Here is a 54,670-nt window from a genome sequence, read left to right on the forward strand (position 1 = left end):
TCTTCTTACGAGCTATCCATCTGATATGATGACTCCCTCTTCGAAGAAACCGGAACTAAGTACAGGGGACTTTCACCCCACAAGATCACGCCCATGTTGGACGTACTGCAACGGAGACCGCGAGCTGACGTCTCTGAAGTGGTGCGTCTCTCGCGCGGTCCCGCTGAACCGTATCGTTCGTCGGCTCAAGTACGCCGCTGTCAGATGCGAAACATGACTGGAGAAAACACTGTTACTGCGATGCTCAGAGTGCGGACATGAAACGGGTACACCGGTTGCGATCGGTGGTTGTGTGGTTTTCGGCTTTAGTTCGCTGCTCACAGGATTGGGCATTGGCCTATCCGGTGTCAAAACTTGGTGGTGGCTACTAATCGCGCCGATAGCTTGGTTCCTGCTTTCGTACCTAATTTGGAATTTGCCTCTATGGATTCCCCAACTGATTGCGAGATTCCGACGATGCGAAAAATGTGGCAAACGGTCGTGGCGATCAGCGAGGTACGGTGGCTTTGGTTTGTAGACTCCTGCGACTTCTTGCCATACCCTTCAATGAGCGTCTCACGCAATTAGTTCGCACCGAAACGAAGCACCCCATCACGAAGAAGACCGCCGACGCACCATGCGATGAACCGAAGTCGCGGAGTCGTCGTTTTTGACAATGGAAAATCAATCGCCGCGACTCGGTTATCGCGGACGTTCGTCGATCTGTCTTCAATCGAATCGCAATTCCTGAGATGCTTCACACGTCCAACGCTTGGTTGCGCCAACATGAACCTCGCTAGTCAAATATTGCCTTCAACCACGTTTGCGTTCTGGATTCGATATGGGATTGTACTCCTCTTAGCCATCCTGGCCTGGAACAAGATGCGAACGCCCTTAGTCGCATGCACGGCCATGAGCGTCTGCATTGCGGGACTTGCGGCAAGCTATTGCCAGAGCGAGTACACGGCAATGTTGATATTGCTAGTCGGACTGACGCTCGGACTGGCTGCTGGCCTGTTCGCTGACACGTTTTCGACACACGACCGGAGAATGCAATGCGCAATCGAGCGGATGTACGCGAGTAAGTATGTCTGTCCACAATGCGATCACGGATTCACATCCACTCAGCTGACCGGCCAATGCCCGCGATGCGAATGCCGCTTTCCCAAGCCCGAGCAACCGAAATGCTCAAATTGGCAAACTAAACGGTCAGCAAAGTATCAACCTGGAAATGACGACGAACCATGAATTGCACGGGAGAACGGGTGGTCCGTTTTCTCGTATGCTTGCAAGTCTTCTGTCCGTCCCCCGTGATGACCGCCGTTCGCCACCTGAAATCTCATGAGCTCGAACCCGCAACACTCCATTGAGAGACTTCTGTCAACATTCAACTCGAAAGACGAGACCGCAATAGCTATTGCGAGGCTGGTGCTTCACTATTACCGCGACATCAGCTTGGTAAACAGAAAATATCCCAGCGGAGACGAAGCCTCATTTTGGTCCTCGTTGTCGGAGAAAGAAACCATTTACCGCCGCTATTGGCTGGGCACTGTCGGAGACCGTTGGAAACCAGCAACACACGGTGAAACCGATGACTATGACTTAGAGCGGTTAAAAGCTATTACGGTCATGTCAGATCTTAACGATCGCTACTTGGTTCGAATCAGTTTTAAAGATCCACCAACCGAGCTTAACAATCACGATGTGGTTTATCTGTTAGACAGAGATAAATCAAGTGAGAACGGTACGTTTCGGATTGCGTGGGAATACACTGATCTGAATGAATCCGCTGGATAACTATTGTCGCTTAATGCCCAGGATAATATCAACGCATTGACGTCGACTGGCATATCGACTTACGATTATGGCGAACAATGCGATGCACTGAAGTCGCGGTTAGGCCGCTTCCTGACGGTGAGTTTTTTGGCCGCGACATCGGTCATCGCGGTCGCTACCCAGTGAACAACAGGAAGCTTTCACGCATGCGATCTCTCCCAAAAACCATTTCGTCGCTCGCGTTTCTAGCGATAATGACTTGTGGTTGCGGAGAATCTTCGGGACCGGTTGAGACAAGCCAAATTCCGCAGAATCAGCGACCGTCAAAGGCCCCGGAGCAATCCGGAGCACAGCTGACGGTTAGACGCAATCTGGACGCCGAGACTATCCTCGCGGACCTAGGATTGGACGCATGGGCTTTCGAAGTGACTGGCGTACCTTGGACGTGGGAAGTAACGATTTCCCATCGGCCAAAAGGAAAAAATCGGAGGAGTCGAATTGTCTTTCAACGAAACTACTTAGAATCCTCGCAGTCATTTTACACGAAGAACCGTTCGGCGGACTCGAGCAAGGACGCGTTCGGCTCCCTTGTCCTCCTTTTGCCTGACCCCGTATCTCCGGAGGAGCAGTTTGAGGAGGATCTAATCATCACGACGAAACTGGGGTATGATCCGACAAGTGGCAGAGGGATAGGTCGTAGAGCCGTCAGGGAAACAATACGGAAGCCAATCAAGGAGATCTATCCTGCTAGCGTTGGCTCCTACACATCAAGAAGCGAAAACCCGGGTGCATCCCGAAGCTTTGCAAAGATTTCCGAGGGCGAAACCGTAACACTCATCGACGAGACTCGCGATTTTGAACACTTGGACAACCGATTGCCATCCGACCAGCGCGAGACCATTCGCATTCAGTTAAGCGTCACCGCAATCGCGATGGAATGACTACCGCTGACGAAAGGGAGTGTGGTGCGCGGTATCTCCCCCAGAGCTCAAGCTATAGTCTTCGTGGGTCGCTACGGAGCCTTCAGCAATCGATCGATGGGGCCCTCTGCTGACTTCTCTTTGCACGGGCATACGTTGCCGCATTCCGCCCCGCCTTTCGGGCAAGTCCTACTCACGGGTACGCATCGAGATCTCCCCAAATAAGGGACGTCCTTGATCGCTCAAGGACACGCGATTTGTTCCCGCCCAAGTGCTGATCTACCTACGCTCAGCACTCCTTCAAGGCATCCGCCGGACTTCCGGTTCGGCTTCTCAGTCAGCAGCCCACCGCGATCCAATGGATCGCTCCGCGACAGGGATGCATCTATTCCGCAGTCCCTTTGATTGCTTGGGTTGCCTGCTGTTCCTGCCCGGTTGCCCCTAACGAATCGAAAACCAGCTTTTGGCGGGCAAAAGTTGCGTTCACCCAGGGAACACTGGTTCGCAAACGCACAAAATGCTTGACATCAGCGTGCTGCACCACCACGTTAGGTGAGGGAAGCGCAACCAGCGATAAGTCCCTTCCAACCGGCGATAAATCCGAGACTACGAACCCGAGACTGGACAACGCAGCCGGCGAGAAAACCCTTCCATCCGACTTATCTCCGGACAAACCGGGGACAATCATATCGTTCGTCGAGCAGACTCACGTGACGCCAACGATCCTCATCAATAACGTTGCTTTGAATCTAGATCCATATTTGCCGCCCAATGATCCTGCGAAACCGGTGGAGCCCCAGTGGCTTCGCCGTGGTTGGAATACTGTGCTGCTTGGTGTGTTTTCCTTTTTCTGCGTCTTCTCCTATCCAGCGTTACGCCTTTACGTCGGTGAACTCTCACCGCAATCAACCCAGAGTGATTGGTTGATAGCTTGTAGCGATGTCACTTACATCGGGCATGGCGTGATTTCGGTTGGGATGTTCTTGCTTACGCTGGGCACATATTTTTCATGCGACCGCGGCTACGCCTGGCGAATCGCATACGTTTGCGTTTCCCTGTTGTTCGTTTGTGATCCATACCTACTTCGTCCGACGCAGGAGGGAGTGATTTCGGCGACGATCTATGCGCTAATGGTTCTTCCCGTCCCAGTGTTTGGATTAGGGTGGCTTGCGATGGTAAGGGTTGGATACATTAGAATCAGGAGCGGAAGAAATGCCGGTGCCGCGTGAATTTGCTTCCATAATCAGACGGTGTTTATTCCGATGTACGCATTTCCGCACTATGACAACGCCGACGAACCTTCCGATGCACCCGAGTCGCCGAGCCGGACGTTTTGACAATGGAAGATCTCTCGTGGCGACCGGGTGGTCGCAACCGTTCTGTGCTTAGATCCGAGTTTGAAAAATGCGTCATCTACTTTACACGGTAATTCTCTCTGCTCTCTGCGTCGGCATCCTCGCTGCCCAATCGCCGGAAAACGAACTCCAACAGCTTCAGCGTGAGTACGCTTCGAGCACGGAGGCGTGGCAGATGCAATATAATGGCGTCAAGACTGAGGATGGTTCGATCGCTCGTTATCGGGAATGGCCCGGCTGGTCATTCGCTCCGAAATTCATTTCCTTCGCGGAGGAAGCTGGATCGAGCCAGGATGGATTCGACGCACTCTTGGAAGTGCTGAAGATGGGGGACTCGGTTGGTCAATTTGATCAAGATTTGTTTGACCACTATGAACACGCTATCAAATTGATCCTGGAGAAACACCGTGATAAAGAACTGCGTACTCTCTGTGCCAAGGTACGGGTATCAAAGCAGTCAGAGAGCCTTTTGCGGACTCTGATGGCCGAAGGCGATTCAAAGGAGCTTCGTGCAGAAGCGTGCTTCCGCCTTGGACGACTCCTGTCGCAAAAACGCGAGATGTGCCTCCCTTCTTCTTGGGCGAAACGTCCAAGCGTTGGCTCCTTTGGCAAATACGCTGACTCGCGTGTGAGGAAGAACCTCGACCAGTTTCTTGCGAATCAAGACATCGAACAACTACAATCTGAGGCGATTAGATGCTTTGAATTGGTCGCCTCAGACTATCCAGACGTACTTTCAACGCGGGGCGACGAGAAGTTGAGCGTGCGCGCTCGTCGAGAAATTTTCGAGTTAGAACACTTGGCAATTGGTGTAGCGGCTCCTGATATTGTAGGGGCTGACATTGATGGCAAGCAAATGCGATTAAGCGATAATCGCGGCAAGGTTGTGCTGCTAGTTTTCTGGGCGTCTTGGTGCGGTCCCTGCATCGGGGACATTCCACACGAAAAAGAGCTTTATGCAAAATTTGCGGATCGACCATTTGTAATTGTCGGCGTAAATGCGGACGACACCTTAAAGTCTGCCCAGCTTTCAGTTAGCGAGAACGCGATTCCCTGGCGGTCATTCTGGAATGGCCCCGATGGCATCGACGGCCCCATTACAACTAATTGGAATGTTCGAGCCTGGCCAACCGTCTATGTCCTGGATTCCGAGGGAACAATTCGGTTCAAACATCTTCGCCGTGAGAGTCTCGATGGACCTCTCGATCAACTACTAAATGAAACTGAGTTGAAAATATCCAGGCAGAGGTAGACGCACAGTACCATCGCGTGCACCCGAGTACGCGAGTCGGGCGGTCTTGAAGTTCAATGTCTCTCGCGCGTACCGGGTGACGCGTGACGTTTTCCAACTAGAACCGAACGGCTGCAAACCCAGAGAGAGTCACTATGAATCCATTCAAAACTCGCCTGCAAGCAATCGCATTCGTCTGCGTGGGCGTTACCGTCGTTCTTGCATGTGTGGCCTCGATAGCTGTTGCTGACGCCTTCATGCCGGAAAATGTTGCAGGACAAAAGGGCGTTGTGACCTTTTACCGCACATTTACACCGATGATCGTCGTTTGGTCTGTGCTTGCCTCGTGGGCCTACTTCAACATGCCACCGCGTTCTTGCTGTGATGAGCTGCCCACCGACAACGATGGGGATATTGCCAGTGGTAGCACTCTACCAAAAGTTTGATCTGCCACATTTTCTATTGCGTTGTCTCACCGCACATGCAATTGGATTACCAATCCGTGAACCGGCGCACTCAATCACGCGGCAACTGAAATCAAAGCCTTCCGTTCGTGCCCGGTTAAGACAGGCGTTCCCCGACTGAAATATGCTGATGGTTGAAACCAACCCTTACGAAACGCCATTCCAGGTGGAATCAACGACTGGTCTTCGGCTTAATCGCGAGCGTCAAGACGCTAGCCCCACTGCCCGACGTGATAGTACTCGTGTCATACCCGCAGTGGTTTGCTTGATTCTCGGCTATTCATTGGTTGGAATGTCGCTCCTTTGGATTTACACGACTTGGAACACGGCGTTCGGCTCGGATCATGACTTTCTATCCCGATTGATTACGCCGGCAGTAGCCGTTGGCATGGCGTCCGGTGGGGGCTTGCTTTTTCTTGCATTTCGCCGATGGCTGCGTGGGTGGTGGCGTTCGGCTATCCTCACGTCCCTTCTTGGATGTTTTTTGGGCTATGGCGCATTCCGAATCGCGATCCATCTCCTGTCTTGAGCGTGGCACTCGGATCATCCACCCATGAACTGGAGCGGCGAAATTGGGCGGTTTTGAAATGGACAATCTTTCTTCAACGCCCGGTTACGGCCGCCGCTCTGCTGATTGAAGGCACCACAACGCAGTATCTCTTCTTACAAGGACACCTAATGAGACTTTCACGACTGTTGATTCTGTCCGCTTTCGGTGGACTCGCCAGTTTCTCACTGTTGCAAATAGCAGCAAGTCACCTGCCATCATCTTTCATCGCTGACACCGTCGATAGCTTAGGGATGCTTTACGGAGCAATGATATTTGGGGCAGGCCTGTTCGCAATTCTTGCCGCGTTCATGAACGACTTATGGAACTCACCAGGAAGCCGAATCCTGAGGACACGGTGGATCGTCTTCTTGCCCGCACTGATCGGCCTGGTTGGTGTCCTACACGGCTACCTTAGCATGGCTTCCTATTATGCGGCACTTCCCGAGGATATCGCTGTTCCTCACAACACCGCATGGGCTACAGTGACGGTTGGGTCGCTCTTTACGATCGCGGCTACTGCAATCATGTTCACGGGCCGACACGCGAACCAGGACTCAAGCTCGCTCACCAAGGCCCTGCTTAGCGAAAAAGCAGAACAATGACATGCACGGGAGCACGGGTTGTGGCGTTTTTCGCAATGGATCGTCAGCTCGCCGTGCCCCGTGATGCCTAACGCTCTGGTGACTGGAGTTGAATACGTAATGCGACCGAAATTCTCCCTCCGCTTTCTACTCCTGGGAACAGCCTGTATTGCGTTCGCCATCAGCCTTGGGCAATTTTTGGCTTTGACCGGCACGCTCGCAATTCCTGTAGCCGCGTTCGCGAGCCTCCTGTGCCTCGGCCCGTTGTTGCTTAAACGCGATCACAAAGTTGCAAGATTGCTGTTGCCGTGTGTCGTATCGATTCAACTGGCTTTCGTGTTTCTCGTTCTGAGCCTTGGCCCCATCTGTTCTGCGATGGTCCATTTTCGCGTCGACGAGAAGACATCCCCTTCGACGACAAACGTCTTTCGATTCGTTTATCATCCAATCAGCAACGCCTACTGTTTCGCCCCGGAGCCTGTAAGGTCCATCGGCATGCGTTACCTCGCATTTTGGTTTCCAAAGGACACGACTCTCAAAGATGCCGGATTTCGCATCCAGTGGAAGACAGAAACAGGCTGGCAGTTTGTAAAGGCGAGCAGAACAAAGACATTCACGGACGAATGGCGCGAGGTGCTCGCTCGAACGGACAACTCACTCTCCGTCCCCCGTGGTGCTTGACGTTCCTCGAACAGAGACGTTTGCGAACACATCAAGATTCACCATTCGATATGCAGGTTGCTAAAAATGCCGAAACACACCACTTCCATGTTTTCCGGATTGCTTGTTCTTGCATCCGTTCTTTGCTCGCCCGCCACTTACGCTGACGAGCCAAGTGCTTCGATCGATCCTCAGCAAAGCGAGGGAGTCATTCGCTTCGAGTTTTCGGGATCGTACAACGTGGTCATCGACGGTGCGACCGTAGCGACGGGACAGGGCACAACCACGGTCGAGCTGAGTCAATCATTTGTGTACCGATTGTTTCATGATTTTCAAAAAACGCTTCAGGACTCGAATATTGTCGGGGACGACGTAGCCAAAGGTATCTCGTCACTCCCGTCTACCATTCGTTCGGCAAACGAGACACTCAAATTGTTGTCGGATCCCGAAACGCAAGAAGCGCTCAGGCAGGTCGAGTCCATGCTTCGTTTGCTTCCGAGAACGACTGCCCCAAAGGAAATGTCGACCGACTCTGATTCTGACCAGAATTGAGCTACTTGAGATCGAAGGGGACGGGGGCATTGCCATTTCTATTCGCTCACTCATGCCCCGCTCCCTTTTGATTGCTCCACGTCATTTCCGATCGCCGATGAACATCCAAATGAATGATCGACGCAAACTCATTCTCATTGCCGCCACCAGCTTCGCTTGCGGCTTTATGGCGTGTGGTTTGCTCTGGAAGGGTTTGCCTCTGGCCGACCGTCACACCTTTCACGAGGTGACCGTTCAGTACACGGTCGACGATGGTCTCGGTGGCGTGTCGACGTTCAGTGACCTGGAGGTTGAGTCGGCGGTCCTCGGCTCGGACTATCTCACCATCGCGCACGTTGACGGGCAAGTCGAAGGCATCCCCATCGAGCGAGTCGTCCGCTTCAGTTGCCAGCCCTGACCGGGCCGAGATGAGGCCATCTGCGAACGGCGATCAGTAGCCGCTTCCTCACCGGCGATGGATGCGTTCACCGTGATTCGGTGCTTCTTCCGTTTTTACCGACACCCGACTCGCTCAATCGCTGTACTCTGGCGGGGGAGATTCGATTGCCTTCGGTCAGCAAGCGATTTGTATTTCAAGCAGTCTGACAAAATCAAACAGAACAGCATTCATTCTTGTTTTGGCCCGTCCGTTTAAGGCCTCCGTCCCTTGGATCGCTCAAGATCGATCCCTACGTGTACCGCGACTTGGTTGTGAACCCAACGTCGCCGGACGTCGATTTCGACTCCGCCAATCCGGGCTACACCTTCCCTGAGTGAAGCGTTCGATATCGCTATTCTTGGCACGATGAGGTGGATGAGTTTGGCCTTTGGCCAAAGCGTGCGGGTGGCGCGGCACAAGACCAGGGGCGTTGCCCGCTGGCTATGTTGAGCTTGGCCTTTGGCCAAGGTGGAGGACTACTAGCCAACGGCCAGTTTCATCGAAGGCAGGGGGCACCGCCACCGATCTCTACCGCTCAAAAACAAAGGGCAACGCGAGTGATTCAAGTGTTTCTGTAGAGATCCGTCAAAAACGTTGGCAGCTCTAAGCACGTGAGCGGGAGTCTTTGGGCTTGATCACGTAGCGGGGTCTCTCCGAGATGCTGCAATTTGCGAGTCTCAGAGAGACTCGCCTACGTGAGGTTCTACCCGATCATTCCTGCCGACCTGCTTAGTAGAGCCTCGAGACAGATTTGCCTGCGGTAGACGCAGAAGACAGTCAGAGCCTGCAAAGGGGCAGGCTCCTATGAGTTCTCGTTGATGCTTGCAATCCGGTCTCAGCTCACCTGGGGACCAAGCCATCTCGAGCCGACGAAGCGGGCGGACTGCATCACGCTCTGAACCGTGAAAGCATGCGAGCGAAAATTTTGTGAGCAGCGTTGCGGTTGACGTGGACAGTGGTGGGCGAGTTGGCTGGAAGGTTGGATTGGCTTGCATTTTGGCGTGACAACCGGGCCTAACGGCCGTCGGCTGAAGTGAACGGGTTTTGTGAGCCGGCGTCTTCGGCAAATCTGAAAACAGCCTGTAGCGTCCTAGCCACATTCTGAATCGTTCCGTCGCCCGGCGGCTGCCATCGCAACGATCGATGCCGTTCAGGTGTGCGGGAACGAGAGACCTACAGGCTGAATCAAAACAGCTCGATCGCTGCGATGGTTTTGGCGACTTCTTCGATCGTTCCTGATGCATCGATGACGTGTGTGCGACCACCGGCGTTGGGCAATTCGTCCAAGAAGGCTTGGCGGACCTTGGCCATGTAATCGACGCCTCGTGATTCCATTCGATCGGCTTCGCCACCGACTCGTTGCATCGAGATTTCAGCGGGTAGGTCCAGCAACAGCGTCACGTCCGGCTGAACCCCGCCGCACGCGAGTCGCCCAAGGTGCCACAACGTCTGCGCGTCGACTTCTCCGCCGACGCTTTGATAGACCACGTTGGCCAAAAGGAAACGATCGCTGATCACCGTGACTCCATCGGCGAGGGCCGATCGCAAGGTAGATTCAATCATCTCGCAGCGACTGGCCATGAACAGCATCGCCTCCGTCCGACGATGCATTTCCAAATCGCTGTCCAGCAACATCGCTCGCAGCTTCATGCCCAGATCGGTCGAACCGGGGTCTCGCACGCAGAGAACGTTGCGGCCTTCGGATCTTAGACGCTCAGCCAAAATTTCGATCTGAGATGATTTCCCAACACCGTCGATTCCATCCAGCGTGATCAATCGGCCGGGATACGGGTGAGCGATCGGCGAAGGTGCCGTTTGGGGCATGTCTGTTTTGCCAGGATCGGGCGACATCAAAAGGTCCCCGTCGAATAGGCGTCGGGTTTGCCGATGACCGGCATGTGAGCGTATTCCGACACCAGCCAACCACCATGGGCTGCATTGGGGTCACCGCTCTTTTCGAACGTCAGCATCAGCCGTCGTGGGATCGAAACGTTCTTGATCGATCCGCGTTTTTCGCTGACGGTTACCTTCACCGTCATGTCCACATTCGCTTGTGGCGGAACGGATCCCTGAACCATTTTGATGGAACGAATGTTGCCCACCTTGGCGACTTCAAATTCGTAGCGTTGAAGTTCGTTTCCGGCTTGTGATTTGGTTTGGTCGGCACCAATCAGCTCCACCACATCGTCATACCGCTCCTCTTCGACGGCTTTGGCGATGTCGTAAATCAAAGTCTCGATCCGTTCCTCATCGGTCACCCAGTTTCCCGCGATCACCCAAGCGACGGGAATCAACGCGGCACAAATCAAACCGGTGATGACCAACGCCTTTTTGCCGGTCTGCAACCAACTGTAGATCAATGCCGCGGCCAAAACCCCCAGCATGATCGAAACCACGAGCGGTTGTTCAGCAAGGAGTTGAGTCATCGCAATTGCCAGAAAAGAGGAGGAGAGCGGTCTGGTTGCGTTTCGCTGGGGTCTCCCAAGGAACCGCGATTCGATACGATAACCGCATTCGATCTCAGCGCCGCGTGGGTCGCTTTCATCCAATCGGTCATCCCGTTCATTTTAGCCACTTGTTCCATGAAACGTGTTTCGTTGCCAGTCGTCTCAGCCCAGGATTACCGCGGCGCTGTCGAAGGCGAATTGTGGGAGTTGAGACCTGCCGCGGTGGCGGGGTCGTTCTCGGCTCGTTCACAACCTGTCAATGGTTCGCCCGAGGCGATCGCGAAACTGGCTGAGAGCATGCTGCAGACGCCGGTGGATTTCCCAACCGTCGTCGAAGCCATTGTCCCCGGTGACCATGTGGCTTTGGCCGTCGACCCCAACGTGCCGCGAGTCTCGGACGTCTTGCAAGGCGTGCTTTCGATGCTGGCCAAGGCCAACGCGGGGAAGGTCAGCGTGGTGCTGTGGCATGAAGCCGACGAATCTTTGGCATCGCAACTACAAGAAGAACTCGAGGCGGTGCAGAACTGCCAGGAAACACTGAAGCCAATGAAGGTGGAAGTCGTTCGCCATGAACCGCATCGCCGCGAAAGCCTGCGTTACATCGTTGCCGACGAAAACGCCGAAGCGGTCTATTTAGCAAAGGACTTGGTCGACGCTGATTTCACGTTGCCGATCCTTTCGGCTCGAGCTCGCGATGCGATCAATAACGTTGACCCAACTGGAATTTTCCCGCTGTTCGCCGATGCCGCGACCCAGCACCGCTATCAAACGGGTGCGACAACCGAACCATCCGAAGCGTCTTGGTTGTTGGGTGTGCAAGTCATGATGCTGGTTTCCGCGGATGCCGCCGGCGAACTTGGTCGATTGATCGCGGGAACGCCCGATGCCTTGCGTCATGAGTTGACCAACTTGTACGCCAGTGGCGAAACGGCCGACCAAGAATCTTGGGACAGCGAAGAATCCGCGAGCACTTCTGCCGCCATCAGCGAGACCGTACCGACCGCTGAAATGGTTGTCGCCGCTCTGGACGGAGATGAAACCTCGCAGACTTGGGCGAACCTGGCACGCGCCGCGATCGCTGCTGGACGTCACGTCACGCCGGGCGGAACGATCGTCATTTGGTCTCAGGTCAACACATCCCCCAGCCCAGTTTGGTTACGAGAACTTGGGCAGCCACCGATCGGGATCGAGTCAAACGAGGAGGAAGTGGAATCCGATGATGCGGATCCGCGACCAAACGCGTCAGACGATTTGGACCAAGACACAGCGTTCAAGAACTGGGATGCAGCAACGCCCTTGGCACGTCAGTGGAATCAATTGATCGCCGATGGACACGTGCTGCTGCACTGCCAACTAGACGACGACGTGGTCGAGTCACTTGGGATGGGTGTGATTCACTCGATCGAAGAACTTAGGACTCTCGGAACGCGTCTCAGCGGTGCTGGGGTTTTGCGAGCGGCGCACTACCACACCGAATCCATCGTCGCCTTCTCCATGACCGATGAGGAGGTCGAACCATGAAGAAAAAACCCAGCGCAGCAACCGTCAAGAAATCTGCGAAGAAGTCCGCTTCGCGAAAATCGGCGAAGAAGTCTTCTCGCAAATCAACTCGCGCGTCTCATCCCGCGGCACACCCGACAAGCAAGAGCAGCGTCGGAAAATCACCCACCAAGAAAGCGAAGAAATCAGCGAAGAAGAAGGCAAAGAAATCCGCTGTCAAAAGTGTTCGCAAGAAGAGCACCGCACCGCCAAAGCGTTCGCAAGAACCGATTGAAAAGGCGTTTCGGTATTGCCCGTCGTGCCAAACACCCAACGACAATCCCGGCGAGATCCCGTTTCGATGCGATGAGTGCGGTTTCGCATTCTTCTTTGGCCCCGTTGCTGCCGTTGGTGGATTGATCGTCAACGAAGATCAAGAACTGCTGCTCGTCCGCCGGGCCCGCGACCCTGGCAAAGGCCAATGGGGATTGCCAGGTGGCTTCGTCGATCGAGGCGAGTCCATCGAAGAGGCGCTGCGTCGTGAAGTCACCGAAGAAACCCAGCTCAAAGTGACTGAACTGTCGCTGTTGACCACTGGACCGAACAATTACACCTACGCTGGCGTGACCGCTGACGTGATTGATTTGTTCTTTGTTTGCAAAGTGCCAAAGAATTCAAAGATTGAATTGGAACCAAGCGAACTGAGTGAGTTCAAATGGTGCGTTCCGACCAAACGCGAACTGAATAACATGGCATTTCCATCCAATCGAATCGCGGTGGAACAATGGCTTCAAGAACGAAAGAAGACCTCCAAATGAATTCTGCGATTCCCACCGAGCGTTCAGCGCACGCGTCCAACCGATCCACAACGTCTCGCTGGGGAATCGTGTTGATGGCCGGAGCAATGTTGATCTTCGCTTTTGCAGCAACCGAAGGTTGCACCAATTCAGCCGGCAAAGCGAAGAGCAACAAGCTGCAAGTTCTCGCGACGACGGCGATGGTTGGGGATGTCGTGAAAGCCGTCGGAGGCGACAAGATCGAAGTCACCGTGTTGCTTGGTCCCGGTGTTGACCCACACCTCTACAAGACGACTCGCGATGACGTTGCTCAGATCATCGACGCGGACGTGGTGTTTTATTCGGGGCTGATGCTCGAAGGCAAAATGTCCGACGCGTTCGCGAAGGTCGGAAAGTCAAAACCAGTGATCGCTGTGACCGAAGACTTGGATGAGAGCAGACTCCTTTCGGATTCTGAACAATCAGGCCACCCCGATCCGCATGTTTGGTTCGACGTTGAACTTTGGTCGCTCACGGCTGACAAAGTCGCGACTGTCTTGGGGGAGGAATTGCCCGATTATCAAGCCACCTTCCAAGCCAATTCGGAGAAGTATCAAGCAGAACTGCAGTTGCTGGCTGAGGATGCCAAAGCCGCCCTCGCGACCATCCCGGAAGACCAACGAATCTTGATCACCTCGCACGATGCATTCGGCTACCTCGGCCGGGCGTACGGGATTGAGGTGCTGGGTGTGCAGGGAATTTCGACCGATTCCGAAGCTGGATTGCAACGCATCAATCAACTGGTCGATTTGATCGTTGAAAAGAAGGTTCCTGCCGTCTTTATCGAAACGAGCGTCAACGGCAAAAGCATCCAAGCATTGATCGACGGAGCCAATTCGCGTGGGCACTCGGTCAAGATTGGCGGCGAACTATTCTCGGATGCCGCCGGTGAAGAGGGAACGTACGAAGGCACCTACCTGGGAATGATCGATCACAATGTGACCTTGATCACTCGAGCTCTGGGAGGTGAAGCCCCGGAAAACGGATTGCGAGGCAAACTGAGCATGGACGCGGATACGACCAACGAATCTTCCAACGTCCCGAATTAGATTTCGTCCTAGCGCCTGTTGATTTAATGAGCCGCACCGCGTTAGGAACCATTCGAAAACAACTTCGGGATTTAAAAAGTAGCGGAAGGGCGCGAGCCCTCCGGTGACACACCGGGCGGCTCGCGCCGCACCGCTAAAGCCGAACTTGATTCCGAACGGTTCCTTAGCAACGGTTAACCAGAAGCCAACCGGGGCTAACGCCCATCGGCTAACTGTTGTCATTCGGTATACAACTAAATCAACAGCCCGCTATTCCAGCCCCCCAGTGTTAGTCCATGAGTTCGTCCGCCCCCCCCGCCGATTCCTTTGTTTCGAACAAACCCGCCGGATCAACCGGCGACGGGGAAGGGTCGTCATCCATTGCGTTGAAGGTTGACGATCTAACGGTGGCCTATCATCGCAAACCAGTCATCTGGGACGTCGAACTGGAAATTCCGGCTGGCAATTTGGTCGGCATCGTCGGACCCAACGGAGCCGGCAAGAGCACGCTTCTCAAAGCCGCCATGGATTTGATTCCTCGAGCCTCGGGCCGAGTCGAGGTCTTTGGAGAACCCTACGCCAAATCCCGCGGCCGAGTTGGTTACGTCCCACAACGCGAGAGCGTGGACTGGGACTTTCCGGTGGATGCACTCGATGTGGTGACGATGGGTTTGTACCGACGTTTGGGTTGGTGCATGCCGGTTCGCAAAAAGCATCGCGACTTGGCTCGGGAAGCACTGGCGAGGGTCGGCATCGCTGACTTGGCTCACCGTCAGATCAGCCAACTGTCCGGTGGCCAACAACAACGCACCTTCTTGGCGCGAGCACTTGTCCAAAACGCGGACTTGTACTTGATGGATGAACCGCTTGCCGCCGTTGATGCGGCAACAGAGGCGGCGATCATTGATCTGCTACGTCAGATGCGTGCCGATGGCAAAACCGCTGTCGTCATTCATCACGATTTGCAATCGGTACCGGACTACTTTGACTACGTCGTGTTGCTGAACATGCGAGTCGTTGCGTCAGGCAAAACCGAAGATGTCTTCACCAGCGAAAACCTGCAGAAGACTTATGGCGGCCGTCTGACTTTGTTGGACGAAGCGACCGAAGCGATGCGTCGTCGGGAACGTTCGATCTGATGACCGAGCAACTTTGGCGGGTGATCAGTCTGCAGGATCACAACACACGAGTCGTGATATTTGGGGCCGCAATGCTGGGGCTCGCCGCTGGACTGGTCGGTTGCTTCACGTTGCTTCGTCGCCGAGCGTTGGTGGGTGACGCTCTCGCGCACGCTGCGCTGCCCGGTATTGCGATCGCTTTCCTTTGGGTGACCGCGATGGGCGGCGATGGTCGTTCTTTGCCGGTCCTGTTGGCCGGAGCCACCGTCTCGGGAATGTTTGGGATCGCGTCCATTCTGATCATCCGTCGTGGCACTCGCATCAAAGAGGACGCTGCGTTGGGGATCGTGCTGAGTGTTTTCTTCGGACTGGGCTTGGAGTTGCTCGGCATCGCCCAACAGATGAAGAACGGCAACAAAGCTGGGCTGGAATCGTTCATCTATGGCAAGACCGCTTCGATGGTCGCGAGCGACGCGTGGTTGATCGCGATCGCATCGTTGATCTGTGTGGTGATCTGCGTGGGGCTGTTCAAGGAATTCAAACTGCTCTGTTTTGACGAGGCCTTCGCTGGCTCGCGAGGCTACCCGGTCGTGTTGCTCGACGCGGCACTGATGAGCGTGGTGGTGGTGATCACGATCATCGGTCTGCAGGCGGTCGGCCTGGTTTTGGTGATCGCGTTGTTGGTCATCCCCGCCGCATCGGCTCGGTTTTGGACGGACCGATTGGTTTGGATGATGGTGCTCTCGTCAGCGATCGGAATGGTGGGTTGTTTGGTGGGAGCCGCCGCCAGCGCGATGCTGCCAAGACTGCCGAGCGGAGCGATGATTGTGCTGACAACCGGCGTGGGTTTTCTCATCAGCTTCTTTGTCGGTGCCCGGCGTGGTTTGCTAATTCGAATGTGGCGTCGTCGGTCGCTCAATGCCAGCATCGATCGTCAGCACCTGCTGCGAGAACTCTACGAATTGTTCGAAACCGATCCGAGTCGGCTGTCGGTCTCTTGGGATGAACTGGTGCAAGCCCGCAGTTGGTCGAACAAACGATTGCGTAAAATTTTGGAACAGGCATCCAGCGACGGATGGATCAGCGAAAACATCACGAAGATGGAGTTCGCCCTCACCAAACGAGGTGAATCGGAAGCTCGCCGGCTGACACGGCGTCACCGATTGTGGGAACTGTATTTGATTCACCATGCCGACATCGCTCCCCAACGAGTCGACCGGGATGCTGATGCGATTGAACACGTGCTGGAACCTGAAACGGTTGCTGAACTCGAATCGCTGCTCAACGCGGAATTGGGGGAACGTCGCATGCCGACCGACCCGCACGCTTCATCCACCGAAGGAGTCGAAGCATGATCGGGTTGGCAGAGACCGAACCATTTTGGATGGTCGAATGGAACTGGGCCTTGGACGGTTGGATCGTCGCGGCAGGAATGCTGTGTGCGGTCGCTTCATCGCTGCTTGGTTGCTTTTTAGTGCTACGCCGCATGAGCCTGCTTGGCGATGCGATCAGTCACGCGGTGTTGCCTGGTTTGGCCGCCGCATTTCTCATCTCGGGCAGTCGAAGCAGCGGCTGGATGTTCCTCGGTGCTGTCATCGTGGGTGTTCTCACCGCACTGCTATCAGACTGGATCCACGTTCGCGGTGAAGTCGACGAGGGCGCCTCCATGGGCGTCGTCTTCACCACGTTGTTCGCCGCCGGCTTGGTGATGATTGTGTTGGCGGCTGACAAAGTGGATCTTGATCCCGGATGCGTGCTCTACGGTGCGATTGAATCCACGCCACTGGATACTTGGGCGGTCCCCATTCCGATTCTCGGTTCGACCGACGTCCCTCGCGTCGTTGTGGTTCTATCGATCGTGACTCTGATCAACGCGGCGTTCGTCATCTTGTTCTTCAAGGAACTGAAGATGGCGACCTTCGACGCTGAACTGGCCACATCCAGCGGATTCTCGGCCAAAGCGATTCACTATGTATTGATGACCTTGGTCGCCGTCACGGCCGTTGCCAGTTTCGAAAGCGTGGGCAATATATTGGTGGTTGCCATGCTGGTGGTTCCCGCCGCGACCGCTTATTTGCTGACCGATCGCTTGGGCATGATGATCGTGCTGGCGTGCGTGATAGGCGCCGCCTGCGCTTGGGCCGGTCATGTCGCCGCCGTCGAGATCCCAACATGGTTCGGGTTTCGCAGCACGACCACCGCCGGCATGATGGCGGTTGCCACCGGATTCGCATTCACGCTGGCTGTCGTTGCATCACCTCGTCGTGGATTGATACCACAGTTGTGCCGCAAGCATTGGCTGCGGTGGACCATTTTGACCGACGACGTGCTGGCGTTACTCTACCGAATGGAAGAAAAGACGTTGGACGAGCGGCCGATCGCCGACGCAATGGCAATGCAAGCCGACCTGGATGCGTGGATGGCTGATGTGTTGCTGACCAACCGTTTCGCAATCAAATCAGCGGTCAAGTATCACGCATGGCGAGGCCGCATCGAAACGACTCAAGCGGAAGCTTCGACTTCGACGAGCACTGCCAATGTCGAAAATCAATCGGAAACGCTTGTCCCAAAGTTGACCGATGTTGGCCGAACCGAAGCGGAATCACTGGTTCGCTCGCACCGTTTGTGGGAACAGTATTTGGTCACTCGCGTGGATCTGGAAGGCAGCCGGATTCACCAGAAAGCACACCAGCTCGAGCACTTCACGGATCGTCAATTGCAGGACCAACTCGATCACCAAACGGATTCACCAGAGAAAGACCCGCACGGCAGCCCCATCCCCTCGGCAAGTGACAAACAATCATGAGCGCCAGTCTGGAATCCAACCCTCCCGCGTCGGACGAGCCCTCTCGCAGCACCAGCACGCTTGTGACGGCGATGTTGGCAGCGGCACTTTTTGCGTTGACCATGATCGCGTACTTGCCTGCGATCCAAGGTGGTTTCATTTGGGATGATGACGATTACGTCACCGAGAATCCAACGCTCCACACGGTCGGCGGACTGATCGCGATCTGGACAGATCCGTCTGCGACACCTCAGTACTACCCCATCGTTCACAGCTCGTTCTGGATTGAGAATCACCTTTGGGGCCTGAATCCGATGGGCTATCACTTGGTCAACGTGATCATCCATTGCACCAGTGCGCTGTTGCTTTGGCGTGTGCTTTCACGTTTCTCGGTTCCGGGTGCCTACGTCGCGGCACTGCTTTTCGCTGTTCACCCGATGCACGTCGAATCCGTCGCATGGATCACCGAACGAAAGAACGTGCTGTCGGGTTTGTTCACACTGCTGACGGTTCTTTGCTGGCTGAGGTACTGGGACTTCACTCAACCAGAGTCCTCGGATGAGTCGACGCCGAGGAATCGACGTTGGTATGCACTCGCGTTGCTTTGCTTCATCGCCGCACTGTTGAGCAAGACGGTCGCGTCGACGTTGCCTGCCGCCTTGATCGTGATGATTTGGTGGAAACGTGGCACGGTTCGGCTGCGAGACTTCACCGTCCTGGCTCCCTTCTTCGTGATTGGGATCGGAATGGGTTTGCTCACCGTTTGGCTGGAAAAGTTCCAAGTGGGTGCCAGCGGCATCGACTGGGAACTGTCCCCGTGGCAACGCGTCTTGATCGCGGGCCGAGCCCTTTGGTTCTACGCCGGAAAACTGGTTTGGCCGACCGAGTTGATCTTCACCTACCCACGTTGGGAAATTGACGTCACGTCTTGGACCCAAAACGCATTCCCGATCGCAGCCGTTGCCGTGATGGTCACGCTGTTCTTGATGCGTCACCGATTGGGACGCGGGCCAATCGCAGCGGTTTGCTTGTACGCCGGAACGCTGTTCCCCGCGTTGGGATTCTTTGATGTTTATCCCATGCGTTTTTCCTTCGTCGCCGATCACTTTGCCTACATGGCCAGCGTTCCGTTGATCGCATTGATCGTTGGCGTGGTGGCAACCTGGCTTCAATCCAAAGAACAGGACGACGAAGAAGAATACGGGCTGGGCCGATACCTTCCTAAATTGATGGCAGCCGGCGCAGCATTGCTGTTGGCTACGGTGGCATTCAGCCAAGCGACGATCTACAGCGGACTGGAAGTGCTTTGGCGCGACACGCTGGAAAAGAACCCGAACTCGTTCATGGCTCACAACAATTTGGGTGCCTTGCTGAACCGACGTGGCGACTACCTCGAGGCCGAAACGCATCTGCGTCGCTCCTTGGAAATCAAACCGAACTTTGCCGACTCGGTGATCAACTTGGCTCAGGCACGTCAAAACCTGGGTGACCTGGAAGAAGCACTGTCGCTTTACAACCGTGCCACCGAACTGAACCCCGGACTCGCCGAAGCCTACAACGGATTGGGCGCGACCCAAGGAATGATGGGTGACTTCGAAGCGTCTGAAGCGACACTGAAACGAGCCATTGAAATCGACCCGAACTACGCCAACGCTTACGGGAATTTGGCAACGCTTCGTTCCGCACAAGGACGCAACGAAGAGGCGATCGAATTGTTTCAAAAGGCGGTGCAACTCGCACCGGAACGAATGGACCATCGCACGAACCTAGGTCGCGTTTTGATGTCGGCCCAGCGATGGGAAGACGCGATCGAGGTGTGGCAAAGCGTCCTGGACGAATCCCCGGAAGACGTCAGTGCACTTTTGAATCTCGGTGTGATCGCTGCCAATCAACAACGGACGAAAGACGCCATCGGCTACTTCGAAAGCGTGTTGGAAATCGTCCCCAATCACCTGAGTGCAACTTACAATCTCGGCGCGATGCACGATGCACTTGGGAACACAAACGAAGCCGAGCAGTACTTTCGACGAGCCGAGCGTCTTCAACCTCAACAACAGTAGGTTGCCACTGGGCGAAAAATGACCTCGTGATGCGAATCCGATACGGGATTGGAATACAATCCACCCTGTTAACTTCGCTTCCCAAGCATTGTCGGCTTCAATATGCGTTCGGATTCGCCCAGGGTTTTCCCTCACTTGCCGCTTCGGTTCATTCGATCAAATCGCCTTCGATCCATTGCGATTCTGGCCGTCGTTTTGGTTTGTTTGGCCGTCCCGAATCGCAACGTGATCGCCCAGCAAAACCCGGTGATCACTTCAACGGACACTCGGCCCAATGTGATCATCGTCTATACCGACGATCAGGGTTTCGGGGATGTCAGCAGCATGAATCCCGATGCGAAATTCGAGACGCCCAACATGGACCGCCTCGCAAAAGAAGGGCTGACGTTTACCAACGCTCATTCCAGTGACAGCGTTTGCACGCCTTCACGCTACGGATTGCTGACCGGACGCTACAGTTGGCGGACAACGCTCAAGCGAGGCGTGATGGTTGCCGAGGGGAAGTGCTTGATCGCAGACGATCGCATGACGCTTGCATCGTTCCTTCGCGACGAAGGGTATCAAACCGGCATGGTGGGCAAATGGCATCTTGGAATGCAGTTCCCTGGCACACCGGAGAATCGAGATTGGTCGCAACCTGTTCGCGACATGCCGCTCGATAAGGGCTTTGACCATTTCTTCGGAATCCCCGCTTCATTGAACTACGGAGTATTGGCGTGGTTCGATGGTCGTCACGCTGCGGTTCCTCCCAAGTTGTGGACCGGAAAGAAACCGAACAAACGTCATGTCGATTACCGCATCAAACCTCCCTACCAAGAGACGGAGGCCGAAGCCCGAAAGCGTTTCAAGAAAACAACCATCGAGGTCGCAGACGACTTCATCGACAATCAATGCTTGACTCGTTTCACCGACGAAGCGATCGAGTGGATCACGGAAGTCACTGCCGCACCCACCAATGAAAGCGCGTCGAGCGCACCACCATTCTTCCTGTACCTGCCGCTGACCTCGCCGCACTATCCCATTTGCCCATTGCCCGAGTTTTGGGGGCAAGGAGACTGCGGCGGCTATGGCGAGTTCATGATTGAAACGGACCACCACCTCGGGCGATTGCTGAAGCATTTAGAAGACAACGGGCTGAGCGACAACACGCTTGTCGTTTTGACCAGCGACAACGGTCCCGAAAAATCATGGAAGCAACGCATCGATGACTTCGGTCATCACAGCAATGGTTCGTATCGAGGTGGCAAACGCGATATTTACGAAGGCGGTCACCGTGTCCCCATGCTTGCCCGGTGGCCCAACGGCATCAAGCAACCCGGCCGCACCAGCGATGCGTTGGTGGGTCAAGTCGACCTGCTAGCGACCGTAGCCGAACTGCTCGGCCAACCGTTGCCCGACGAGGCTGCCGAAGACAGCCAAAGCTTTGCATCCATCCTGCTCGATCCGTCCTACGAACATCACCGCGTTCCCTTGATCAACCATGGCATCAAAGGCGAATTCGCGATCACCGCGAGCGACTGGAAATGGATCGCACCAAGGCGAGACGATGATGATGGAGAACTCTACAACCTCGCCAGCGATCCATCAGAGTCCAAAGACATTTCATCTGATCACCCAAATGTTGTTCGCCGTTTGCAAAACGCTCTGACAAAGATCGTCGTCAACGGACGAAGCACTCCCGGCGATCCTCAACCAAACGACACCGGCTACTGGAACGATCTCCGTTGGATTGAACCTTCACAGTACACCAGCCCCAACCCCTGATCACGCGAATCACCTACCGAATTGCCCCTCCGCTTCATCCCCGAAGAGATCCCCATGCGTCCCCTCAGCCCCGTCGCCGGATGGCTTCCTTCCATCGCGTTGTTCACCCTCGCGTTTGCTTCGACAGTCAACGCCAACGAACGCCCCAACTTTTTGGTGATCGTGGTCGATGATCAATCGCCACTGGACCTCAAAATTTACAACCCGGATTCGCCACTCGACACACCCAACATCGATCGCTTGGCGGCTTCGGGAATGGTGTTCGACGGGGCCCATCATATGGGCGCGTGGTCGGGAGCCGTTTGCACTCCTTCACGTCACATGATCATGACGGGACGAACCGTTTGGCACCTTCCTCAGCGACGCCCCAAGAACGCAAAAAAACGCAAACAGAATCAAAGCGTTCGCTACCCAGACGAAAAGCTGGCACCCGAAGACCTGCCCGAATACACCATGGCGGCGATCTTCAATCGAGCGGGTTACGACACGATGCGAACCTGCAAGAAAGGCAACAGCTACCCCGCCGCCAACGAGCAATTCACCGTCGTGCGTGACGCAACCAAGCGTGGCGGAACCGAAGAAACAGGCAGCGCATGGCATGGCAAACAAGTGCTGGAATACCTCGACCAACGCGACGCGGCATCGGATGAAGATCCGTTTCTGATTTACTTTGGTTTCTCGCATCCGCACGACACGCGAGATGGAACCCCTGAGTTGCTCGCCAAGTATGGAGCAACCAATCACACCGACCGTGAGACGTTGCCTCCCGCGAATCCGAAGCAACCGCCGTTGCCGCCGAACCATTTGGATGCTCACCCGTTTCATCATGGACACCCAAATCTTCGCGATGAAGTGAGTGTCAAAGGCGTCTGGGATCGTCGCGACGAACGAACGATCCGCAACGAGCTCGGGCGAGAATTTGCTTGCAGTGAAAACATCGACATTCAGATCGGCAAGGTCCTTCGTCGTCTCGAAGAGATGGGCGAACTGGACAACACCTACATCGTTTACACGTCCGATCACGGAATGGCGATTGGCCGCCATGGTTTGCAAGGCAAACAGAATCTCTACGAACACACTTGGCGAGTCCCATTCATCATCCAGGGTCCTGGCATTCCAAAGGGGAAACGTGCCACCGGCAATTTGTACCTTCTCGATCTGTTGCCCACTCTGGTCGACCTCGCGAAAATTGATCCGCCCGAAACACTGGAAGGGCAGTCGCTGCAACCAATCCTTCGCGGCGAAAAAGACGTTCTTCGTGATGTCCTCTATGGCGTCTACTGCGGTGGCACCAAACCGGGCATGCGAAGCGTGAAGAAGGGCGATTGGAAACTGATCAAGTACGACGCGTTGGATGGCAAAGTCCGCGAAACTCAGTTGTTCAATTTGGCAGCGAATCCGATGGAATACTTACCCGAACACAAACGAGAGTCGGAACTCGAAACGGACCTCGCGGAGAATCCAGCTTACGCCGAGAAACGTCAGGAACTGGAGGCCTTGTTGCTGTCGGAAATGCAGCGTTTGGACGATCCCTATCGCCTTTGGGACCAACCGCAAGAGACGTCGGTCAATCCTTGATCGGATTGCTTTCAACCAACGACTGGTTCACTTCCGAAAAATCGCGAGTCCGCCGCCCACGATCCAGGCATCGGATTCGCGTCCATCCGTTGTGACCCAGTAGCGTCCAAAACCGGTCAACCGCGCATGCGGCGTCCACCAAAAGTGGGCACCCACTTCGGGATAGATCGACGCCATGGTCAGATCGTATTCGGTGTCTTCTTCACCGAGTTCATCGGTGGATCCATCCTCGTCGTTGTCGACTCCGTCATCGTCCGCATCAACCGTCTCCCAGTTCATCCCCAAGTAGCCACCGACTCCCACGAAGGGCGCCAATCGAGTTGGAGTCTGAAGACGCAAACCAGTGTCGAGGCCAATCGAAGCTTGATCCCAGCCCGCAGCACCAGATAGCGAAAGCCTTTGGGTGAGGTAGGACGTCAGGTAATTTTCACTGCCTACGTCCGCGACAAAACCGCCGCCCGAATTTGACCGATACGCGGCACCAGCGGAAACGTAAGTGCCCGAGGCACCATTCAAGAACCGCGCGTCGCTGGCTTGTTTCACTTTGCCAATCGGATCCGACTTGGGAACACCTTCGGCATACTTTTTCGCGTATTCTGGATGCTCCATCGCCCAACGTGAGTGCGTCAGACCGGTCGGCAACCGACATCCCGACGACATCAGCCAGGCACTGCCAGCCATGAGCCACACGAAAGAATACAGAATGGGTTTCACAAGATCGTCGTCATTTGCTCGATAAAATTCTTGTCGCCAGGATGGTTCACCCTCCGCGTTATCATACCGCTTCCCCCCAATGCAACCCGAGTCATGTGGCATAGGCCTCCGAGCCTCCGACCTGTGGAGAGAATGATGCACATGCAGGGCACACAGCGTGGAAGCCTATGCCAATTTCCGATCAGTCCCCAAGAAAATAAAGACCATGATCACTCGTCCTCGCCAAACGCTCAGCACATTTATAGTTTTCGCTCTCTCACTGACGTGCCTGACCAGTCCCACCGCGAATGCACAACCGCCCAGCGTTGATCACTCGGACCGTCATGAACGCTCGATCGAACGCGCCCAATCCAATTTGCGAGCCGATGAGTCTGGGGCCGCGAGCCGAGAGGTCGCATTGGCGGATGCGTTGCTGCGAGGTGGCAAAGCGGACGAGTCCATTCCTCACTACGAAACCGCGATCAAACAATCGCCTGACATGCGGCCGTATCTTTGGCAGTACGGCATCGCTCTCTTCTTCGCGGGGCGTTTCGATGATGGACGGGAATTGTTTGAAGCTCATCGACGCGTGAACCCCAACGACGTCGAAAACGCGGCATGGCACTTTCTCTGCGAAGCCAAAGCCAACGACATTGATTCGGCTCGCAAGCTGTTGTTGCCTGCTCCGGGCGACCGCAGAGTTCCAATGTCAGAGATCCTCGATCGCCTACCAGGCGGAGATGCGACGAAAATCGAAGCGGCGGTGAACGCGATCGATCATCCGATGTCCAAACAATCCGCTCGTTTCTACGCCGATTTGTACTTGGGTCTGATCGCGGATGCGGAGAATAAACCAGACGAAGCTCTGCGATTCATGACGCGGGCGGCCGAGACACCAATGACCCACTACATGGCCGACGTGGCTCGTGTTTATGCGGATCATCTGCGGTCTTCGTCCAAACCCAAAGAACGCTAGAGAGCCCGCCTCTTCGCATCCACCACCGCCGCCCGAAGGTGGTCCACGATAGCGTCAACCTTGTTAATCCGCTGGCCTATGTCGGCGTTGCTTCGGGGGCAGGTTCCGGGAGGATTGCTTCGTCCAACCGATGTCCGCAACGATCGCAGTGGACCGCTCCGGATCGATGGTTTGACAAACCACACTGCGGGCACGGATGGTGCTCCGCCGCGGAAGCAAGCTTGCCAGACAACTCCGCGCTGACAAACCCGGTTGGAACGATGATCAATGAATAACCGAGCAGAATCAGAGCGGCTGAAATGATTTTGCCAATTGTTGTGTGGGGCACGACGTCTCCGTATCCAACCGTGGTCATCGTCACGATCGCCCAATACATCGCTTGCGGAATCGAAGTGAATTCACTGTCGTGGTATTGGCCCATCAACACCGTTTCGATCTGGTACATTAGCGTGCCACTGATCGTGACCGCGACCAAGACAACCGCCAAAAAGACAATGATCTTTTCGCGTGATTTCCAAACCGCATCCGCAAGCTCATCGGCCTGGCTCATCATCCGCCAAAGCTTCAGCACTCGAAAGACTCGCAGCAAACGAACGCTGCGAAGGATGACAAATGACTTGGCCGACCTGCCAACAAACAACGTCAAGTAGCTCGGCAAAATACTGAGCAGATCGACGACGCCCCAAAAGCTAAACGCGTACTTCAGCGGATGCCGTACGCAGTACAACCGAAGCGCATATTCGATTGTGAACAGGATGGTGAGAATCCATTCGGCCACCCAGAATCCAGTCGCAATCGAACTAGCGGGTTCGGTCGAATCCGGACTTCGTTGAAGGTCGTACTCGGGGACGGTCTCCAGTGACACCAGCACAATGCTGGCGATGATGGCGACCAACAACCCGATATCGAAACCTCGACCGAGTGGTGAATCAGCCTCGAAGATCACATCGTAGAGCGTCTGCCGCAAACCGGACTCGGCGGGACGCTGGATCAATCGACGCCGCAACACTTTCTCGGTCGCGGTACTCATGTCATTTGAGGACCGCGAGGAACGTGAATATCACATCGCTGCTCGATGATTTCCAAGTGATGCAGCAGATGACCAGCGGTCACCCACGCCATCCCTCGGACGCTGATCCGATTGCCATCCACCGTGCCAACGTTGTCCCAAGCTCGCGGATTGATTCGCCGCAGCAATGTGGTGTTGGCTTGCCGGCAGTACCCCAGTTCAGAAATCAGCTCTCGCATGTTTCCCAACCCGAAGCGTGCCGCGGCGTAAGCGTTTTCATCCCACGCCGGTTGGTTGCCCTGATCTCCCGCCGCAATTCGCAGCATTCGATCGCCGCCAATTCGCTCCGCATCAACGCAGTGCTCGACCACCTGACGAATCGTCCAAGCGTAGGGCTTGTGAACCTTGTCGATCTGTTCTGCCGAGAGGCTACCGGCCAACTCGCAAACCCAATGCAGTTGGTCATCCATGGCCTGAAGAACGCACTCGCCAGGAACACGACTGGCGAGTTCACGGTGGTAGTCGAGTGACAGTTCATCTTCGCCGGGCCGGCGACTTTTGGAACGACTCGCGGTAGCACTTGCTTGCATCAGTTTTCAAACTCAATGACTTGGAGGTCAGGATGATTCTCAGCCAATGTGTCAATGACATCGAAACCGATGCTGGTGTTGGCAACGTTCATGCTCTTGAGATTTGGAAGCTTTGCCAACTCAAGGAAACTGTCGTCGCCAAGTTGCGTTCCAGCAACATTCAACGTTTTCAACTTGGTCATTTTCATCAGCACAGGCAACGATTGATCGGTCACCGAAGTGGACTTCAAATTCAACTCTTCCAAGTTGACCAGTTCGCCGAATGCCTCCAACGTCGCATCGTTGGTTTTGGTTTCCCAAAGCCCAAGGTAAGTCAGACCTGTCAATTCACCCAGTTGAGCGATGCCTTCGGGAGATGCCAAACGGCATTCTGAAATATCGACGTAAGTCACGGCAGGCAATTGCGAGATGACTTTCAAACCATCGTCATCGACCGAAGAATCGCGAAGTTCGAATCGTGCGAGAGCCTTGTTGTTGGCGATGTGCTGGATGCCTTCCCCGGTCACGTCACAACCACGAATCCGTAGGCGTTTGAGTTTGGAGAGCCCTTTGAGTTCAGCCATCGATGCGTCATTGATCTTGGAATAGTCACCCTGCAAATACTCGAGTGTCGGGGTCTGGCCCAGCATTTCCATCGTCGGCCCATTGATCGTCGTGCAGTAGTTGAAATTGATGGACTTCAGCGGCAGCGGTGCAAGCTTGACCAATCCTTCATCAGTCACCTTGGACTTTTCCAACTGCACATCGGCCAAGGTTTTGATCTTGGCGAGCGGGTCCATTCCGGCATCGCCGATGTTCGTGTTCCGCAAATCGATCGCTCGCAACTTGCTCAAACCGGTGAGCAACTCCAAGCCATCATCCGTAACTCCGGTGCGTCTTAAGAACAAACCTTGGACGGAATCCAGCTTGCCAGCGGTCTTCAGTGTTTCGTCGGTGATCGCCGTGTCTGATAGCGTTAGATACTTCAGATTGGGCAACGAAGTCAGGTTCTCCATTCCCGCATCATCAATGCCGGGACCGTTGAAGGTTGCTTCTTTAGTGTTCGGGATGCCACTGAGGTATTGCAGAGATTTCTCGATGCCACCCTTTTGATTTGCGATGGAAAACTCCACAACGTTGCCGTCATCGTCTTTCGTCAGGATGTAACCGGCTTCCGTCAATGCGGCCACCGCTTCGGGATCATCTGGCGTTACTTCCGCAGGAACGCTGACCACCGTTTCCTCAACTTCAGGCGTCTTTGATTCCGCGTCGGAGTTGGAGCGGGAACAACCGGTCAGCGTCAAACCACCGAGAAGCAGTCCGGTCAAATACAAACGATGAAGGGTCATGAATCGTGGACTTGGGAAAGAGAGCGAATTCAGTTTCATTTTGGCGTGAGGCGATTGGCCTCGGGATAGGTGGGGAGGGCGTAACAGTCGGCAGCGACTGGGGAGGTCCTGCATTCTAGCGTCAATTGACTTCCACTTCTTCCCCTACTTTTTCCCCAATGCCCGCTTGGCGGAGAAGAACTCGGTTAATAAATGGCCGCACTGTTCTGCCATCACCCCGTGCGTGATTTCGCAGCGATGGTTGAGACGAGAATCTGTCAACACTTCGTACAAACTGGTCACCGCCCCGGCCTTGGGATCGCTGGCCCCAAACACAACTCTCGGCACGCGAGCCTGCAGGATCGCACCGGCGCACATCAGGCAGGGTTCGAGCGTCACGTACAACGTGGTTTGCTCTAGCCGCCAATTTTCGATCGAAGCGGCCGCTTGGGTGATGGCGATCATTTCGGCGTGAGCCGTGGGGTCATGCAAGGCTTCGCGTTGATTCGCGGCGGCGGCAATCGCCGATCCCGACCGAACAATGATCGCTCCGACCGGAACCTCGTCTTCCATCGCGGCAGACTGAGCCATCTCGATCGCCCGCTGCATCCAGTGACGATCGATGTCCAACGGATCCAAACTCATGGGTTGCCCACCGGTGTCGTCTCAGAGGTTTCTTTTGCGGACGCATCGTCACCAGCGGTGCCGGCCAGACTGCGGAACTCAATCCCTCGAACTTCGCTCTCGCACTGGAAATTGGCGATCCCCACCGGCAGACATGGATCCATCTCGATCCGGATATCGAACGTGTGCTCGGATCGGTTCACGCTGCTCCACTCTAAGTCATCGATCCAGACCGTGACGTTCTCTTCGTCGACGCGGGCTCGAATGCTGTACCACTGCTTGTTTTTGAAATCTTTGTAACTGGTCGTTTCATTGCTTGAGGCATCGTTGCCGTCGATGCTGCTGATTCCGACGACACCGCCGCCCCAGCCGCCCAGGACAAAACTGCAGTGCTCTTCGCCAACGGGAAATGTCACCGCGGCAAAGAAGTCAAATCCATCGGTCCGACGGGCTTGCAGTCGCAGCTCGTAGTTTTCTTTCGGAAACTCACCAGTCCAACGGATTCCAGTCAGCGGGTCGCCCATCCCCAGACGGAACAGTTTTCCGTTCGCCGGACGCTTCTCAGCCGCGTCCTCGGATTTCTTCTTCCAAATTTCTCGCGTGACTTCGCCGTCGCCACCGAAGTGGGCATCCTCCCATTTCCCCGCCAAAGGACGCCATTTCACATCTGATTCCCCCGCTTTTTCCGCGGCCGGAGCGTCTTCGGCAGCAGCAGGGGGAGTTTCCGCGGACTGGCAAAATGCGGAAGATGGGACAAGTGCGAGCACGAGAGTCGCGAAGAATGCCCGCGACGCCGGAAACGACGCCAGGTTGATCGAAGGAGTGGATTGCTGACGCACGATAGAGACCTTTAGCAAACGAATTGTCGTAGACGCCCATTGTCCTCGCGAGAGCACCGCTGATGCAACCGGTCACCAAACTTCGACTGCTCGGCTTTCGATTGGCTGTGATCGCGTTGGCTGCTTACTGGACCGCCATCTTTATCGGCACCCATCTACCGAAACTGCCCAAGTCTCTGCCGTCGGTGAATGACAAGGTGATGCACTTCACGGCCTTCTTCGGGCTGGCGACGCTGCTCTGCTATTGCACGACCTCCACCCGGGTGTGGCGTCGGTTCTCGATCATCGTGGCGATGTGCTTGGTGTACGCCTGCGTTGACGAATTGACGCAATCGCTGGTGCGAGGCCGACATTCCGATGTGATGGATTTCCTAGCCGACGCCGCTGGAACGCTGACGGCCGTGATCCTGTACGCGACTGTTCGCTGGGCTTGGTTCAGCCATCGTCAATCGTCCGATGCAGTCCGCTCGCCATCGGCGACTTGAGCGATGAACGACGCTGCATTCGAGCCGGTGCTGGTTCTCGCGTGCTAACTGTAGATCGCAAACAGAATCGGGAACCCGATCCCGACAATGGTGTGCAGTGTGATTGCGAACCAATACGGGCCGGGCGACTTCTCTCGCTCGACAACCATCTTGTCCGCTGCCCAACCGAGCATGGCGCAGCCGGTGAACAGTTCCAGCCCGATCAGCAGCAACGCGAAAGCGGCGAAGACCAACATCATCATTTCTTCTTCGCCCGACGCTTGGCCTCGAGCAATCGCTCGGTGTAACTGGTTGGAGAAGACTCATCGCTGCCACCTGCCGTCGACGCCGGCCGCGACGCGTTCGGAGCCTCACCAGATCGTCCCGACGACGAATCCAACCCAGCAATGTCGGATTCCTTCGATCCGCCAATGTCGATCGACTCAGGTTCAAACCGTGGGCTGGCTCTTCGCTGCATGTTGACGTCTTCCTTGGTTTGACGCAATTGATCCAACCGTGCGACCGTTGCCGTTGCGGGCTGGGCTTCGCCGATCATTTGCTTCCACCAAGACTTCAAAAAACCGAAGCGAATGGCGACGCGTCGAACCAACACATCGGTGAAGAACAACACGCACGCCGCCAGCACAAACCAGGGCCACGCATCACGAATGCGACGTGCCAACGGCAAGCCACCTCGGAACGTGTCCCGCGACAGCAACGCGTCGTCAAGGACAGCTTCCAAAGGCTCAGTCACCAAGCCAGCTTCGCCACCGTCGGGTCTCATCGAAGCCAACTGTGCGATCAGTGTTTCGTTCGTTTGGCGATACCGGAACTCTTCGCTGTACGGCACGGTGACTCCCGTGGACAACGGCGCATTGCCTTGTCCAGGTATGACGTTGACGAAGTACGTTCCTGCTCGATCGATCGGGAACGAGCCCTCATAACGTCCCGGTGCGGTTTGCTCCATCTCCAACATCAACGGTTGCAGCTCGGGATCCAGGACTGAGCCGCCGACTTCCAAGAAGTTGAGAAAGGAATCGTCTTCGCCAAGCGCGGTCACGATCACATCGACCATGTTGTCTCGCACTTGTGTCGCCAAAGAAAATTGGCCGGTGTCGCCGGTGGGACGCATCAACCAACGCACTAACTGCGAATGCAATTTTTCATAACCGGGCCATCCCGTCCAAGCGTTGGTCCAACGTGCCCCGGCGTCGGTTGTGAGCACAGCGGAACGCCCCAGACCATAAGTCCAAGTCGCCAAGATCGTCGCGTTTTCGGGTGTACTGGGTTTTGGCGACTGAGCGATCACCTGAACGAGCGGACTGTCTTTGACCTGGGTCATGACAAAACCGGTGATCGGTGGCAACGAGTCCACCCCGTCGACCACGGGGTGCGGAAAAATGATCTGCGGCGTGACGCCACCGGGTGGCTCATAGATCAGCGGACGAGTCACCCGGCGGGCTTCGCGTTGGAAAATTCCCGGCAATGCTCGACCGGATTTCACAGCGTAGTATTTGCCACCGGTCGCTCGAGCGATGTCTTGCAAACGCCTGCTGTCAGACAACCCATGCGACTCAACCGCAACGGTGCTGATCGTGATGCTGTTGTCCTTGAACGCTTGGATGACGCTGTTGCTGGGCGGTCCCGGGTCACCGTCGCTGATGATGATCAGGTGTTTGACGGATGCATCGGTGCGAACCAATCCGGTCACCGCCATCCGCATCGCCGGATCGAACTCGGGCATGTCACCTGGCGTCATTCGACCGACAGCCGCCAACATCGCGCGGCGATTGGGGCCGACTTCCAACATCCCCTTGGATCCGCCCCACAACCACTTGTCGCCGTTCATGGTCCAGTGAACCACTCCGGCTTTGTCGGCGCTGCCGAGTTGCTCGATCGCGGCAATTGAAATCTGCTTTTGCCAGTAATTCCCCTGCGCCATTTCGCTGGCGTGCATGATCAGAGCCAACGCCCCGACACCTTGCACCTTGGTGTTCTTGATCTGGAAATCAACCGGCATCGCCTTTTCGAGCTCCGTGCCGGTCCAGCCACCTGCACCCAGCGATTCCGGTCCGCCAATCATCAGCAACCCGGCCCCGAGTTGCTGAGTGTTGCGGACCAACATTTCGATTTGGTCATCGCTAAACGACGTGATCGTTTGAGTCGTCTCGCCGGACACTCTGGCCACACCAGCCAAGATCACCGCATCGTAAGGCTGCAACTCCGCCAACGATCCAAAGAGCTGCGTCGTTGGCATCGGCGTCACTTCGATGTTGGAATCACGCAACGTTGCGATCAGCAATTCGAAGTCGCCAAGGTCCTCCGGCCCGTGAATCAACAGCACACGACCTTTGCCGCGCACGTAGGTGTACCCGGTCGCGCTGTTGTTCTGCGTCAGCGAGTCATCCTCGTCTTCATCCGCGATGAACTCAGCTTCGTAGGTGTAGGCCGCCGGTTGATCGATCTTGTGCTGCAGCGGAAACACATTCTTTCCCGGTTGCAGCTCGACGGTCTGCTCCAGCAACAATGCTTCTTCGCCAGCAACTTTTTGCTTGACCCTCAGTCGCCCCGACACGGGTTTATCAGGGTCGGTCGACTTGGCACCTTGGCGATCGACCACGATCCGAGCTTCGAACGGTTGGCCTTTGCGAATGTTGGTTGGCAAATCGATCTTTTCGACCAACACCTCGCCTCCGGCCTCTTTCAAAACCGGAACCACATCGATTCCGATTCCGGCGTCGACAATGCGGCTGCCGATCCGGCGGGCTTCGCCCATGTTCTCGTTGCCATCGGTCACGATCACGATGCGACGTGACGTGTCCTCGGGCATCGATGCCTGAGCAAGATTGAGCGCCGTCTCCAGGTTGGTCGCATCAGTACGTTCGAGCAAACTTTCTAGACGACGGATCGGTGGCACGTTGTCGTCGTATGGCGGAATCTCGATCATCGCGTCTCGACCGAAAACGATGATGCCCGCTCGATCGCCTCGCGTTGCATTGCGGTGCCGACGAACCGATTCGATTACGTAGTCGAGCATCGCCGTTCGTTTCGATGACGGGATGCTCTCGCTTTGATCCAGCACGTACATGACCGTGACTCGATCGCTGGTCCAAACCAGTTGAACTCCGGCCAGAGCGGCAACAATCGCTGTCCAAACGACAGTCCGTACGATCAAAGCAAACACGCGTCGCCATGCACCCAGCACTCGCAGATGCGACCATCCCATCCACCACAGCAATGGCAACGCCATCAACCACCAAAGGTAGTCGGGCGATTCAAAACCGAGGCGAAAAGGAAATGTCACGTCAGAGCCCTGTCTGGCAGAGAAAGCGATATGGCTGAAGAAGCGATCTTCCACCCGCGATGTCGCGGCTCTGCCAACCGGCTCGCCGTCACATCCCTCGCTCCATCATAACGCAGGATCCAACCGCGGGGTCCCGCGGTTTCGACGCCAATTCGCCAAGTGAACGATTTCGCTCAAACCACCGCCGGCAAAGTCTCGATCGTGGGCCGATCAAACAGCGGGATCAGAAGGAACGGGCTCGGCGGTCGCTGCTTCGGCCGCTTCGGGTTCCGTCTCGGTTCGGTCCCAAAACGTCAACGCAAAGACGACAAAAATGATCGCTGCCATGATCGCCGGCGACAACCAAAAGTCTTTCCATTGCCCCATCGTTTCCGCCAGAATCGCTGCATCGAGTCCTTCCGGTAACGCTCTCGAAAACATCTGCGTGAACGTCTCCAGGAACGACAGCGACGCTGATTCGCCGCGAGCGTCGGCCAATGCTTCCACGTAGGTTGGTGACGAAGTGACCTGCTCGCCATAACGTCCAAACGTCAAATTCAACGGGATGAAGCCGAACAGGTTTCCGCCCGCCATGATTCGGTAACCGAAGAACATCCCGACACCTTGAGTCAAAAACACCAACAACCCTTGAGCTTGACCGCGAATGCCAAGCGGAGCCTTTTGGTCGGTGTACATGAATCCCGTCACGAAGAAGAAGTCATAGCAAATGCCGTGCAGCGCCACCGCGGCAAGCAACATCCACGTCGTTTGATCCGGGGCTCCGTAGGCGAACAAGGCGTATCGCAACACCCAACAAGCCATCCCGACCAGGATCATCACCTTCACGCCCAGGCGACGGAAGAAGAACGGAATCAACAACATGAAGATGATCTCGGACATCTGACCAATCGTCATCGTCGCGGCGGGCTCGGCGAATCCTGTTTGATTCAAATACGTCGCGGTCATGCCGTAGTAGTAGGCCAATGGAATGCAGATCAACGTCGAGCAAATCGCGAAGATCAGGAAGTTCCAATCCTTCAGCAACGTGAAGGCATCCACCATGAACAGCGATCGCATGTCCATCGGCTTGCCCTTGAGCGGCGGTGGGGTGTGCGGCAGAAAGAAACACAGCACTCCCAAAGCCAAGGAACTGAAAGCACCCAACCAAAAGATGTTGTATGACGACGACCAGCCGAAGATCCCGACGGTCAAACCAGCCGCGATCCATCCGATGGTGCCCCACACGCGAATCTTTGGAAAATCGTTCTGGCTGGGAATGTTCGAAAACGCGATCGTGTTCCCCAGCCCGAGCGTCGGCATGTAGCACAGCAAGTAAGCAAGGATCATCCACACCAACGTTTTTCCGGCGGTGTTCTCTTCGGCTTGGGAAGCACTGAACGCTTCCGCTTCATAAGTCCCCGCGGCTCGCATCGCATCCGCGGTCTCATTCGCGAACGCCGACGCATTTTCGGCCAACCCCGGTATCACCAACATGATGCCGCCGCCCACCAGCATCAGCATTCCCATCACACGTTCACTGGCAAAGAAGCGATCGGCGACCAGTCCCAAAAACAACGGTGCAAAGATTGCTGCGATAGGAGCCGCCTCGTACGCACCACCGATGAATGCTCCCAACAAATTCGAATCCATCGCGGCGGACAAACTCGCAAACCAAGCTCCCCACGCGAAAAATTGAAGGAACATCATCAACGACAACGAAGGAACGATCCAACCGGCGGCGGATTTAGAATTGGATTCTGCGTCTTGCATAGGAGTCGGCACTGGGAAACGAGGCAGGTGGTTTCGAGGTGGGCTGTCCGGCCGCAATCATCACGTTGGGCGAGGTGAAATCGCACGACAGCGAACGCGGATCGGCACATCTTAAGTCAATTCACCCAAGCCGTGTTTTCGCTCGGCAGTAGTTTGTTGGCCACTGAAGCGATTGATTCAACCATTCCCGCGCCGGAACTTTCGGAGTGTCTTGGACACAAATCAAATTCAGCGACCCAGCGGTTCCGTACCAACCCAACTTGCTAGCGAGCGGCGCATCTGAATCCCTTGTTGATGCACCCCAAACGCGCGATGAGCACATGCCAAACGCCGGGCGGCAACGCCGCTCGCGAACATTTTTCTGAGCGAACGGATTGGACGGAAACAAAACGCGCGCCCCACATCAGGTGGTTTGTCGCCACCACACAGGCCGATCGCATTAAACTACGATCGCGATTGTCGTCTCACTCCCTCCTCCTTCCGCCCCAGGAACCGCGTCGTGTTGTTTGTCCCCATCTCAACCGACGCCCCCATTTATCACTGGCCGATCGCCACGGTCAGCTTGATCGTCGCCAACGTGCTCGCGTTCGCCGTTTGCGTCTGGGGACTGGTGACCGGCAACATCGAACTCGAAACGATGGAACGTTTCGCTCTGTCCTACGAGACGATCAATCCGATCCAGTGGGTGACCAGTGCTTTCCTGCACGCCGGCCCGTTTCACCTGATGGGCAACATGTTCTTTTTGTGGGCGTTTGGCTTGATCGTCGAAGGAAAGGTCGGTGCGTGGAAGTTTTTGCTGATCTATTTGGGAATCGCCGTCGGCGAGTGTGTTGTCGAACAATTGATGATGCTGGTGCTCGTCGGCGAAGGCTATTCGCTGGGTGCATCCTCCGCCGTCTTCGGCCTGATGATGATCGCCTTGATTTGGGCACCGGAAAACGATGTCGAGTGCGTGCTGGTCTTTGGTCTGTTTCTTTTCATCCGAGCACTGGCATTCGAGGTCAAAGTCGTCACTCTCGCGATGCTGTTTTTGTTCCTGCAAGTCGTCGAGATGTTCTTCGCCGGCTTCTCGGTCTCGTCAGGGTTGCTGCATATGCTCGGCGCATTCGTCGGTGCACCCATCGGCCTATGGATGCTGCACACCGGCCGTGTCGACTGCGAGAACTGGGACGTGATCTCTCGCAACGAGTGGCTGCAGGAATACGAGTGGCTCTGCCCGCCTTCGCGGCGTGAAGCCATCCAGCGTGAAGCCGCCATCGCCTACGATCCGGTGGCAGCAGCCTTGGCGAGCAAGCATTCCCAGGTCGATGCCAATTCCACGTACGCTCAGCAACAATCCGCAACCTCCAAACAAACAAAGACCAAACGCGGCTTTCTTGGCAAAAGAAAACGTGGTGCCAATGACGCAGCAGCTGCCGCGCAAGCAGCCATGACTGCGTCTCAGGCACACCCTGAATTCAATCGCTTGTCGATGCTGCTTCGACAAGCCATCGCGAGTGGTAGTTTGAGTGTTGCAAATTCGCACTTCGCTCGATTGGACCAGCTTTCCATCGCGAGAGGATTATCTGACAAAACCCTCTTTGATCTGGCAAAGCTCTATGCGGCCGCCAAACAGTTCGTCCCGGCCGTGGGGCCATTGCAGATCATCGCAGACCGTGATGGAGCGCTGTCAAACGAAGCACGACTGCGATTGGCTCAGATTCAATTGAAAGTCATGCGCCGCGCCGATCTCGCACAGGACTCTCTGAATCAAATCCATGTTGACGAGAAAAAACCGAGCGATTCTCACCAAAAGGTGATCGCCCGCCGGAACCAGCTTCTCGCAATGTGCCGGGCGGCTGCCACACCTCAGTGATTTTTCGCTGAGGCCCAGATCAGCTCAGCATTTCTGACGTGGTTGCCCCAACACTTGATCGCTACGTCAAACCGAAGCCACAAGAGCATTTTGAGCTGAACAATTCCCTGCAAATTTTTGCGGTCATCTCCGTTTCACGGAATGCCGATGACAACGAATGGCGTATTGTGACGACGAGGTCAAGTTTGTCGCGATCGCGGACAGGACGCAGCGGGATCAGAACGAGCCGTTCCATCGAAAGCGCTGGCTGGCCAAATGCACTGCACCACGGGTGGAAGCAGGATCGCTGGCCACAGACGAGTTTCACAAACATTGCTTCGAATGGAATCGGATCATGCCCCCCAAAGAACTGATGGACTTGTTGAACAGTCACCGCGAACAAAACATGCGGACCCTGTTTCACAGTGCTGAGGTCCGCTTCAAAGGTGGCATATCAACTACGGAAACAACAAGACTTCAAGTCGAGAGTCAAGATATCCGACGCAATGCCGAACGAGCATCCGGGCAAGGTTCGCAGGGATCCCAGGAACAAAACGGGTTTGTTGTCCGCATGCTGGAGAGCGCCACCGGTGTGAATGCGGCAGATCTGAAGGCATTTTTACCTAGCGCATTGGACCCAAGCATCCTTTCCAACGTCGCCCCGTTCGTTGGGATCGTTCGCTCGGGCGAGCGACTGATCCAACACATTCGCGATTTTTACGGAACCGCCGTGCAGCGGTACCGATCCATTCGCGCTGTTGCGGCACTTCATGGCGGCAACGCGAAAGCGGCCGGGGAGGCAGTCAAGAAGATGCTTCAGAAAGCACTGGTGGCTGGCGCGCTTGATATTGGCAGGACGGCCAGCCAGTTCACGGTTGGCCTCGCCTCGGCTTGCATCGACGGCGGCATGATGGTGAATTTGGTTGCCAGCGTGCAGAAACTGATCCAACGACTTGTCCTCATCGGCCTGGACATCTCGGAACGAAATTCGGCGATGAGCTGCCTGAGAAAGGGTGTGTTTAACCGGGATGTCTTCAAGGCGTCTCCGTTGCTGGGCTGTTACTACCTGACTTGTTCCAACACATCGGACATCGTCGGCTTGCTGGCCGCTCCCGGTGGCAACGAAGACTGGATGAGCAAGGTCGAAAAGTCAAAGAAGTACATCGATCCTCTGCTCGCGTCAGCACGCGAACAAATCCAGAAATCCAGGCTTGAGGTCGTCGGCATTCCTTGTGGTCTCGTCAAAGCCGCTTAGCAGCATGTTGATTTTGACTGGTGCTGCCTCCATATAGCGTCACCCGCGACCGGCGTCTTGCGGGGAAGTGCACTCGGCAATCACCTGCCTAAAACCCTGTCGCCGACGGAGCCTCTCCGTCGGCATGAGCGCAACCCATCACAGCAAACAATGCGGTTGCTCAGCGAGCACGAGGTCGCAAGCTTGCAGATGCCTGCTGCATCGCGGGGTGGTATTGCCGACGGAGAGCCTCCGTCGGCTACGTCATTGCGTCTGGTGCCGGGCACCATCTGGATCTCCGTTGCAAACGGTTGATGGCAGAGACATACTTTGAAAGGACATACTTTCAATTGAGTGCCGGCAGGTAAAGATCCGGGCTCACTCCGGCTGCCGAGCGAAACGCGTCTTTCTGTGCTTGTTGGCCGCGGTCTTCGTCGGCATCAGAAAAGCGACATTTTTGAGTATGCGGCCATGAACGGAGCAGTCATCGGTTTCAGTGTCGTCGTTGGGCTCATCGCCGGCGGGCTGGTCTGGTGGATCAAGCGTTCCATTGCAGGCGCGTTGCTCGTGCCAGTCCTCGCAGTGGGCTTTGTTGTGCTGGCTCTGCCGCCAGCTCCCGTGCCGCTTGGACCGCCACGAGACCTTGCGAGACCGGAGCGGTTGTCACCTGAAGTTCAGAACAGCTTGCCAGTGATGGCTCAGCTATCAGCTTTTCGTCCAATCGAGGTTCCCGACAAAGGCTATGTCGCTTCTGACGCATGCATCGAATGCCACCCACAGAACCACGCGACTTGGTTCGATTCCTATCACCGCACGATGACGCAAGTTGCCGATCCAGAGGTTCTGCTGGGCGACTTCGATGATGTGAAGCTGTCGGAAAACGGACGCAACTACCACTTAACAGAAGGAAGTGATGTTTGCTGGGTCGAGATGCTTGATCCAGCTGCCATACCGGGAACAGCGGCGGCACTCCAGCGAGTCCGAAGTCCCATTGTGATGGCGACCGGCTCGCATCACATGCAAGTGTATTGGTTTCCCATGGGCGTGCAACGCACTTTGGGCATTCTGCCATTTGTCTTTTTAAATGAAACACAGGAATGGGTCCCGCGATCAGCGGCGTTCCTACAACCAGCTGAACAGGGTGTTTCGCACGAAATCGGACGTTGGAATGCGGCCTGCAGCCAATGTCATTCCACGCACCCTCAAAAACGCGAAATGAGCGTCGGCGAATGGGATACGCGAGTGGCCGAATTTGGTATCAGTTGCGAAGCATGCCACGGACCGGGGCAACAACACATCACCTACCATCGAGAGTCGACCGACAGGAACGCCGAGGCCGTCGCCTTGTCGAACGATCCCATCGTCAATCCCGAAGGACTGTCGCACGTTCGATCGTCACAAGTTTGTGGCCAATGTCATTCGGTGATGACCCTCAAAGGCGACCCGGAGAGAATCAACATCCACGGCGTCTCGTACCCACCAGGATCTGATCTGCGTGAGTCATTCGATGTATGGCATCTCCACAGCCCGGATATGAAGGAGCTGCTAAAGAATGAAGCCATTCGCGACCGCGTCGTCCGCACCAATGAAGGAACGTTTTACTCCGACGGGATGGTTCGCGTCTCGGGACGAGAATACACCTCACTGGAACAATCAGGCTGCTTTCAACGCGGTGAGATGGGTTGCCTGACATGCCACCAACTTCATCAATCCTCCGACGACACACGCAGTCGCACTGATTGGGCCAACGACCAATTGAAGCCCACTGCGATCGGCAACGATGCCTGTCTTCAGTGCCATGATCAACAGCAGTACTCAACATCTCATACGCATCACGCGGAGGATTCAACCGGATCGAATTGCTACAACTGCCACATGCCCCACACCGCGTATGGACTGCTCAAAGCGATTCGCAATCACACGATTAGCATTCCGGATCTGAAACAGGATCTGGCCGCCAAACGTCCCAACGCATGCAACCAATGCCATCTGGACAAGACACTGAAATGGACAGCAACCCATCTGAGCGACTGGTATTCGATCGATGCACCGGAACTGGACGCTGACCAATCGGAAGTCGCGGCTTCCATTTTGTGGCTGCTGAAAGGCGATGCCGCCAACCGGGCGCTCGCGGCATGGACGATGGGTTGGTCGGACGCACAGGCGACATCAGGCAACAATTGGCAATCGATCTACCTCGCTCAACTTTTGAACGATCCGTATCTCGCGATTCGACTGATCGCCCGACGTTCGTTGCAAACGCTACCGGGTCTCGCTGAATTGAAGATAACGCCGCTGGGATCGGATGCCGAGCGTGGAGATGCCATCCAGTCCATCATCGCGACTTGGAATCAGGATCAACGTCCCACCAATCCAGCCTTGTTGCTCGGCCCCCAAAACGCGGTCCAAACGAACCGGATCGAAGCGATCATGATACAGAGAGACAACACGCCGATGACGCTAACCGAATAGCGTCTGCATCTCGCGATCACTCCACATGATAGAGGTTGTGCAGGTTTAGATTCAGTGCTCGCAATGTTGAATTCGCCCTCATGAACGCAGTTCGGGTCTGTCAATTGCCAAGCACGAACAAACGACGCGACCACGCTGCGTCACATGTGCCGACGGAATATTTGGAGACAACTGTTCTACTCTGTTGCGTTCACTCGACCTCAAACGCAAGACTGAAGCCTCTAACCGTTCGGTGGTGTTTTGTAGTTTTTTAATTTTCTTTGTGAGACGCCCACAACTCACGACGACTCCACACTCCAAATAGTGGCATGCTCCTTAGCCGACTGCCCAAAAAAAATTAATCAGGCACCGAACACACCAGCCTGTCGAGGGGCATGCTCAAACGACAACCAATGTCGTTTAACTAAGATTCAGTGAAGCAGAGATAGTTTTCCTTGATCATCCACCACGTTCACCTTAGCATTACCAGCAGGCGGCAAGTTAACTTCAAAGTGCATACGAAATTTTCCGCGGAATTCAAAGTGATTCATAATTCAGTAAACCTGGCAAGACTTACGTTGCTGCTCCTATTCGTAGGACCTGCCGCGAACTTCGCCAGCGGCGCCATAGTGCAGACGTTCACTTTAACGTCCGCGGGTGGGAGTGCATCCGGAAATACACTGAGCATTAGCCTGATCGGACTAGATGCTGATGGTGTAACTTTCGATGCCGTTGTGACCGCCACTGGAAGCGCCAATCTACATCAAACCGGGACTACCGGCGTTGGGGTATCGGGTGGTTCTTCGAATTTGATCAATCAGAGTGAGTTCGTAACCTTCACTGCCTCAATTTCCAACGAGGTCGGAGGCTCGGTTTCTTTCGATGGATTCACAGAACTGACCCTTTCATCACTTTTGCAAACCGACGAGCAAGGAGCGATTAGCGCAGACACGGTCCTGGACATTAGTGACACAATCGTTTCAAACAACGGACCTCATTCGCTTAGCTTGCTTCCTACATTCTCGTTGCTTGGAACTAACAACGGGGGAACAAACTCATCATTCCGGGCATTGAATGTGGATGCTCAATTTTCAGGTACCGCAACTGCCGTCCCTGAGCCCTCGACTTTTCTCGCACTGCTACTGGTTGCACCAAGCATCGCATACCGCAGACGTTCCCGCTGAATCGCATGCCTTACGCATAGAGCCAAAATTGGACAAGTTGGCAGGCATTGTCTGACTCAAGATCGCCTACCGGCCGTGACTGACTCTGCCAGATAAGAACAGCTTCGGAGTTATGTGTTTAGCTCACCGCCAGACGCTGATTACTGGCAAGCCTGCAACGGTGGTTCCCGTTGTGGGTGGGCCGTAGATGGTTGGGTTGGATGGGGCTAGTTCGGTGGCCCGCATTCCGGATTGCAGCGATGAACGTGGACGTTCTCTGGTTGCCAGCGATGCTGCGGCGACTTGGTCCGCTCCCGTGGTGATCGGCTGGATCGGTGCGTTGGAGTCGATCGGACGCAGACGCGATGCGATTTCTGGGCGGATGTTGGATGTCGACGCCAGCGATTGTGCTTGAGGTGCCAACTGGCCGACCGGTTCGTACTGGACGACTTGATCGTTCTGCATCCGCAACGTTCGCTCGGGAACTTGAACGAGCTTGGTTTCTGGTTCCCATTTCACTCGGGTCTCGGTTTGATGAACGACCTCCGAGCGTGCTTCCCAGCGGGTTTCGGGAACGTGCCGGTACGCCACGGTGGGCTGGCGGAATGGGTTCCAACGACCTTCCAAATGCGGACGCAGCATCATCGTGGTCACGGGAACGTAGGACGTGCGAGCAACGGGTTTGGTCTCGACAACCGCCTTGGGCGTGTAAACCGTTTGCTCGCGAGTCTTCATTTGGACTTCGCTGACCGGACGCTGGACCTGGCGAATTTGCTTCCGGTACACGATTCCGGTCGCTGGATCAGCGTGCAATTCACCGCCTTCCTGAGCGGTGACCGACGTGGTCAGGGACATCGATGCCCCCGCAACCAAAACGCCAACAATGAACTTGTTCGTCCGATTGGAATTCCGCATGACAATCCTTCGTCTGCAGGTGGGATCGGGCATGGCAAGGCCGCCCCAAGAAAAGTAGTTTGCCGAGGTTAGAATTCGGTGGCACGCTCACCGCCCTTGCAGTCAAACTTTTGAAACCCCGAGAAGCCCTCCATGATCACCCCGGATATCTTGCCTATCTTGCGCTGTCCCTCAAGCGGCGGCCAGCTCACACTGGCGGACGAATCCCTCATCCAGAGGGTCAATCAGGCGATCAGCGACGGCACCGCGCGTGATCAATTGGACGAACGCGTGACAGACCCAATCGAAGGCGGATTGGTCAATTCTCCAGCCGATCGCCTGTATCCCATCCGTGGGGGAATCCCGACATTGATCGTCGATGAAGCGATTGGGCTGACGGGAATCAGCGAAGGGGAGTGAAGACCTGAGCGGCGTTTGGAGCTCAGAGAAAAAGATGCGAGGGCATTCAAACATTAGCCGCAGTGCGTTAGCACCGGTTTCCATGACGCAACCGGTTCGAACGGATACCGACTCGGCATCGACGGACTTGGAAGTTCATCGTACGGTCGTCGAGCGTCAAAACTGTTTGCGACCGATCCAATAAAAAAGCGGAGCCACTGGGGCTCCGCTTGCTGAATCATTTCATCGTGAATTCGGAGATCAGCCGGTGATTCGCTTGGCGAACAATGGTCCGCCGTACTGAGCCGCGTCGCCCAACAATTCTTCGATGCGAAGCAATTGGTTGTACTTGGCCATACGGTCACTACGACTTGCCGACCCAGTCTTGATTTGGCCGGTCGACATGGCAACGGCCAAGTCAGCGATGGTCGAATCTTCGGTTTCACCACTGCGGTGGCTGCTGATCGAGGTGTAACCGTTGCGATGAGCGAGCTGAATCGCGTCGATGGTTTCGGTCATCGTTCCGATTTGGTTGACCTTGATCAGGATGCTGTTGGCGATCCCTTCATCGATACCGCGTTGCAAACGTTCGACGTTGGTGACGAACAAGTCATCGCCGACCAGTTGCACCTTGTCACCGATCTTGGTGGTGAGTTTCTTCCAGGTATCCCAGTCGTCTTCGTCGCAGCCATCTTCGATGCTGCAGATCGGGTACTTGTCGCACCAATCGGCCAAGAAGTCGACCATTTCATCGCCGGACATTTGGTTGTTGTCCAACGAGTACTTGCCGGATGACTTGTCGTAGAACTCAGTCGAAGCCGCGTCCAAAGCGATCCAGACTTGTTCGCCAGCTTTGTAGCCCGCCTTGTCGATCGCGGTCATGATCACATCGAGAGCTTCTTGGTTGCTCTTCAAGTCAGGTGCGAAACCGCCTTCGTCGCCAACCGCGGTGCTGTATCCCTTTTCCGACAAAACCTTTTTCAGGTTGTGGAAGATTTCGGTTCCGCAGCGCAGTGCATCGCTGAAGCGTTCGAAGCCCAATGGCATGACCATGAACTCTTGGATGTCGACACCGTTGTCGGCGTGCTCACCACCGTTGATGATGTTCATCATCGGAGCGGGCAACATGCGAGCGCCAGCACCACCGAGGTAGCGGAACAAAGGCTGGTTGGTCGAAGCGGCAGCCGCGTGAGCGACGGCAAGCGAAACGCCGAGGATCGCGTTGGCACCGAGTTCTTTTTTGTTGGGCGTGCCATCCAGTTCGATCATCGCTTGGTCAACCGCAGCTTGATCGGTTGCGTCCATGCCTTCCAAGGCATCGGCGATCTTCGTGTTGACGTTTTTGACAGCGGTCGTGACGCCTTTGCCCATGAAGACGGACTTGTCGCCGTCTCGCAGTTCCCAGGCTTCGTGCATCCCGGTGCTGGCTCCGCTGGGCACGGCGGCGCGACCGGCGGCACCGTCCATCAACGTGACTTCGCACTCGACGGTTGGGTTGCCGCGGCTGTCCAAGATTTGCCGAGCGTGAATCGATTCGATCAGTGTCATGGGTTCACTATGAGATTGAGGGGGAACGAAATTCGGCTCAATGGAGGGCCGCAAAATTTGATTTGGAAAAGGCGGACGTTGTCCGATCGGGCGGTATTCTGTCCAATGCCCCGGAAACTGACCACCCGGCACCGATTCCCTGCGTTTTCCCTCGGTTTTGAGCCGTCTTTCCCGCCATCTGCCTCCATCTTCCCATTTCGCTGTCATGTTCACCGGTCTTGTCGAATCCGTTGGCCAACTTTCTGCCGTCGTGGAACAACCGCCCGGCAGACGTCTGGTGATCGCCGCCCCCTCCTTCCGGGATGCAGATCCGACTCGCGACGTGAAGCTGGGCGACAGCATCGCGATCAACGGATGCTGTCTGACCGTTGTCGAAATCGACGGCGACGAGTTGTCCTTTGAGGCGGGCGAAGAAACGCTCAGCCGAACCAATCTCGGCGAACTGACGGCCGAGTCCACCGTCAACCTGGAACGATCGCTTGCGGTCGGAGACCGAATGGGCGGCCACTACGTCACCGGCCACGTCGACTGCGTCGGCCAATTGATCGAACGAGTCGACGACCCACCATGGGCGAATTTGAAATTCTCGGTTCCCGCTCCCTTCGCACAACAGATCGTTGCCAAGGGAAGCATCGCGGTTGACGGCATCAGCCTAACGGTCGTCGATGTCGGAGCAGACTACTTCACGGTCGCACTCATCCCTCACACGTTGGACGCCACCACACTGGGAGGCCGCCAAGTCGGAGACCGCATCAATTTAGAAACTGACTTGTTGGCCAAGTATGTGCAACGAACATTGCAGTTCGGCAATGCCAACGACCAAGCCGACGCAAGCAACCCTGCGTCCCCCACCAACACACCCTGGAGCCCGCAATCATGAGTGACGAAATCGATCCCACTCCTCCCGTCGCACCGCCTCAACCTCCAGCGCGTTCGAACAACGCTTCTCGCGGCTCACGGCAAACCGCGACATACCTGTCCAAACGTTTGACGGCCGCCGGACTGCGCCCGGTGTCTAAGTACGGTCAGAACTTTTTGATCGACTTGAACCTGGTCGAACTGATTGCTCGTTCAGCCGATATCGGGCCGCACGACATCGTGTTGGAAATCGGAACGGGAGTCGGCTCGCTGACATCCATCATGGCCGCTCAAGCCGGCGCGATCTTGACGGTTGAAATCGACCAAAACCTGTTTCAACTCGCGTCGGAGGAACTGGCACCGTTCCCGCACGTGAAGATGATCCAAGGCGACGCACTGAAGAACAAAAGCACGTTCCGTGATGACATCATGGAATCGATTCGCGAAGCCAAGTCGCGATTGCCTGACGACAGCAAATTCATGTTGGTCGCGAACTTGCCCTACAACGTCGCGACTCCAATCGTCAGCAACCTACTGCACCAAGACCCGCCGCCAGACCGCATTGTCGTCACGATTCAAAAGGAACTCGGCGAGCGCATGGTCGCTGGCCCTGGTTCGAAAGACTACGGCGCACTGAGCATTTGGATTCAAGCCACATGCCGGGCCGAGATCGTTCGCATCCTTCCACCCACTGTGTTTTGGCCGCGTCCCAAAGTCGACTCGGCGATCGTGCGTCTCGACGTCGATCACGAGCGTCGCAACGCGATTCCGGACTTGAAGTACTTCCACCAAACCGTTCGAGCTCTGTTCTTTCACCGACGCAAGTTTCTGCGCAGTGTCGTGATCAGCGCAATGAAAGGTCGCTTGGACAAACCGACGATCGACGAGATCCTCGGACGACTGGGCCACGGCGAGACCGCACGTGCGGAAGAACTAAATCTGGAGCAGATCTCCGATCTAGTAGAAGCCCTTCGTCAGGCGGAACAGGCCAACGAGTAAGACTCGTTACCGACGCAGACGAAATATAGAACCAACGCTCGTTTACAGCTGAACAGAAGCCAGCGAAACGCCCGTTCGGCAAAACCGAACTCGCGCCAATCAGCGCTGGCGAGCGTGGACGAACGGCGCTTGCCAACTGGGTGCGAGCGAGGCGTCGTCGATGTTGACGCCGGCTTCCGGGCGACCGTCATGATTGACCAATGGATGGTCCATCAATTGGTTCAAGGACTCTCCCGGGATGAAGCGAACGCGGCCGTCTTCGTACAGGACATTAATCCCGCGGCCACCGTGACTGATCAGTCCATCCTGCGACGGCGAAGCGGCACGAGCCCAGCCTTCCTCGTCGACGACACGGTCCACGACTTTCATCACAGCGGCGTCACTCATCACAGCAAACGATGAACGCCCTTGAAACCGCGGGGATGCAAACTCTTCGCCGTCACGAACACCGAGTGTGTAGGCGTAGTGACCACCAGCGGTTTGTTGCAGCCATTGCAAACGAGCGATCGCTCGCTGCCATGCCGCTTGCTCTTCGACGGTCGTCGCACCAGCGACGGCGAAATGATTCAAATCACGAGCGGCTTCGTCGAGCATTCGAAGCGTAACCATGGTGGGCACTTCTTCTGCGGCACCTTCGGATGCGAAGTTGCCATCTTCTGGGTGCAGTCCGCCAGCGGACCAAAAATCGGTGGAACGAATCGAAGGGCAAAGTGTGGAGCGTGAATCCATCATCAAACCGGCCGAATGCAACCGTGGTGCATAGACACCGGCAAATGCCTGGTAGCCGGTCGACTCGACCGAAGGCAGACGCGCTTCCGCATTGCGAGTGACGTACTGGGTCATTGCCGTGCCCAGTTGACGTAGATTGTCCTGACAAGCCTGCTTGCGAGCCATGAAGCGACCTTCCACCATCGACGGCAATGCGATCGCCAACATGATGCAAGCGGCGGTGACCGAGCCCACCCAATCTCGCCAAGTCCACGCGAGCGAATCAGAACCTTCCATCACCGGAGACAATTTCGGTGTCACCGGCGCGGACACTTTGGATTCGGCGGGTGTCGTCGATTGATCGGGTTCGGCGCCGGGCATCGGCGGAAGTGGCGGCAGAGCGTCGAGCGTTCGAGCAACCAGGTCAGTGGGCGGCGGTTCGACGATTTCACAATCGTCATGAAGAGGCCCAAGTTTGCGTTCCAGCTCGGCCAGCATTTCTCTGGCCTCGGGACTTTCCCGCAAGAGTTTTTCGACCCGCAGCATTTCGTCCGCTTCAAGCGCGCCTAGCAGATATCCAAGAAGATCTTCTTGCATCACAAAGGACGTTGCGTAAGCGGAAAAAGAAACGCGAGAAATGGAAGCAGACTTCGAACCAATCCGAAAAGCTCAACTCGAACGGCATCGGCCGTGGCTTGCGTCGTAAAACCCGGGGATTATGCCCTTGAGCGCAGTTTCGTGCGAAAGACCGAGCACAACGCCCAGCAGATTTGGACGAGACACGTTTCGGATCGGTTCAGAAATGATTACGCCCGCGGTGGAGCGAGTGTTCGGGTAGGTCAGGTGCGAACAGGTTCGTGCTCCACTTTTGTGAAGAACATTCTATCGCCTCACGACCGAGTCAAACCCAATCAATCAGACGAACGGATGCTTCCCATGGTTCACTCGAACCCCAACTCGGCGCAGAAAAAAAGCGGCCCCGAAGTGCCGCTCGTGTCCAGTTCGCAACCAAACGGCCGCGAAAAATGAGGTTTCGCGATTAGACGCCTGGTTGTTCTTCCGCGTCGCGTTCGCCGTCGTGGCTGTCGTCCCACAAACCGCTCAAACGATTGACTGCGGCGTGCAAACGACTTTTGACGGTCCCAACGGGAATCCCCAGAATCTCGGCTGCCTCGCGGTATTTCAGGCCTTGGTAGTAAACCAATTCGACCACTTGCTGCATTGGCTCGCCCAGCGATTCGACGGCGTGATGCACCCAGCGTCCGTTTTCTTCTTTCGAAGCAGCTGCCAATGGATCCGTGATCGCCCCTTCGAGCTTTTCGGACCAACTGCCGCCACGATCATCTTCTTGACCGTTTGCGGGGCGGTCCAAACTGACCATACGGTGGCGTTTGTTACGACGCTGCACGTCGATCGCTTGGTTGGTAGCAATCGCATACAGCCAAGGTCGAAAACGACGCGTCAGATCAAACTGGTTGCACTTCAGGTGAACCTGCAAAAAGGTGCCCTGAAAGGCATCTTCCGCCATTTCGGCGTTGCCGATGTAGCGACGCAGATACGCGTAAATCTCGCGTTCATATCGACGCATCAGGGCTTCGTAAATATCACGACGTCCGCTGGTGCGATATTTCGCAACCAGTTGCTCGTCGGTTTGATCAGCGATGGATTCGCTGGTGAAAACGTTTCCCGAATCCACCTTCGAATCAGCGACCGCTGCGGAAGTTGAAAAGTTCATGGGGGATCGATCACAAAAGAGGTATGAGTAGCACTCAGTCTAATTAGAAATGCGTTGTGCCACGGATTGAACCGCCAAAACAAAATCACATTCACAGAGACGAGTGATGATGAGGGCAACCGCCAAGGCAACTTCAATCGCCCTTAAAAGGCATCAAGGGAAACCTGCACCACGTGCGTATTATCGCGGTTTCGCCTGATTTGTCAAAGTCATCTTCGCGTTGAATTCACATCCTGCCTCTTTGGCAGGGAGCGAATCCAGGGCTCTATAGGGGCAATTCGTGTTCCAGTCCACCTGGAATCGTTGTGTCAATCACTCGGGTTGGTCCGATTGTTCCGGAATTACCGAATGTTTGCTGGAAGTTGTGCCGATAACTCCGCCTGGAACGGTTTCTTCGTTCGAGATTGAACTCCTTTTCCGCGGTGTTGCCCCCAATTTGGCGGCAGTCTTCCCCGGAAACGCTTTCAACCTCGGTCCACGGCGGAACGGTCCACAACGGCGGGGTCGTTGGATGCAAAATCCTTTGGAGCATTCAGCAACTCAACAGCCACAGGACATTTTATGGCTGGGCGTCCTCGCGTGAGCGGGACCCCCGGGGGGATTTTGGGGTCTTTGTGACCGCGGAGACGATTGCAATGCGACGAATTGCCAGGCAAAGAAACGAGCAACCCATGATGGCCCAGACCCCCGATCCCCAAATCAAACCCGGACCCAACCAAAGAACCGGACTGCGTGTGACCCTTGAGGACAATGGGATGACGGAATCATTCAGCGAAAGCGTGACGGTTAAATTACGAAAGCTTCGTGACTTGGTCTGTGGTGGCTTGATCGCCGCCGCAGTTGCCACGCCAGTCGCTGCAGCACCACCCACCGCGGGTGATGAAATGGACTACGAGGCGAGTGGCTTCATGCTACCGCCCGGTGTTCAACCAGCAGGGATGGTCGACGGCATGCCAGCCATGTCGATGCCACCAGGCTCCATGCCAGGTGCACAATCGATCGCCACCACCTTGCCATCGGCTCCGCTGATGATGCCTGGTGGATACGGCTCGGCTGGCTACGCTCCGGCCGGTTACCCACAAGCCGCCTATGCACCTGCTGGCGTCATGCCGGTTGGCTATCAGAGCGGTGGTTTCCTCGGCGGCGGATACGCTGCGGGTTGCGACACGATGAGCTGCGGATGCGGCGACTCGGGTTGCACCAGTGGCCAATGCGGCAGCAACTTCCGCGGCCTTTTGCCCGCTGTGATGGGCGATTGCTGCGGATCATGCGGCGGTGGCGGATGCGGTGCCTGCGGTGGATTGGGCTCGTGCCTGACCAACGGCTCGCTCGGCCAAGGCGGATTGCTTGGAAGCCTCAACGAGTGCGGCCCCGGCAGCACCGACTTCGGCATCCTGGCAGCACACATTGGTGGTGGCTTGGCCGGTCTAGCCGAAGCCCTGCGACCTTACTCCGAAGCCGGTAAATCAGCCCAACGCTGGTACGACGTATCGGTCGAAGGGTTGTTCCTGACGCAGGAGCTCGATGGGTTTGCTGACGGTCAAGTATTGACCAACGGCGGAACCACTGGCACACCGAACGTCGCCGACAACCCAGTTCTGACTCAAGATGACTTGGGCGACGATGACCTGGAAGCCGGTGCTCGCATCTCGTTCGCACTGATCTTCGGTGCCGGCTCAAATGTCGAGTTCACCTTCATGGGCGGCCAAGAATGGGGCGGCTCCGCCTCGGCTTCTGACCCAGGCGGGAACTTGACCTCGATCTATTCCGGTTACGGCACCACGCCGGGAGGCGGATACGCCAACCTGTCAAACTTCCAATCGATCAGTTACGAAGCGGAATTCGACAGCTACGAAATCAACTACCGTCGTCGCACCGTTGGACCGTACGGACGCTTCCAAGGCTCTTGGTTGCTCGGCCTCCGACACGTGGTTTTCGACAACCAATATGCATTCAATGGCTCGCAAAACTCCAGCACCATTGCTGACTTCCAGCAAAGCTTCGACCTTGAGAACCGATACTTCGGTCCTCAGGCCGGCGTCGACCTGTGGTGGAACGCTCGTCCCGGAATTCAACTGGGTGCCGAAGTCAAAGGGGCTTGGGTTCAAAACGACTTCGGTCAAACGTCGTCGATCGGAATCACACCCGGTGCTTTGAACACGTTTGAAACGGGCGGACAAGATGGTGCCTTCATCTTGGATTTCCAAGCAACGGGTATCTACCGCTTCTCGCACTCGTTGTCGCTGCGTGGTTCTTACCACTTGTTGACCATTGATGACGTTTACGCGGCTCCACTGGACAATAGCTTCATCGACGATTTCGCAACCAACGGGGCCGGTGTCTCAGCACCGAGCACCTCGGAAACGTCGCTGACCCTGAACGGTTTCGCTGCTGGTTTGGAATACATGTGGTGAGCGGCTTGGCGGTCAATCGCCAAACAATCACTCTCTGAAAATCTCGCACAGGGGATCGGCCATCGGGTCGGTCCCCTGTTTGCGTTGCCCAGTTTCCCTGGGAACGCTAATCTTGCGTCATGGATGCCATCACAAAAGATCTGACCGCGGCACAAGCCGAAGCGGTCCAGCACATCGACGGACCTCTGCTGATTATCGCCGGCCCCGGTAGCGGTAAGACACGCGTCGTCACCCACCGGATCGCGTACATGCTGCAAAGCGGGATACGCCCGTGGCAAATCGCGGCGCTCACGTTCACCAACAAAGCCGCGGACGAAATGCGGTCGCGAGTCAATTTGCTCGCCCCCAACCAACCAGTTTGGATGGGCACGTTCCACCGGTTCTGCGCACAACAGCTTCGGCGTTACGCACCGATGGTCGGCTTGGCCGAGAACTACTCGATCTACGATTCGTCCGACTCAAAATCCGCGATGAAGCGTGCGATCGCGGCCGCTGGTGTATCGACCAGCCACACCTCGCCCGAGCAAATCGCATCGGCGATCTCCAATGCCAAGAACCGGCTGATCACTCCCGAGATCATGGCTCAACAAACCGGCCGAGCCGGCGACACCGTCGCAGCGAAGGTCTACCCGGTTTATCAACAACAATTGCTGACCGCCAACGCGGTCGACTTTGACGACTTGCTCTTCCACTTCGCTCGGTTGCTGCGGGAGAACCCCGAGGTGCGATCGAACCTGGACGAGAAGCTCAAGTACATCATGGTCGACGAGTACCAAGACACAAACTTGGCTCAGTACGCCATCGTGCGAGCGCTTTCGGTCGACCATCCCAACCTCGCCGTGACGGGTGACCCCGATCAATCGGTCTACGGATGGCGTGGCGCCGACCTCAACAACATTCTGGATTTTGAAAAGGATTACCCGAGCGTCAAAACCGTTCGGCTGGAACAAAACTACCGCAGCACGCCAGAAATCCTTCGCGTCGCCGATCAACTGATTCGGCACAACCGCCGTCGCAAACAGAAGAATCTGTTCACCGATAACCCGACCGGCGAAGCGGTCACGCTGCGTCAGTACGAGGACGGTTACAAAGAAGCCGACGGCATCGCCGATGAAATCGCCAACCAAATGATCGCGGGCAACGCCGAACCGCGAGATTTCGCGATCATGTGCCGGATGAACGCGTTGACGCGATCGATCGAACACGCCCTCCGCAATCGCGGCATCCCGTATCAGATCGTTAACGGGCTGGAGTTCTATCAACGTAAAGAGATCAAGGATCTGCTGGCGTATCTTCACCTGATCAACAACCCTCGCCACGACGTCGCGTTCCAACGTGTGATCAACACACCAACGCGAGGCATCGGTGCCAAGACACTCGAGCGAATCCAACGCTTTGCCGACGATCATCGCATCCCGATGCTGGAAGCCGCTCGCCGTGTCGATGAAATCGACACGCTTTCCAAACGAGCCAAAACGTTGGTGACGTCCTTCATTCGTCTCTACGATCGTTTGTGCATCAAAGCGACCGCGACGCTGGAGGATCTGCTCCGATTCTTGATCGAAGAAATCAAGTTCGTCGCGTACTTGGAACGGACCACTCCAGAACAACAAGACAACAACCCGATCGCCAACGTCGATGAGTTCATTTCCGCGGCCGTCGAATTTGACCAAATGCATCCCGAGGACGGATCACTCGAAGCGTTCCTCGAACAAGTCGCATTGGTGTCGGACACCGACGCATTTGAAGACTCCAACAACCGTGTGACCTTGATGACTTTGCACGCGGCGAAAGGGTTGGAATTCCCTCGCGTATTCATCATCGCGGTCGAAGACAACCTGCTGCCTCACCGCCGCAGTAAAGAAGACGAAACCCAACTCGAAGAGGAACGTCGTCTTCTCTTCGTGGGTGTCACGCGAGCCGAACAATGGTTGCAGATCAGCTACGCGAAACTGCGAAGCTTTCGTGGGGAAAATCAACCGGCGATTCCCAGTATGTTCTTGGGCGAATTGCCTCGCGATGAAATGCAGGTCGTCGAAGTCAAAGGAAGTCGCAACTTCTTTGACGATGCCTACGACGACGAATACCCGGACTCATGGGATTTGGTCCAAGAGCCCGCCGCGGTCACCGACACCGGCCCTGCTGGTCAAACTGACGTGGCCGATGGACCACGCATCCTACCGATGACGGACCAATCCGCGATTCCGGATTTGTATCACGACGACGTGCCGCCACCGAAGAAAAAGAAGCCCAAGGTTTCCATTCAAACCGAACTCAAGACGGCCAGCGATCTGCTGCAATCCGGCGTCACGCCGCTGGGTGCTTACCGCGAAGGCAGCACGGTCCGCCACAACGAATATGGCGAAGGAACGATCATCGCCCTCACAGGCAAAGGCCCCAAACGGACTGCGAAAATTCAATTCGAAGAGACCGAAGAAACCTTCCGTTTGGCATTTGCAAAGATCGAACTAGTCGAACGCTGATTCGCAACAAGCCTGCAGCAATTCCCGATCATTCCGGGCGGTAAGGTCAACATCGGTTCTGGCGGATCGCCGTTGGCAGCAGACATTCCCAAACTGTTGCCAATCTTCTCTTCCTTTCCAGTTCAACGTTGCGAACCCATGCGACTCAGCCTCTTCTTTTGCGCCGCCTTCCTCCCCGCGATGGTCATGTCCACACAAACTCACGCTGACGAATCCTCCGACACAAGCCTGTCCTCACAACTGAAAGAAACTGCCGAAAACGCGACCAAGCGATACCCGGCAGAAGTCCTGAAGACGTTCCAAGGTGGAGTCGACCAAGTTCGTGCCAGCGGCATTGAAAAGTCCGCCAAGCAGGTCGGCGATTCAGCTGCCGATGCGACGCTGAAGGGCTGGGACGAAAACGAAGTTACTCTCAGCGAAGTGTGGTCCGAAAGCCCGGTCATCTTGATGTGGTACCGCGGCGGATGGTGCCCCTATTGCAACCTGCAATTGCGAGCGATGCAAAAACAGCTTTCAGCGATCGAAGGTGCCGGTGCAAAGCTGATTGTCCTGACGCCTGAACTCCCTGACAAGGCGAAGGAAACAGCGGAAACAAACGACCTCGACATGCTGGTCTTGCACGATCGCAACAACGAGCTCGCAAAGAAATTCGGTATCGTGTTCGACTTGCCCGAATCCATTGTCCCGATCTACCGCGACAAACTGCAACTCGCCAAGTTCAACGGTAACGACGCGATGGAATTGCCTCTTGCTGCGACCTACGTGATCAACACGGACGGCAAGATCACTTACGCGTTCCTGGATGCGGACTACT

42 protein-coding genes are annotated in these 54,670 nt (G+C 55.7%); 27 read left to right on the top strand and 15 right to left on the bottom strand.

Translation table 11 applies throughout. The features are described from left to right. Nucleotides 1-1,320 precede the first annotated feature (1,320 nt). From B2R17_RS00240 to B2R17_RS00265, 6 genes are all read left to right on the top strand, one after another. Nucleotides 1,321-1,776, top strand: a complete 456-nt coding sequence (locus tag B2R17_RS00240) for a hypothetical protein (protein ID WP_286762364.1) — start codon at nt 1,321-1,323, stop codon at nt 1,774-1,776. 2,303 nt (nt 1,777-4,079) lie between these two features. After that, nucleotides 4,080-5,282 (top strand): TlpA family protein disulfide reductase, encoded by a 1,203-nt coding sequence (locus tag B2R17_RS00245; RefSeq protein WP_286762365.1) that lies wholly within the window; start codon nt 4,080-4,082, stop codon nt 5,280-5,282. A 134-nt stretch (nt 5,283-5,416) separates the two neighbouring features. Beyond that, on the top strand, nt 5,417-5,707 hold the full coding sequence (locus tag B2R17_RS00250; RefSeq protein WP_286762366.1) for a hypothetical protein: 291 nt from the start codon (nt 5,417-5,419) through the stop codon (nt 5,705-5,707). 447 nt (nt 5,708-6,154) lie between these two features. After that, nucleotides 6,155-6,877, top strand: coding sequence for a hypothetical protein (locus B2R17_RS00255; protein ID WP_286762367.1), 723 nt, complete (start codon nt 6,155-6,157; stop codon nt 6,875-6,877). 726 nt (nt 6,878-7,603) lie between these two features. Beyond that, complete coding sequence (locus tag B2R17_RS00260) at nt 7,604-8,068, top strand: hypothetical protein (protein ID WP_286762368.1); 465 nt, start codon at nt 7,604-7,606, stop codon at nt 8,066-8,068. 109 nt (nt 8,069-8,177) lie between these two features. Next, nucleotides 8,178-8,465: a hypothetical protein gene (locus B2R17_RS00265; RefSeq protein WP_286762369.1), complete on the top strand. Its 288-nt coding sequence runs from the start codon at nt 8,178-8,180 to the stop codon at nt 8,463-8,465. 1,206 nt (nt 8,466-9,671) lie between these two features. On the opposite strand, the gene tmk is transcribed toward B2R17_RS00265, so the two are convergent. Together tmk and B2R17_RS00275 are read right to left on the bottom strand one after the other, a co-directional pair. Next, nucleotides 9,672-10,337, bottom strand: coding sequence for a dTMP kinase (tmk, locus tag B2R17_RS00270; RefSeq protein ID WP_286762370.1), 666 nt, complete (start codon nt 10,335-10,337; stop codon nt 9,672-9,674). After that, on the bottom strand, nt 10,337-10,912 hold the full coding sequence (locus tag B2R17_RS00275) for a hypothetical protein (protein WP_286762371.1): 576 nt from the start codon (nt 10,910-10,912) through the stop codon (nt 10,337-10,339). Before B2R17_RS00275 ends, tmk begins: the two co-directional genes overlap by 1 nt. Nucleotides 10,913-11,068: 156 nt before the next feature. On the opposite strand from B2R17_RS00275, the gene B2R17_RS00280 reads away from it, so the two are divergent. The 9 genes from B2R17_RS00280 to B2R17_RS00320 all read left to right on the top strand — a co-directional run bounded on the left by B2R17_RS00280 (nt 11,069) and on the right by B2R17_RS00320 (nt 23,581). Beyond that, entirely contained in the window at nt 11,069-12,454 is a 1,386-nt protein-coding gene (locus B2R17_RS00280; protein WP_286762372.1) for a transcriptional regulator, read from the top strand. Then, nucleotides 12,451-13,230 (top strand): NUDIX hydrolase, encoded by a 780-nt coding sequence (locus B2R17_RS00285; protein ID WP_286762373.1) that lies wholly within the window; start codon nt 12,451-12,453, stop codon nt 13,228-13,230. The genes B2R17_RS00280 and B2R17_RS00285 overlap by 4 nt, the downstream gene beginning before the upstream one ends. Beyond that, on the top strand, nt 13,227-14,297 hold the full coding sequence (locus B2R17_RS00290) for a metal ABC transporter solute-binding protein, Zn/Mn family (RefSeq protein WP_286762374.1): 1,071 nt from the start codon (nt 13,227-13,229) through the stop codon (nt 14,295-14,297). Before B2R17_RS00285 ends, B2R17_RS00290 begins: the two co-directional genes overlap by 4 nt. A gap of 275 nt (nt 14,298-14,572) precedes the next feature. Beyond that, nucleotides 14,573-15,415, top strand: coding sequence for a metal ABC transporter ATP-binding protein (locus tag B2R17_RS00295; protein WP_286762375.1), 843 nt, complete (start codon nt 14,573-14,575; stop codon nt 15,413-15,415). After that, nucleotides 15,415-16,749 carry a metal ABC transporter permease gene (locus B2R17_RS00300; RefSeq protein WP_008653841.1) on the top strand — a complete coding sequence of 445 codons (1,335 nt, stop codon included), beginning with the start codon at nt 15,415-15,417 and terminating at the stop codon, nt 16,747-16,749. The genes B2R17_RS00295 and B2R17_RS00300 overlap by 1 nt, the downstream gene beginning before the upstream one ends. Then, nucleotides 16,746-18,200, top strand: coding sequence for a metal ABC transporter permease (locus B2R17_RS00305; protein WP_008666314.1), 1,455 nt, complete (start codon nt 16,746-16,748; stop codon nt 18,198-18,200). The genes B2R17_RS00300 and B2R17_RS00305 overlap by 4 nt, the downstream gene beginning before the upstream one ends. Continuing rightward, complete coding sequence (locus B2R17_RS00310) at nt 18,197-20,239, top strand: tetratricopeptide repeat protein (RefSeq protein ID WP_286762376.1); 2,043 nt, start codon at nt 18,197-18,199, stop codon at nt 20,237-20,239. The genes B2R17_RS00305 and B2R17_RS00310 overlap by 4 nt, the downstream gene beginning before the upstream one ends. Before the next feature lie 102 nt (nt 20,240-20,341). Continuing rightward, the gene (locus tag B2R17_RS00315) at nt 20,342-22,003 is read left to right on the top strand and encodes a sulfatase family protein (RefSeq protein ID WP_286762377.1); all 1,662 of its coding nucleotides are present in this window, start codon (nt 20,342-20,344) and stop codon (nt 22,001-22,003) included. Between the two features lie 54 nt (nt 22,004-22,057). Continuing rightward, on the top strand, nt 22,058-23,581 hold the full coding sequence (locus tag B2R17_RS00320) for a sulfatase-like hydrolase/transferase (protein WP_286762378.1): 1,524 nt from the start codon (nt 22,058-22,060) through the stop codon (nt 23,579-23,581). A gap of 27 nt (nt 23,582-23,608) precedes the next feature. Here the strand turns inward: B2R17_RS00320 and B2R17_RS00325 are convergent, their stop codons facing one another. After that, complete coding sequence (locus B2R17_RS00325) at nt 23,609-24,262, bottom strand: hypothetical protein (protein ID WP_008653833.1); 654 nt, start codon at nt 24,260-24,262, stop codon at nt 23,609-23,611. A 238-nt stretch (nt 24,263-24,500) separates the two neighbouring features. Here B2R17_RS00325 and B2R17_RS00330 point away from each other — a divergent pair, with 238 nt between their 5' ends. Continuing rightward, nucleotides 24,501-25,250 (top strand): tetratricopeptide repeat protein, encoded by a 750-nt coding sequence (locus tag B2R17_RS00330; protein ID WP_286762379.1) that lies wholly within the window; start codon nt 24,501-24,503, stop codon nt 25,248-25,250. A gap of 76 nt (nt 25,251-25,326) precedes the next feature. Here the strand turns inward: B2R17_RS00330 and B2R17_RS00335 are convergent, their stop codons facing one another. The 5 genes from B2R17_RS00335 to B2R17_RS00355 all read right to left on the bottom strand — a co-directional run bounded on the left by B2R17_RS00335 (nt 25,327) and on the right by B2R17_RS00355 (nt 29,619). Continuing rightward, entirely contained in the window at nt 25,327-26,280 is a 954-nt protein-coding gene (locus B2R17_RS00335) for an ion transporter (RefSeq protein ID WP_286762380.1), read from the bottom strand. Further along, the gene (locus B2R17_RS00340) at nt 26,277-26,849 is read right to left on the bottom strand and encodes a DinB family protein (RefSeq protein ID WP_286762381.1); all 573 of its coding nucleotides are present in this window, start codon (nt 26,847-26,849) and stop codon (nt 26,277-26,279) included. The genes B2R17_RS00335 and B2R17_RS00340 overlap by 4 nt, the downstream gene beginning before the upstream one ends. Next, nucleotides 26,849-28,177 carry a leucine-rich repeat domain-containing protein gene (locus B2R17_RS00345; RefSeq protein WP_286762382.1) on the bottom strand — a complete coding sequence of 443 codons (1,329 nt, stop codon included), beginning with the start codon at nt 28,175-28,177 and terminating at the stop codon, nt 26,849-26,851. Before B2R17_RS00345 ends, B2R17_RS00340 begins: the two co-directional genes overlap by 1 nt. A 144-nt stretch (nt 28,178-28,321) precedes the next feature. Then, nucleotides 28,322-28,801, bottom strand: a complete 480-nt coding sequence (tadA, locus tag B2R17_RS00350; protein ID WP_008653827.1) for a tRNA adenosine(34) deaminase TadA — start codon at nt 28,799-28,801, stop codon at nt 28,322-28,324. Beyond that, nucleotides 28,798-29,619, bottom strand: a complete 822-nt coding sequence (locus tag B2R17_RS00355) for a family 16 glycoside hydrolase (RefSeq protein ID WP_286762383.1) — start codon at nt 29,617-29,619, stop codon at nt 28,798-28,800. Before B2R17_RS00355 ends, tadA begins: the two co-directional genes overlap by 4 nt. 62 nt (nt 29,620-29,681) lie before the next feature. Between B2R17_RS00355 and B2R17_RS00360 the strand changes: the two genes are divergently transcribed. Further along, the gene (locus B2R17_RS00360; protein ID WP_286762384.1) at nt 29,682-30,104 is read left to right on the top strand and encodes a VanZ family protein; all 423 of its coding nucleotides are present in this window, start codon (nt 29,682-29,684) and stop codon (nt 30,102-30,104) included. Between the two features lie 44 nt (nt 30,105-30,148). Here B2R17_RS00360 and B2R17_RS00365 read toward each other — a convergent pair whose 3' ends face one another. From B2R17_RS00365 to B2R17_RS00375, 3 genes are all read right to left on the bottom strand, one after another. After that, the gene (locus tag B2R17_RS00365; RefSeq protein ID WP_008653819.1) at nt 30,149-30,346 is read right to left on the bottom strand and encodes a hypothetical protein; all 198 of its coding nucleotides are present in this window, start codon (nt 30,344-30,346) and stop codon (nt 30,149-30,151) included. Further along, complete coding sequence (locus B2R17_RS00370) at nt 30,343-33,387, bottom strand: VWA domain-containing protein (RefSeq protein ID WP_286762385.1); 3,045 nt, start codon at nt 33,385-33,387, stop codon at nt 30,343-30,345. Before B2R17_RS00370 ends, B2R17_RS00365 begins: the two co-directional genes overlap by 4 nt. A gap of 210 nt (nt 33,388-33,597) precedes the next feature. After that, nucleotides 33,598-35,136, bottom strand: a complete 1,539-nt coding sequence (locus B2R17_RS00375) for a nucleoside permease (protein ID WP_286762386.1) — start codon at nt 35,134-35,136, stop codon at nt 33,598-33,600. Between the two features lie 499 nt (nt 35,137-35,635). Between B2R17_RS00375 and B2R17_RS00380 the strand changes: the two genes are divergently transcribed. From B2R17_RS00380 to B2R17_RS00395, 4 genes are all read left to right on the top strand, one after another. Further along, entirely contained in the window at nt 35,636-36,991 is a 1,356-nt protein-coding gene (locus B2R17_RS00380; RefSeq protein ID WP_286762387.1) for a rhomboid family intramembrane serine protease, read from the top strand. A 334-nt stretch (nt 36,992-37,325) separates the two neighbouring features. Then, nucleotides 37,326-38,225: a hypothetical protein gene (locus B2R17_RS00385; protein ID WP_286762388.1), complete on the top strand. Its 900-nt coding sequence runs from the start codon at nt 37,326-37,328 to the stop codon at nt 38,223-38,225. 450 nt (nt 38,226-38,675) lie between these two features. Next, nucleotides 38,676-40,676: a multiheme c-type cytochrome gene (locus B2R17_RS00390; protein ID WP_286762389.1), complete on the top strand. Its 2,001-nt coding sequence runs from the start codon at nt 38,676-38,678 to the stop codon at nt 40,674-40,676. Between the two features lie 434 nt (nt 40,677-41,110). After that, on the top strand, nt 41,111-41,839 hold the full coding sequence (locus tag B2R17_RS00395; protein ID WP_286762390.1) for a PEP-CTERM sorting domain-containing protein: 729 nt from the start codon (nt 41,111-41,113) through the stop codon (nt 41,837-41,839). 123 nt (nt 41,840-41,962) lie between these two features. Here the strand turns inward: B2R17_RS00395 and B2R17_RS00400 are convergent, their stop codons facing one another. Further along, nucleotides 41,963-42,733 (bottom strand): hypothetical protein, encoded by a 771-nt coding sequence (locus B2R17_RS00400; protein ID WP_008653798.1) that lies wholly within the window; start codon nt 42,731-42,733, stop codon nt 41,963-41,965. A 132-nt stretch (nt 42,734-42,865) separates the two neighbouring features. Here B2R17_RS00400 and B2R17_RS00405 point away from each other — a divergent pair, with 132 nt between their 5' ends. Next, nucleotides 42,866-43,132 carry a Trm112 family protein gene (locus tag B2R17_RS00405; protein ID WP_008653797.1) on the top strand — a complete coding sequence of 89 codons (267 nt, stop codon included), beginning with the start codon at nt 42,866-42,868 and terminating at the stop codon, nt 43,130-43,132. A gap of 240 nt (nt 43,133-43,372) precedes the next feature. Here B2R17_RS00405 and eno read toward each other — a convergent pair whose 3' ends face one another. Further along, nucleotides 43,373-44,659, bottom strand: coding sequence for a phosphopyruvate hydratase (eno, locus tag B2R17_RS00410; RefSeq protein WP_286762391.1), 1,287 nt, complete (start codon nt 44,657-44,659; stop codon nt 43,373-43,375). Between the two features lie 205 nt (nt 44,660-44,864). Between eno and B2R17_RS00415 the strand changes: the two genes are divergently transcribed. Beyond that, a complete protein-coding gene (locus B2R17_RS00415; protein ID WP_286762392.1) occupies nt 44,865-45,539 on the top strand; it encodes a riboflavin synthase in 675 nt (224 codons plus the stop codon). After that, the gene (gene rsmA, locus B2R17_RS00420; protein ID WP_286762393.1) at nt 45,536-46,516 is read left to right on the top strand and encodes a 16S rRNA (adenine(1518)-N(6)/adenine(1519)-N(6))-dimethyltransferase RsmA; all 981 of its coding nucleotides are present in this window, start codon (nt 45,536-45,538) and stop codon (nt 46,514-46,516) included. Before B2R17_RS00415 ends, rsmA begins: the two co-directional genes overlap by 4 nt. Nucleotides 46,517-46,615: 99 nt before the next feature. Here the strand turns inward: rsmA and B2R17_RS00425 are convergent, their stop codons facing one another. Both B2R17_RS00425 and B2R17_RS00430 read right to left on the bottom strand, forming a co-directional pair. Then, nucleotides 46,616-47,821, bottom strand: a complete 1,206-nt coding sequence (locus tag B2R17_RS00425; RefSeq protein WP_286762394.1) for a hypothetical protein — start codon at nt 47,819-47,821, stop codon at nt 46,616-46,618. Nucleotides 47,822-48,263: 442 nt separating this feature from the next. Continuing rightward, entirely contained in the window at nt 48,264-48,959 is a 696-nt protein-coding gene (locus B2R17_RS00430) for an RNA polymerase sigma factor (RefSeq protein ID WP_007325344.1), read from the bottom strand. A 671-nt stretch (nt 48,960-49,630) separates the two neighbouring features. On the opposite strand from B2R17_RS00430, the gene B2R17_RS00435 reads away from it, so the two are divergent. The 3 genes from B2R17_RS00435 to B2R17_RS00445 form a co-directional block, all read left to right on the top strand. Then, entirely contained in the window at nt 49,631-51,373 is a 1,743-nt protein-coding gene (locus B2R17_RS00435; RefSeq protein WP_286762395.1) for a hypothetical protein, read from the top strand. 119 nt (nt 51,374-51,492) lie between these two features. Further along, nucleotides 51,493-53,856 carry an ATP-dependent helicase gene (locus B2R17_RS00440; RefSeq protein WP_286762396.1) on the top strand — a complete coding sequence of 788 codons (2,364 nt, stop codon included), beginning with the start codon at nt 51,493-51,495 and terminating at the stop codon, nt 53,854-53,856. A 186-nt stretch (nt 53,857-54,042) separates the two neighbouring features. After that, nucleotides 54,043-54,670 (top strand): peroxiredoxin-like family protein (locus B2R17_RS00445; protein ID WP_286762397.1); only part of this gene is annotated, 628 nt, incomplete at its 3' end.

The sequence above is a fragment of the Rhodopirellula sp. UBA1907 genome (assembly GCF_002337565.1).
GTDB lineage: Bacteria > Planctomycetota > Planctomycetia > Pirellulales > Pirellulaceae > Rhodopirellula > Rhodopirellula europaea.

Excerpts from the sequence above, each read along its gene's own strand:
- B2R17_RS00240 (WP_286762364.1), top strand. The coding sequence starts at position 1,321 with ATGAGCTCGAACCCGCAACACTCCATTGAGAGACTTCTGTCAACATTC.
- B2R17_RS00245 (WP_286762365.1), top strand. The coding sequence starts at position 4,080 with ATGCGTCATCTACTTTACACGGTAATTCTCTCTGCTCTCTGCGTCGGC.
- B2R17_RS00250 (WP_286762366.1), top strand. The coding sequence starts at position 5,417 with ATGAATCCATTCAAAACTCGCCTGCAAGCAATCGCATTCGTCTGCGTG.
- B2R17_RS00255 (WP_286762367.1), top strand. The coding sequence starts at position 6,155 with ATGGCTGCGTGGGTGGTGGCGTTCGGCTATCCTCACGTCCCTTCTTGG.
- B2R17_RS00260 (WP_286762368.1), top strand. The coding sequence starts at position 7,604 with ATGCCGAAACACACCACTTCCATGTTTTCCGGATTGCTTGTTCTTGCA.
- B2R17_RS00265 (WP_286762369.1), top strand. The coding sequence starts at position 8,178 with ATGAATGATCGACGCAAACTCATTCTCATTGCCGCCACCAGCTTCGCT.
- tmk (WP_286762370.1), bottom strand. The coding sequence starts at position 10,337 with ATGTCGCCCGATCCTGGCAAAACAGACATGCCCCAAACGGCACCTTCG.
- B2R17_RS00275 (WP_286762371.1), bottom strand. The coding sequence starts at position 10,912 with ATGACTCAACTCCTTGCTGAACAACCGCTCGTGGTTTCGATCATGCTG.
- B2R17_RS00280 (WP_286762372.1), top strand. The coding sequence starts at position 11,069 with ATGAAACGTGTTTCGTTGCCAGTCGTCTCAGCCCAGGATTACCGCGGC.
- B2R17_RS00285 (WP_286762373.1), top strand. The coding sequence starts at position 12,451 with ATGAAGAAAAAACCCAGCGCAGCAACCGTCAAGAAATCTGCGAAGAAG.
- B2R17_RS00290 (WP_286762374.1), top strand. The coding sequence starts at position 13,227 with ATGAATTCTGCGATTCCCACCGAGCGTTCAGCGCACGCGTCCAACCGA.
- B2R17_RS00295 (WP_286762375.1), top strand. The coding sequence starts at position 14,573 with ATGAGTTCGTCCGCCCCCCCCGCCGATTCCTTTGTTTCGAACAAACCC.
- B2R17_RS00300 (WP_008653841.1), top strand. The coding sequence starts at position 15,415 with ATGACCGAGCAACTTTGGCGGGTGATCAGTCTGCAGGATCACAACACA.
- B2R17_RS00305 (WP_008666314.1), top strand. The coding sequence starts at position 16,746 with ATGATCGGGTTGGCAGAGACCGAACCATTTTGGATGGTCGAATGGAAC.
- B2R17_RS00310 (WP_286762376.1), top strand. The coding sequence starts at position 18,197 with ATGAGCGCCAGTCTGGAATCCAACCCTCCCGCGTCGGACGAGCCCTCT.
- B2R17_RS00315 (WP_286762377.1), top strand. The coding sequence starts at position 20,342 with ATGCGTTCGGATTCGCCCAGGGTTTTCCCTCACTTGCCGCTTCGGTTC.
- B2R17_RS00320 (WP_286762378.1), top strand. The coding sequence starts at position 22,058 with ATGCGTCCCCTCAGCCCCGTCGCCGGATGGCTTCCTTCCATCGCGTTG.
- B2R17_RS00325 (WP_008653833.1), bottom strand. The coding sequence starts at position 24,262 with ATGGCTGGCAGTGCCTGGCTGATGTCGTCGGGATGTCGGTTGCCGACC.
- B2R17_RS00330 (WP_286762379.1), top strand. The coding sequence starts at position 24,501 with ATGATCACTCGTCCTCGCCAAACGCTCAGCACATTTATAGTTTTCGCT.
- B2R17_RS00335 (WP_286762380.1), bottom strand. The coding sequence starts at position 26,280 with ATGAGTACCGCGACCGAGAAAGTGTTGCGGCGTCGATTGATCCAGCGT.
- B2R17_RS00340 (WP_286762381.1), bottom strand. The coding sequence starts at position 26,849 with ATGCAAGCAAGTGCTACCGCGAGTCGTTCCAAAAGTCGCCGGCCCGGC.
- B2R17_RS00345 (WP_286762382.1), bottom strand. The coding sequence starts at position 28,177 with ATGACCCTTCATCGTTTGTATTTGACCGGACTGCTTCTCGGTGGTTTG.
- tadA (WP_008653827.1), bottom strand. The coding sequence starts at position 28,801 with ATGAGTTTGGATCCGTTGGACATCGATCGTCACTGGATGCAGCGGGCG.
- B2R17_RS00360 (WP_286762384.1), top strand. The coding sequence starts at position 29,682 with ATGCAACCGGTCACCAAACTTCGACTGCTCGGCTTTCGATTGGCTGTG.
- B2R17_RS00365 (WP_008653819.1), bottom strand. The coding sequence starts at position 30,346 with ATGATGATGTTGGTCTTCGCCGCTTTCGCGTTGCTGCTGATCGGGCTG.
- B2R17_RS00375 (WP_286762386.1), bottom strand. The coding sequence starts at position 35,136 with ATGCAAGACGCAGAATCCAATTCTAAATCCGCCGCCGGTTGGATCGTT.
- B2R17_RS00385 (WP_286762388.1), top strand. The coding sequence starts at position 37,326 with ATGCCCCCCAAAGAACTGATGGACTTGTTGAACAGTCACCGCGAACAA.
- B2R17_RS00390 (WP_286762389.1), top strand. The coding sequence starts at position 38,676 with ATGAACGGAGCAGTCATCGGTTTCAGTGTCGTCGTTGGGCTCATCGCC.
- B2R17_RS00400 (WP_008653798.1), bottom strand. The coding sequence starts at position 42,733 with ATGCGGAATTCCAATCGGACGAACAAGTTCATTGTTGGCGTTTTGGTT.
- B2R17_RS00405 (WP_008653797.1), top strand. The coding sequence starts at position 42,866 with ATGATCACCCCGGATATCTTGCCTATCTTGCGCTGTCCCTCAAGCGGC.
- eno (WP_286762391.1), bottom strand. The coding sequence starts at position 44,659 with ATGACACTGATCGAATCGATTCACGCTCGGCAAATCTTGGACAGCCGC.
- B2R17_RS00415 (WP_286762392.1), top strand. The coding sequence starts at position 44,865 with ATGTTCACCGGTCTTGTCGAATCCGTTGGCCAACTTTCTGCCGTCGTG.
- rsmA (WP_286762393.1), top strand. The coding sequence starts at position 45,536 with ATGAGTGACGAAATCGATCCCACTCCTCCCGTCGCACCGCCTCAACCT.
- B2R17_RS00425 (WP_286762394.1), bottom strand. The coding sequence starts at position 47,821 with ATGCAAGAAGATCTTCTTGGATATCTGCTAGGCGCGCTTGAAGCGGAC.
- B2R17_RS00430 (WP_007325344.1), bottom strand. The coding sequence starts at position 48,959 with ATGAACTTTTCAACTTCCGCAGCGGTCGCTGATTCGAAGGTGGATTCG.
- B2R17_RS00435 (WP_286762395.1), top strand. The coding sequence starts at position 49,631 with ATGATGGCCCAGACCCCCGATCCCCAAATCAAACCCGGACCCAACCAA.
- B2R17_RS00440 (WP_286762396.1), top strand. The coding sequence starts at position 51,493 with ATGGATGCCATCACAAAAGATCTGACCGCGGCACAAGCCGAAGCGGTC.